Source organism: Motilibacter peucedani, from assembly GCF_003634695.1.
Classification (GTDB): domain Bacteria; phylum Actinomycetota; class Actinomycetes; order Motilibacterales; family Motilibacteraceae; genus Motilibacter; species Motilibacter peucedani.
Map to the genome: position 1 here is coordinate 1 of NZ_RBWV01000016.1, position 57,335 is coordinate 57,335.

Here is a 57,335-nt window from a genome sequence, read left to right on the forward strand (position 1 = left end):
GGCGGCCTGCACGGGTGCGGGCCCGAGGGTGCGGCGGGCCTTGAGCAGGGCGTCGAGGTGTCCGGCGTTGACCTGCCCGGCGGCGAGGGCGGCGGTGAAGCGGGGCAGCTCGGCGACGAGGCGTGCGCGCACCAGCCGGGTCGCGGCATCGCCCGGGTCCAGGCGCAGGTGGTGGCGCAGCCAGGCCTTGGTGGTGGGTGCCTGGTCGTGGCGGTAGGCCTCGCGGGCGTCGACCGCGCGCAGGGTCGCGGCTTCCAGTGCGGCGAGCCGGGCCTGCAGCCCGGCGATCACGCGCAGCCGCGCGAGCAGCGACTCCGCGTCGAGCTCGCCGGCAGGCAGGGCGGCGGCGGTGTCGAGGGCGTCGGCCGCGACCGCCCACGCACCCGCATCCTGCACCGCCACTGCAACCATGCGCCGAACCTAACAGCCACCGCTGACACAGTCCGGCCGCGACAGAAACCCCTGTGGACAAGCATATCCACGACGTCGAGATGTCCACAGCTGCGCAGATGCGGCTGTGGATTGACGACAGACCACACAATCCCAGTCAGTCGCGACAGGCTGCGTGGTCAGGAGCCCGCTGGTCAGGGCTGCTCGCACGCCGGAGCATCGCCCGCGAGCGACGCGCCTCCGAGCCACGACGGCAGCGCCCGCGTCTCGGGGACCGGCGCCCATCCCGACTCGGAGCGGGCGTAGCCCCACGACGGCCCGTCCTCGAGCAACGTCCGCAGCGCGTCCAGCAGCCGCTCGACGTCGTCGCTCGACGTGCCGAGCCCGACGCTCACCCGCACCGCGGCCGCGGTGCCGAGGCGCGCGAGCAGCGGGTGGGCGCAGAAGCGGCCGTCGCGTACTCCGATGCCGTGCTCCGCGGAGAGGTAGGCCGCCACCTCGCCCGGGTCGCGGCCCGGCACGCTGAACGTCACGATGCCGACCACATCGGTCGCGTCGTGCCAGATGCGGTGCGTCCGGATGCCGAGGGAGGCCAGGCCCTCGGACAGCCGGGACGTGAGCGCGTGCTCGTGCGCCTCGAGCGCACCGTCGCGCAGCTCGCCCAGTGCCCGCGCGGCTGCTGCCAGCGCCGCGACGCCGAGGACGTTGGGTGTACCCCCTTCGTGGCGCGCGGGCGCCGTGGTCCACTCCGTCGCCTCGACGCGTACCTCTCGCACGGCGCCACCACCGGCGAGGTAGGGCTCGGCGGTGTCGAGCCAGTCGCGACGGCCGACCAGGGCACCGGCACCGTAGGGCGCGTAGAGCTTGTGGCCGGAGAAGGCGAGGTAGTCGACCCCGGTCGCGGCGAGGTCGACCCGGCGGTGCGGGACGAGCTGCGCGCCGTCGACGGCCAGCCGTGCACCGTGGGCGTGGGCCAGGTCGGCGAGCCGGCGCAGCGGCAGGCACTCGCCGGTCACGTTGGACGCGCCGGTCACGCTGAGCAGGGCGGTGGGCCGTCGTGCGAGCTCGGCCTGCAGCGCCCCGAGCGTCTCCTCGACGCTGGAGCCGCTGCGCACGATGCGGTCGCCGCGGCGCTGCCAGGGCAGGAGGTTCGCGTGGTGCTCGACGTCGAGCACGACCACCTCGCCCGGCACCGCGCTCGCCAGGAGGCCCAGGGCGTCGGTGGTGTTGCGGGTGAACACCACCACGTCGTCGGCACGGGCACCCACGAACGAGGCGACCTCGGCACGCGACTGCTCGTAGACCGCGGTGCACAGCCGCGACAGGTAGCCCGCGCCGCGGTGCACGCTGGACCAGTACGGCGTCAGCTGCGCAACGGCCGCGGCCACCTGCTCGAGCGCCGGTGCGCTGGCCGCGATGTCGAGGTTCGCGTAGCGGCGGGTCGAGCCGTCGACGAGCGGGACCTGCGTCGTCGCACCCACCAGGGCGGCGAGGGGAGCGACAGGGACGGACAGAGCCTGGACGGACATGAGGAACCCCTCTGTCGAGGGACCCGGAGGAGCTCGGGTCCGCGCTTGCCGGGCCCCCGGTCGGGGTCGGCCGTGTCGTCACCCGGGGCACCCCGCCGCGAAGGAGGAGGGTTGCCGGCCAGCAAGCCGGGGCTGAACGCTGGCGCTCGTGACAGCTGCACACGCTAGCGCGTGCTCCCCGGCTGTTGTCCAGTCCCGGGAGCCGGAAAACGCAGCGCTTGACATTGTCTACCGGATCAGTAGAGTTAGCGCCACGGTCATGAGTGCCAGCGACAAGCCCCGGCTCGCTGGCCGGCAACCCTCGCAGTGCGGTGGGGTGCCCCGGGTGACGACCAGGTCTGCGACCGCACGGTCCGCAGGCAAGCGCTCTGCTCCTGAAGGAGGGTCCGTGCAGCACTCGACGAGGTGCCACGACGACCAGCACGTGCGCGGTTCTGCCGACCCGCTGCTGACCTCACGGCGCCACGTGGACCTCGTCCGCGTCGCCAGCTGCACCTGTCGCTGACCTGACGTGCCGCCCAAGGGGGCGGCCGACAGTGACGTCCGTCCACCGCGTACCTCTGTGCGTGCGCTCAGCCCTGCCCGCGCTCCGCCGTCCCGGCAGGACGGCCGAGCGCAGCCCTCCCACACCAGGAGACCCCTCGTGCCTGTGCCCCTCTCCGTCCTCGACCTGTCGCCGGTGCCCTCCGGCGGCACAGCGAGTGACGCGTTCAACAACACGCTGCGCCTCGCGAAGGCGGTGGAGTCGTTCGGCTACAAGCGCTACTGGCTGGCCGAGCACCACCTCGTGCCAGGCGTCATCAGCTCCGCCCCCGCGGTGCTCGGGGCGCTGGTGGCAGGAGCGACGCGCACCCTGCGCGTCGGCTCCGGAGCCGTGCTGCTCGGCCACCAGACCGCGCTCTCGGTCGTCGAGCAGTTCGGCCTGCTGGACGTCGCCTTCCCCGGCCGCATCGACCTCGGCATCGGGCGCTCCGGAGCGCCGCGCCTGCCGGGAACGTCAGCAGCGCCGGCGCGGTCGCCGCAGCCGGCACACGAGGTCGACGGCCTGGTCATCCCGGAGCCGTTCGCCTTCACGCTCTCGGGCGAGCTCGGCGAGAGGATCCGCACGCAGCTGCAGCTGCTCACGCTGCCTGGGGCACAGAGCCCGGGTTTCGCCGCCCAGGTCGACGACGTGCTCGCCTTCGTCAACGGCAGCTTCACGACCGAGTCGGGTCACCGCGCGCACGCCGTGCCCGGCGAGGGCGCCGACCTGCAGGTGTGGGTCCTGGGCAGCAGCGGCGGTGAGAGCGCCCGCGTCGCAGGGGAGCGAGGGCTCCCCTTCGCCGCCAACTACCACGTGACGCCGTCGAACGTCCTCGACGCGGTCGCCGCCTACCGCGAGGCGTTCCGGCCGTCGCAGTGGCTCGACGAGCCCTACGTCGTGGTCTCCGCTGACGCGGTCGTCGCCGAGACCAGTGAGCGCGCCCGCGAGCTGGCTTCGCCCTACGGCCTGTGGGTCCGCAGCATCCGCGCCGGCGGGGGAGCGATCCCCTACCCGTCGCCGAAGGAGGCCGCCGAGCACGAGTGGTCCGACGAGGACCGCAAGCTCGTCGCCGACCGCGTCAGCACGCAGTTCGTCGGCACGCCCGCCGAGGTCGTCGAGCGCCTGCAGACGCTGCAGCGTGTCACGGGCGCCGACGAGCTCGTCGTCACCACTGTCACCCACGACCACGTCGACCGCGAGCGCTCCTACGAGCTGCTCGCCGCCGCGTGGGCGTCCGCAGACGAGGGACCGACCCGATGACCACGACAGACCACCTCCACCTCGCAGTGGCGCTGGACGGCGCCGGCTGGCACCCCGCCGCGTGGCGGGCCGCGGGCACCGCGCCCGCCGACCTCCTCTCCGCCGACCACTCCCTCGGCCTCGTTCGCCAGGCAGAGGCCGGGCTGCTCGACCTCGTGACGTTCGAGGACTCCTTCGCGGTGCAGTCCTCGTCGCGCGAGCGGCTCGACGAGCGCACCGACCAGGTACGCGGCCGGCTCGACGCCCTGCTCCTGGCCTCCCGCCTCGCCCCGCTCACGAAGCAGATCGGCCTCGTGCCGACCGTCACCACGACGCACACCGAGCCGTTCCACGTCTCGACCTCGGTCGCGACGCTGGACTGGGTCAGCAGGGGCAGGGCCGGCTGGCGGGTGCAGGTCTCGGCCCGCGACGTCGAGGCCGAGCAGTTCGGCCGTCGCGAGGCGCCGCACCTGGACCTCGCCGCGTACCAAGCCGGTCAGCAGCAGGAGGTCGTCGCCGAGCTGTTCGACGAGGCGGCCGATGTCGTCGAGGTCGTCCGCCGGCTCTGGGACAGCTGGGAGGACGACGCGATCATCCGCGACGCGAGCACCGGGCGCTTCGTCGACCGCGACAAGCTGCACTACGTCGAGTTCGAGGGCCGCTGGTTCTCCGTCAAGGGCCCGTCGATCGTGCCGCGCTCGCCGCAAGGCCAGCCGGTCGTCGTCGCGCTGGCGCACGCCCGCATCCCCTACGAGTTGGCCGCCCGATCGGCCGACGTCGTGCTCGTGACGCCGCACGACGACCGGTCAGCCGCCGCGATCGAGGCGGAGGTGCGCGCAGCGGAAGCCGCCGTAACCCGCCGGGGGACGCCGCTGCAGGTGTGGGGCGAGGTGCTCGTGCTCCTCGACGACAACGCCGCCGTGGCACGCTCGCGCAAGGAGCGCCTCGACGAGCTCGACGGAGCGCCGTTGGAGTCCGACGCACTGGTGTTCACAGGTACGCCGGGGCAGCTCGCCGACCAGCTGCTCGCCTGGCGAGAGCGGGGCTACACAGGCTTCCGGCTGCGTCCCGGCGTCGCCCAGGTCGACGTGCCCCACATCGTCCACGGCCTGGTGCCCGAGCTGCAGCGGCGCGGCGCCTTCCGCACCGCCTACGAGGCGGACACCCTGCGCGGCCTGCTCGACCTCGCCCCTGCCGCCAACCGCTACGCCGCCCCCGCGGCCTGACGCGAGAGCCACTCATGACCACCACCGACCAGCGCAAGCGCCAGGTGATCCTGGCCGCCCACTTCCCGGGCGTGAACAACACCACCGTGTGGAGCGACCCCGACTCGGGCAGCCAGATCGACTTCGACTCCTTCGTCCACCTCGCCCGCACAGCCGAACGCGGCAAGCTCGACTTCTTCTTCCTCGCCGAGGGACTGCGCCTGCGCGAGCAGCGCGGCAGGATCCACGACCTCGATGTCGTGGGTCGGCCGCACACGCTCTCGGTGCTCGCGGCGCTCGCCGCGGTCACCGAGCACCTCGGCCTCGCCGGCACCATCAACGCCACCTTCAACGAGCCCTACGAGCTCGCCCGCCAGCTGGCCTCGCTCGACCATCTGTCCGGCGGGCGGGCGGCCTGGAACGTCGTCACCTCGTCCGACGCCTTCACCGGCGAGAACTTCCGGCGCGGCGGCTACCTCGACCACGCCCTGCGCTACGAGCGTGCCGGCGAGTTCATCCAGACCGCCCGTGAGCTCTGGGACTCGTGGGCGCCGGGGACGGTGGTGGCCGACCGGGCCACCGGCACGTACGTCACCGACCCCCGCGCCGGCGAGTTCGAGCACCACGGACCGCAGTTCGACATCGCCGGCCGCTCCACCGTGCCGCGCAGCCCGCAGGGCCACCCGGTCATCCTGCAGGCCGGCGACTCCGTCGAGGGCCGCGAGCTGGCCGCCAGCACGGCCGACGCCATCTTCAGCCGGCACAGCGCGTTCGACCCCGCCCGGGCGTTCTACACCGACGTCAAGGACCGGCTCGCGACCTACGGCCGCGACCGCGACGAGCTCAAGATCCTCCCGGCCGTGACCTACGCCCTCGGCGAGACCGAGGAGGAGGCGCAGGCCAATGCCGCGGCCGTGCGCCGCCAGCAGGTCAGCCCGCAGACGGCCATCCTGCTGCTGGAGCAGCTGTGGAACCGCGACCTGTCCGCCTACGACGCCGACGGGCCCCTGCCCGAGGTCGACCCCGACGTGTCGGCGGACTCGATCATCCGGGGCAGGGCACCGATGTACAAGGAGCCGCTGAAGACGGCCAAGGAGTGGCGCGAGCTCGCGGACGCCCACGGCTACAGCATCCGCGACCTCGTCATCCACGTCACCGGCCGCCAGTCGTTCATCGGCACGCCGGCGCAGGTCGCCGAGCAGATCGACACCTACGTCCAGGCCGAGGCGGCCGACGGCTTCATCCTCGTCCCGCACATCACGCCCGCCGGTCTCGACCCCTTCGTCGACTCCGTCGTGCCGCTGCTGCAGGAGCGCGGCGTCTTCCGCACCGACTACGAGGGTGCCACCCTGCGCGAGAACCTGGGCCTGCCGCCGGCCCGGCCGGCCTCGAGCACGGCGCGGGCACGTCGGGCGGTGTCGGCGTGACGGCGCTCTACGAGTCCGACCTCGACGTGGCGCGGGTGACCTCGGACCTCTTCAAGCAGGTGTTCCGCCGCCACGCCGCAGGCGTCGCGGTCATCGCGACGGGAGGCGCGTCGCCGACGGGCTTCACGGCTACCTCCCTCGTCTCGCTGTCGGCGGACCCGCCGCTGCTGAGCTTCAACGTCTCGCACGGCTCGTCGAGCTGGCCGGCCGTCGAGAGGGCGACGCACCTCTCGCTCCACCTGCTCGCGGTCGACCAGCAGGACGTGGCGACGGTGTTCGCCACCAGCGGCATCGACCGCTTCGCCGCTCTCGACGACTGGCGCCGCGGTCCGCTCGGCCTGCCGGTCATCGGCGGGGTGATGGCGTGGATGGCCGTCGCGGTGCGGGCCAAGGTGCCGGCGGGCGACTCCTCCGTCGTCATCGCCGAGGTCATGCACGCCGAGCACACCGACAGCGACCCGCTGCTCTTCCACGGCGGCCGCTACGGCGCGCTCTCCCGCCCGGCGGGTGTGCAGTGAGCACGGAGCTCGCGACCGTCCCCGTCGACCCCACGACGCGCGCCGCGCACGAGGAGGTCGTGCCGCTCCGGCACCCGGGGCGCTGGATCGCGACCGCGGTGGTGCTCGTGGTGCTTGCTCAGCTCGTGCACGGACTGGTGACGAACCCCTTCTTCCAGTGGGACCGGTTCCGCTACTGGTTCTTCCGCCCGGTCATCCTCGACGGGCTGGTCATCACGCTCAAGGTGGCGGCAGCGAGCGCGGCGCTCGGCCTGCTGGCCGGGGTGGTGCTTGCCCTCGGCCGGCTCTCGCGCAACCCGGTGCTCAACGCCGTCAGCTGGGTCTACGTCTGGCTGTTCCGCTCGGTGCCGCTGATCGTCGTGCTGCTCTTCCTCTACAACTTCAGCGCGCTCTACCAGACGCTGAGCCTCGGAGTGCCGTTCGGACCGGAGTTCTTCCGCTTCGACGAGAGCAGGCTCGCCACCGACACGGTGATCGCCATCATCGGGCTCAGCCTCAACGAGGCCGCCTACGCCGCCGAGGTCGTGCGCGCCGGCATCCTGTCGGTCGACCAGGGCCAGCAGGACGCGGCTGCAGCGCTCGGCCTGCCCCGGGGCTACCACTTCACCCGCATCGTGCTGCCGCAGGCGCTGCGCTCGATCATCCCGTCCTACGTCAACCAGCTGATCGGTCTGCTGAAGGCCACGTCGCTGGTGTTCTACGTCTCGCTGCTCGACCTGTTCGGCTCTGTGCAGAGCCTCGGCAGCACCTACTCCGGCGAGATCGTGCCGCTGCTGATGGTTGCGACGGTCTGGTACGTCGTGCTCACCAGCGTCGTGTCCGTCGTCCAGTTCTACGTCGAGCGCTACTACTCGCGCGGCGCGCTGCGCAACCTGCCTCCCACGCCGCTCCAGCGGCTGCGGGCGGCGCTCTCCCGGCAGGCCGCCGCTGCACCGACAGGAGCCACCCGATGACCACCACTGCCGTCACGTCGGCACCACTGCGTACTACTCCGGCAGTCTTCCCGCTGCCGACGCTGGCCGCCGAGCACCCTGCCGCCGTCGAGGTGGTCGGCGCGCACAAGTCGTACGCCGGACGCGAGGTCCTGCGCGGCATCGACCTCGCCGTCCGGCCCGGTGAGGTGACCGTCGTCATCGGGCCCTCGGGCTCCGGCAAGTCGACCCTGCTGCGCGCGGTCAACCACCTCGAGAAGCTCGACCGCGGTCACGTCAGCATCAACGGCGAGCTGCTCGGCGTCCGTCGCCACCGCGGTCGGCTCAAGGAGCTGCCCGAGCGCGAGATCCTCGCCCAGCGCCGACGCATCGGCTTCGTCTTCCAGGGCTTCAACCTCTTCCCGCACCTGAGCGTGCTCGACAACGTGGCCGCGGCCCCTGTCGCCTCGGGCCAGCTGGGCCGGCCTGCGGCGCGCGAGCTCGCCCGCGAGCTGCTCGACCGGGTGGGCCTCGGCGACAAGGTCGACGCCTACCCCCGCCAGCTCTCAGGCGGCCAGCAGCAGCGGGTCGCCATCGCCCGGGCCCTCGCCCAGCAGCCGGGCGTCATCCTCTTCGACGAGCCGACCTCCGCCCTCGACCCCGAGCTCGTCGGCGAGGTGCTCGCCGTCATCCAGGCGCTCGCCACCGGCGGCACCACCCTGGTCGTCGTCACCCACGAGATCGGCTTCGCCCGCGAGGTCGCCGACACCGTCGTCTTCCTCGACGACGGGCGGATCGTCGAGCAGGGCCCGCCCGCGCAGGTCCTCGACCGCCCGCAGCACCAGCGCACACGAGACTTCCTGCGCGCCGTCCTCTGACGCACGCCGCACCCCACCAACCCCCCACGAACCACTTCCGAGGAACTCCCATGCCTTCTTCCGCTGCCAGACCCGCCCTCGCCGCCCTCACGGCCCTCGCCCTCACCGCCCTGGCCGCCTGCGGCAGCAGCGGCGACGACGCGGGGTCGAGCCCCCGCACCAGCAACGTCGCAGCCGCCGGAGGGGCCGCCTCGGTGCAGGTCGGCGCCGTCTCGAACGGAGCCGCCACGCCGGTGACGCTCACCGTGCCGGAGGTCGCGGCCATCCGCGCCGAGCTGCCCAAGGCGCTCGTCGACAAGGGCAAGATCGTCATCGGTCTCGGCCTGCTGCCCTCGGGCAGCCCGCCGCTCGGCTACACCGGCTCCGACCAGAAGACGCTCACCGGCTCCGAGCCCGACCTGGGCCGACTGGTGGCCGCCGTCTTCGGCCTGACCCCGGTGCTGACCAACGCCACGTGGGAGAACCTGTTCGTCGGGCTCGACAGCGGCAAGACCGACGTCGGCATCACCAACATCACCGACACCGAGCAGCGCAAGCTGAAGTACGACTTCGCGACCTACCGGCAGGACAACCTCGGGTTCGAGGTGCTGAAGTCCAACAGCTGGACCTTCGACGGCACCGCCGAGAGCCTCGCCGGGAAGACCGTCGTAGTGGGAGCCGGCACCAACCAGGAGAAGATCCTGCTGGAGTGGCAGGCGAAGCTCAAGGCCGCCGGCAAGAAGCTGACGGTGAAGTACTTCCCCGACCAGGGCACCACCTACCTCGCGTTGAGCTCCGGCAAGGCCGACGCCTACTTCGCGCCCAACCCGAGCATCGCCTACCACGTCACGCAGTCGCAGAGCTCGTCCCACCCGACGCGAAACGCGGGCACCTACTCCGGTGCAGGTGCGTCGCTGCAGGGCCTGATCGCTGCCACGTCGAAGAAGGGCAGCGGGCTGGCGAAGCCGCTGGCCGACGCCATCAACTACCTCATCGACAACGGGCAGTACGCCGCCTGGCTCAAGGCGTGGAACCTGTCCAACGAGGCCGTCAAGACCTCGGAGGTCAACCCGCCCGGCCTTCCGATCACCAACTCCTGACCACGGAGACCACCGTGCTCCACCTCGAGCCACTGGGAACCTACGTGACTACATCGATCGCCGGTCCCGTCTACGCGACACCGGCGGACCCCGGCCGCATCGGCGACTACCGCATCGTGCGCGAGCCGGGCGACACCAGGCCGCTCTACCGCTTCCGCGACCGGCTCGGCGCGCAGGCGGAACCCGGCCGCTTCCACCTCTACGCCGGCTGGTTCTGCCCGTGGGCCCAGCGGAGCACGCTCGTCGTCGCCCTCGCGGGACTGCAGGACGCCGTGTCGGTTTCCTACGTGGACGGCGCCCGCGACGCGCGGGGCTGGGCCTTCCGCGAGACGTCCGGTCCTGACCCGGTCAACGGGTTCGTGCTCCTGCGCGATGCCTACGAGGCGACCGAGCCGGGGTTCGACGGGCACGTGTCCGTGCCGACGCTCTGGGACCGGCGGACCCGGCGCGTGGTCAGCAACGACTACGGGCTGCTCGACGCCGACCTCGCCACGGCGTTCCTGCACCTGTCGACGACCGGGCTGGAGCTCTACCCGGCAGCCCTGCGCGACCGGGTCGACGAGCTCGACCGCTGGCTCGGCCCGGCCGTCAACGCGGGCGTCACGGCGGCGCAGGGCGATGGCGAGCAGGCGCTCTCGGCACGGGCACGGTTGAACGAGGCGTTCGAGGCGCTCGACGCGCGACTGGCGGGCTCCCGCTTCCTGCTCGGCGACCGGCTGACACTGGCCGACGTGCGCCTGTGGGTGACGCTCGTGCGCTACGACGTGCAGGCCAACGCGACGGGGGCGCTCGGCGGCCCGCTCGCCGACCACCCCCAGCTGTGGGACTACGCGCGCGACCTCTACCAGCGTCAAGCGTTCCGGTCCACGACAGACCTCTCGACCTTCACCGCGCCGGGCGCGCTCGTGCCCGACTGGGAGCGGCCGACGAGGAGGTCGGCGGGGGTGGCACCGTGACCGAGCTGCTGGCTCCCGGGACGGCGAGCGGCTCCGACGAGTCGCTGCTCGACAACGCGGCCTGGGCCTCGCTCACCGGCGGGCACAGCTCTTTCGCACAAGGGGAGGACCTGGTGCTGCGCTACCCGCCCGACGTGTCTCCCTTCGTGGCCGTCGCTCCCGGGGCGGGCAGCTGCGTGTGGCCGGAGCTCGCGCGACTGGCCGGACCGGGGGAGGTCGTGGCGCTCTCCGGCGCAGCTGTCGACATCGCCACCCTGCCCGACGACTGGCATCTGGTCGGGAGCGGCGAGGGTGTCCAGCTGGTCGCCACCGCCGCCCTCACGTCTGCGCCGGAGCCCGAGGCGGTGCTGCTCGGCGCACCCGACGTCGAGGAGATGCTCGAGCTGGTCGCTCGCACACAGCCCGGCCCGTTCCTGCCGCGCACCTACCAGCTCGGCACCTACCTCGGCATCCGCCAGGAGGGACGTCTCGTCGCGATGGCCGGCGAGCGGTTGCACCCGCGCGGGTGGACCGAGATCAGCGCGGTCTGCTCCGACCCGGCCCACCGTCGGCGCGGTCTCGCGACCCGGCTGGTGCGGGCGGTCGCCCACGGCATCCGCGAGCGCGGCGAGACGCCGTTCATGCATGCCGCGGCCACCAACGTGGACGCGATCCGGCTCTACGAGTCGATCGGGTTCCGGCTGCGCCGGCGCACCGGCTTCTGGGCGGTCCGGACGCCGGGCGCCGCCGTCAGCGCGTGAAGGGCAGCAGGGCGCGGGTGAACTGCCACGGCCGCTGGGCGACCCCCGAGCACGAGTCGCTGCCGGCGGTGCCGACGCAGCCGCCGTTGTCGCGCTGCAGCGCCCAGAACGACACGGTGCCGATGCCCGCCCGCTCGGCCCACCGCTCGAACGGCACGGCCTGGTCGGCGCGGAAGACCTCCGGCGGCCCGTAGTCGTCGATGCCGAGCATCTGCGTCACCCCGACCGTCGACCACAGCCGGTCTGTCGGCACGCCCGGGTGCAGGTCGGCGAGCTGCCCGACGAGCGCGGTGGCAGCGCCCTGGGCGTCGCGCAGCATGTCGTGCGGCGCGTCGTCGTAGTAGTCGAAGGTCATGATGTTGACGACGTCGATCCGGGCGTGGGCCTTCTCCGCGCTGCGCAGCACCGCGAGCCCGTCGTCCTCCAGCCCGTGCGTCGAGGTCGGCAGCGTGTAGGACACCTGCAGCGGCACGTGCTCGCGCGCTGCCCACCGCTGCACGCGGTTGATCGCGCGGTTGCGGCGCACGACCGCCGCAGCGTTCGCGAGCGAGGCGTCCTCGACGTCGAGGTCGATGCGGCTCACGGAGTAGGTGCGGATCACCGACTCGTAGGCCTCGGCGATCTTGCTGACGCTCGAGCAGCTGTCGGCGATGTCGGTGCCGGTGCTGTCGGCCGAGTAGCCGCCGAACGACGGGATGACGTCGCCGCCGCGTGCCTGGATCGCCGCGATGTCGGCGCCCCACGTCGCGGGTGAGACCGGCTGCGAGGTGTCGCCGTTCCACCAGACCGTGCACGAGCCCGGGCGCTCGGTCTGGAAGAAGGCGAGCGTCAGGTGCTTCGCGCCTGACGCGCGCGAGACCGCGAGCGGGCTCTCGCCCGTGTAGGCCTCGAAGTACGGCGCGAACACGTGTGCCGGCAGCGGCTCGGGCGTCCGGCCGGGTGCCGGCACCGGTGCGTCCGGCGGTCCGGCCGGCGAGGCCAGGGCCAGCTGCGCGGCGGCTGCGGCCACAGCCGTACCCGTCATGTCGAGCGCCGGCTCGTCGGTCTGCCACGAGCGCACGTCGTCGACGTAGCTCGAGCCGTGGCCGTCGAAGGCGGCGTAGCCGGGCACCGAGCACGCGCGCATGCCCTCCTGCAGCCCGTCGAGGCCGTCGGCGAAGAGATCCGAGCTGTTGGGCCCGTTGACGACCGCGCCCACGGCGAGCGGCGCCGTGCCGTCGGTGCTGCCGCGCAGGTTCGCCACCTGGTGCTGCATGCAGCGCGGGAAGGTCGTGCCCGCGCCGACCATCGAGCTGACGCCCCAGGCGTTGGCGCCCAGGAGCCAGTCGCGCTGGCTGGTGGCGAAGCCCGCGTAGGAGCGGGAGCCGGTGAGCCGCTCGTACCACCCCTCGGTCGCGACCAGTCCCCACGTGTGGGCGTTGACGTCGAAGTCGGTGTAGACGCCGCCGGCGCGGAAGGGGTCGGAGGCAGCACGGCGTACGCCGGTGGCGAGCTGGCGGCGCACGTCGCCCAGCAGGGTGGCCGGCGACACCGCCGCTGTGCGCCCGTCGGCCGCGAGCGCGCGCACGAGGTCGAGGTGCGCCAGCGCGCTGGTGTCGTAGAGGTTGAAGGTGTCGCCGGTCTCGGTGGCGAGGTAGGCGCGCGCCCAGCGCGAGGCGGCAGCGAGGTACGCGTGCCCGTCGACCCCGAGCGCCTGGCTGGCCAGCGCGATCTCGGCGCCGCCCAGCTCCATGTCGTCGCGCCACGTGCTCTCGGGGTAGAAGTCGTTGGGCAGCGCGGTCGTGAGCGGTTCGGGCGGAGAGGCGGTGTCGGCCAGGGCGTAGAGCGAGGTCGCGCGCCGCAGCTCGCGGGTCGCCCGGTGCCGGTCGGTGCGCGCGTCGACCTGGGCGGCCATCGCGAACGCCGCGGCGACGCGACCGGCGAGGTTGGGGCTGACCGGCTGCCCGGCAGGGGCCGCGTCGAAGACCGGCCGGTGCGAGGTCGCGTAGCGCAGCCCGCGAGCGGTCGTCGCGTCGTCGGCCTCCGGCAGGCGCCAGAGGTCGTGGTCGCCGAGGAAGCTGCCGTCGGCACTGCCGCCACCGAGCCCGACCTGCAGGTGCAGCGTGCGCGTCCCCTCGTCCCACATCTTCGCGAGCCAGCTCTGCCCGCGGCGCGCCTCGTGCCGCAGGTCGTTCGGCGCGGCGGCACCCAGGCTCCGCTCGCTCGCGAGCAGGAGGATGTCCGCGTAGGCAGCGGTGTGCGTGAACTTCAGGTAGTCGCCGGCGTCGAACCAGCCGCCGCTGACGTCGACGGGGCCGCCGGTGCGCGTGAGGTCGTGCTCGAGCACCGCGTCGCTGTCGGGGTCGAAGCTCGGCGTCGCGTAGACGTCGGCGCTGGCGTCGTGCAGGTGGGACGGCTGCCGACGGAGCGGGCCGCCCGGCACCGTGGCGCCGTCGCGCTGCACCCCGAAGAAGCTCACGCCGTCGGCGACGAGCGGGCCGTAGAGGTCGCCGGGGGGCCGCACGGAGAAGGGCACGGACACGGCAGAGGCGTCGCCGGAGACCCGGACGGTGTAGCGACCCGGCGCGCGCACCGACGAGAACGAGACCTCGTAGACCGCGGGCCAGGCAGCGCTCCAGCTGCCACGTGCCCGCGACGGCAGGGCTCCGCTCGCCACGGTCGAGCCGTGCGCGTCGAGGACCGCGTAGGAGCCGTGGAGGGCGCGGCTCGCGAGGACGAAGGCGTGCTTCTCCTCAGCGGGCAGGTAGCCGACCTGGTCGACGCGGACGACGGCCCGCACGGACGCGGCCGACGCGGGCGCGGCGCCGACACCTCCGGTCGCGGCCAGCACGGCGAGGACGCTGATGACGGCGGCTCGTGCACTCCGAGGCATGCGGCACCCGATCTGTCAGGAAACCTTCCTACCGGTCGCCGGGACGCTAGACCCGCGGGCCGTGCCGGTCAAGACCTCGCTCATCGGCCGAAGAGGGTGGCGCGCGCCTCGTCACCGGGCACTGGCCGGGCGAACAGGTAGCCCTGCACGCGCGGGCAGCCCATCTGCACGAGCGCCTCGAGCTGGGCGGCGTCCTCCACGCCCTCGGCGATCACTGTGAGGCCGAGGCTGCGCCCGAGCGCCACCACGGCGCTGACGACCGAGGCGTCGGCGGCGTCGCCGGGGAGGCCCTGCACGAAGGAGCGGTCGATCTTCAGCGCGTCGGCGGGCAGCTGGCGCAGCCACGACAGCGACGAGTAGCCGGTGCCGAAGTCGTCGAGCAGCGTGGCCACCCCCGCCTCGCGCAGGGCCCCCAACATCTGGCGCGCCCGCGTCGGCTCCTGCAGCAGCACGCTCTCGGTGATCTCCAGGCCGAGCTGCGCCGGCGGCAGGCCGGCCTCGCCGAGCACGGCGAGCACGTCGTCGACGAAGCCGGGGTGCAGCAGCTGGCGGCCCGAGACGTTGACGGTGAGGTAGGGCGTCTCCGGCTGTCCCGCGCACCAGCCGGCGAACGTCGTGACGGCCTCGCGCAGCACCCAGCGGCCGAGCTCGACGATGAGGCCGCAGTCCTCGGCGACGGCGATGAACTCCTGCGGGCTGACGACCCCGCGGGTCGGCGACGTCCAGCGCGCCAGCGCCTCGACGCCCACCGGCCGTCCCGTCGCGCTGTCGACGATCGGCTGGTAGACGAGCCGGAAGCCGCCGACCTCGAGCGAGCGGCGCAGCTCGCCCTCCAGCTGCAGCCGGCTCGCGGCGCGGCGCTGCATCGTGGCGTCGAAGACGGCGATCGAGCCGGGCGCGCGCTCCTTGGCCGCGTACATCGCCGAGTCGGCCTCGCGCAGCAGCTCGCGGGCCTCGGTGGCTCCGCTGCGGCACCACGCGATGCCAGTGCTGCCGCGCACGTAGACGTCCGTGCCGCCGACGTGGAGCGGGGTGCTCCACAGCTCCGCGATGCGCTCGGCGACCCGCACCGCCTCGGCTTCGCCCGGCAGGTCCTCGCACAGCACGACGAACTCGTCCCCGCCGAGGCGCGCGACGGTGTCGGAGGGGCGCACGGTCGCCACCAGCAGCGGCGCCAGGGACGCGAGCAGCGCGTCGCCCACCGAGTGGCCCAGGGAGTCGTTGACGTACTTGAACCCGTCGAGGTCGATCATCAGCACGGCGGTGCAGGCACCGGTACGCCTGTCGCGGGTCAGCGCGTGCGTCAGCCCGTCGAGCACGCGGGTCCGGTTCGCCAGCCCGGTGAGCGGGTCGTGCAGTGCCGCCCAGCGGGTCTGCGCCTCGGCCGCGCTGCGGTCGAGGGCACCGGCGAGGACGTTCGCGACGCCGACCAGGAAGTGCTGGTCGTCGGGGTCGTAGTCGCGGGGGCGGTAGGAGTGCGCGCACAGCACGCCGAACGGCCCGCCGGCCCCGCCGCCGACCAGCGTCGTGACGCCGCCCTGCAGCGAGTCGTGGCAGCCGTCCTCGGTCCACGAGAACCGCTCGTCGGCGCGTACGTCTGCGCTCACCACCGTCTGTCCGGTCGCGAGCGTCAGCGCCGCCTGAGAGAGCGCCGCGTCGAGCGGCAGCACCGTGTCGGCGAGCTCGTCGGTCGCGTTGTCGGCCACCGTGCGCAGGCCGTCGTCGTCGCGCCGCAGCACGGTGACGACCTCGATGTCGAGCACCTCTGCCACCAGGCCCACCGCCCGGCGCAGCAGCGCCGTGGGGTCGACGGCCCGGAGCGCGAAGCTGCCGAGCTCGGCGACCGCGCGCTGCTGGGCGACGCGGCGGTCGAGCTTGGCCAGCGAGGCGCGCGCGGCCTGCTCGGCGATGCGCTGCTCGGTGACGTCGTGGACCTGGAGCATCACGCAGTCGCCCAGCACCGGCACGAGGTCGACGACGGTCTCGTTGCCCGCGGCGGCTCGCGCCGTCTCGTCCGGCTCCTCCGGCGGTCGTCCCGCCATGGTCGCGCGTCTGACGGCGGTCTGCTCGGCGACGACGCGGCGCATGTCGGACACGGCGGCCGGGTCGTGCGGGAAGAGGCCGGCGAACGTGGTGGCGCGCATGTGGTCGAGCCAGGCCTGGCCGACGTAGCTGCGGCCGACCGCGTTGGCGGCCACGAGGACGAAGTCGTCGCCCGTGCGCTGCCACAGGTAGGAGGGGAGCACCGACTGCTCGAAGAGGTCGTTGACCGCCTCCGCGCCCGTCGTCGTGCTGTGCACCCGTGCCCCCGTCTCGCGCACCGTCGTGCGTGCGCCCTCTCAGGGTAGGTCACTCACCGCAGGGGGTCCGTGACGCGGTGCGCTTGCAGCAGGAACGATTCCGGGTGCGCAGGTCAGCGGGGCGGGTCGTCGCGCCCCCTCCGCGCGACGACCTGCCCCCAGCGCCGACCACCCCGGTACGACCCCCCTGCGCACCGCGGCGTCCCCCCGGGCGCCTGACACCTCCAAGGGTGCTGGGACGGCGGCCCGTCGTCTGTCACCGAGCGGACAGCAGCCCTGTCGTCCGTGCGACAGGCGGCCGCCCGGGCAGGATGGGCACGTGGACGATCTCGTCGCCTGGCTGCGCCGGCAGGTCGCCGACGACGACCGGCACTGGCGCGTGGCCTGGAAGTGGCGCCAGGCGCACCCGGACGTGGTGCTCGAGCAGCTGGCGCGGTGCGCCGCGCTGGTCGAGGTGCTCGACGCGTACGCCGCGGAGCCCGACCCCGCCGCCCGCGCCGCCTGGGAGCGGGCGGTGCGGGTGCTCGCCACCGCGTACGAGCGGCGGGCCGGCTACCACCCGTCGTGGCGGCCGTGACGCCTGTTGCGCAAGGTCGCGAATTGAAAACAATTGCACGGCACTGCCGGGTCCGGTCAAGATCCGTCCCTTACGATCGCCCCCATGAAGGCACGCCTCGCGGACATCGCGGCTCACGCGGGGGTCAGCGAGGCGACGGTCAGCCGGGTGCTGAACGGGCGCCCGGGGGTCGGGCCCACCACCAAGCAGGCGGTGCTCACCGCGCTCGACGTGCTGGGCTACGAGCGCCCGTCGCGCCTGCGAGAGCGCTCGGCCGGGCTCGTCGGGCTCATCGTGCCCGAGCTCGAGAACCCGATCTTCCCGGCGTTCGCCCAGGTGATCGAGACGGTCCTGGCGCAGAGCGACTACACCCCGGTGCTGTGCACGCAGACGCCCGGCGGCGTCTCCGAGGACGAGTACGTCGAGATGCTGCTCGAGCGCGGGGTCTCCGGCATCATCTTCATCTCCGGGCTCCACGCCGACACGCGCATGTCGACCGACCGCTACCACCGGCTGCGCGAGCGCGGACTGCCGATCGTGCTGGTCAACGGCTACGTCGAGGGCGTCGACGCGCCCTTCATCTCCAACGACGACGTCGCCGCGATGGACCTCGCGGTGCGGCACCTGGTCGCCCTGGGCCACCGGCGCATCGGGCTGGCGGTGGGCCCGGAGCGCTTCGTGCCGGTGATCCGCAAGATCCAGGGCTTCCGCGCCGCGCTGCGCGACACCCTCGGGGTCGAGGACGCGTCCGAGTTCGTCGAGCCCTCGCTCTTCAGCGTCGAGGGCGGCCAGGCCTCGGGCAACCGGCTGCTCGACAAGGGCTGCACGGCGATCATCTGCGCGTCGGACATCATGGCGTTCGGCGCGGTCCGGGCCGCCCGCGGCCGCGGGCTGCACGTGCCGGGCGACGTCTCGGTCGTGGGCTACGACGACTCGCCGCTGATCGCGTTCACCGACCCGCCGCTGACCACGATCCGGCAGTCGGTCCGGGTCATGGGCCAGGCCGCGGCGCGCGCGCTGCTCGAGGAGCTCGCCGGCACTCCGTCGCCGCGGGCGGAGTACGTCTTCCGCCCCGAGCTGGTCGTGCGCGGGTCGACGAGCACCGGCCCCGGCGTACGCGTCTAGCGGCCTGCCGCCGTCAGCTCCCTGCGGGAGCGCCGACGACCAGGGTCCACGGGCGCACCGCCCACGAGACGACCAGCCCGGCGCTGACGTACGGGTCCTCGGCGACGAAGGCCTCGACGACCGCCGGGTCGTCGACCGACCACACGAGCAGCCCGCGGTCGACCGGGTCGGCGAGCGCGCCGGCCATGACGAGCTCGCCGCGCTCGTGCGCCGCGCGGATGAGCTCGAGGTGTGCGCCGCGGTGCGGGTCGCGGCGCTCGAGCATGTCGGGGACGTAGGAGTACTCGAGCAGGTAGACGGCCATGTGCGCAGAGCCTAGGGAACGGCGAACTCCGCCGCGAGCCGGTCGTGCAGCTCGGGGTCGGCCAGCACGACCACGTCGTCGCCCGCCTGCAGCCGGGTGCCGGCCCGCACGGCGACCAGCTGGCTCTCGCGCACGACGATGCTCACCCAGAGCCCGCCGAGCTGGTCCTGCAGGCGTTCGACCGACACCCCGTCGGCCCGGGACCCCGGCTCGACGTGCAGCCGGTGCACCCCGTCCGGCTCGTCGCGCAGCCGCACGCCGATCGACCACGGCTCGGGCTCGACCGTGCGCACCGGCAGCCGCAGCAGCTCGGCGACGACCGGCACGAGGCTGCCCTGGACGAGGACCGAGAAGACCACGACCACCACGACGATGCCGAAGAGGCGCTCGGCCTGCGGCACGTGGGCCTCGAGCACGAGCACGCCCAGCAGGATCGGCACGGCGCCCTTGAGCCCCGAGAAGAGCACGAAGGCCAGCTCGGGCGGGCGCAGCCGGGCGGGCAGCAGGCACAGCCCGGCGAGCACCGGCCGGATGACCAGGGCCAGCACGACGGCCAGCACGAGCCCTGGCCAGAGCACGTCGGGGTCGCGCAGCGTGTCGAGGTCGATCGTGAGGCCCAGCAGGACGAAGGCGACGATCTCGCCGAGGCTGCCGAGCGCTGAGGAGAAGCGCTCCACTTCTCGTTTGTAGGGCGCGCCGGCGTCGCCGACGAGGATGCCCGCGACGAAGACGGCGAGGAAGCCCGAGCCGTGGGCGAGGGTGCCGACGCCGTAGAGCACGAAGGCGCACGCGGTGGTCCGCAGCGGGTAGAGCGCCTCGCTGGGCAGCGGCACCCTGCGCACGAAGACCAGCAGGAGCCGGCCGCCGACCACCCCGACGACCGCGCCCACGCCCATCTGCAGGCAGAACTCCCAGGCGACGTGGCCGAACGCGCCCGCGCTGACCCCGCCGGCCGAGAGCAGGCTCGCCAGCAGCGCGATGCCGACCGGGTCGTTGGCGCCCGACTCGCCCTCGAGCACCGTGCTGCTCCGGCCGGCGATCTGCCGGCGCCCGAGGACCGAGAACACGACGGCGGGGTCGGTCGGCGCGACGGCGGTGGCGACCAGCAGGGCGGGGTACCAGTCGAGCCCGAAGGCGACGTGCAGCAGCAGCCCGCCGGCGGCCGCGGTGAGGAACGTGCCGGCCACCCCGACGGCCACGATCGGCGCCGCCGCGGCACGGAACCGGTCCCAGCCGATGTGCATGCCGCCGTCGAATAGCACCACCACCAGCGCGAGCGTGACGACGTGCTCGACGGTCAGGCCGCTCGGCGCGTGCAGGTCGGGGACGACCGCCACCGCGACCGCCGCGGAGGCGAGCACCAGCAGGGGAGCGGGTACGCGGAGCCGCTCGGTCAGGCGGTTGGACAGGACCGCCGCCAGCCCGGCGAGGGCGGCGAGCAGGACGACGAGCGCGTAGTGCTCGGTCTCGGACAACGGGGGCTCCTGGGGAGGGCGCGACGAGGACTGCTGCCGACCAGGCTTCCCGGCACACCGTTCGAGTCGTGCCCCAGGAGGGAATCGAACCCCCGACGCCCTCCTTAGGACGGAGGCGCTCTGTCCACTGAGCTACTGAGGCGGAGTCCACAGCCTAGCGGCGCCGGGTGGACAGCAGCGGCGCCGCTCTTGGCACCATAGGCTCATGGAGGACGTCGTGGTGGACAGGCACCGCAGGGCCGGGGCTCCCCCCGGTCCCCGGCGGCGAAGACGGAGCAGAGGCGGGCTGACGGCGGCATGCTGACTGCGCTGCTCCTGCTGCTGCTCGCCCTCGCCCTGGTCGCGGCCTGCGGGCTCTACGTCGCGGCCGAGTTCTCGCTGCTCACCGTCGACCGCACCAGCGTCGAGCGCGCCGCCGAGCAGGGCGACCGCGGCGCGGCCGGGGTGCTCCACGCGCTGACCACCCTCTCGACCCAGCTCTCGGGCGCCCAGGTCGGCATCACCGTCACCAACCTGCTCATCGGCTACCTCGCCGAGCCCTCGATCGCCCGGCTCGTGCGCGGCCCGCTCACCGACGCCGGCGCGAGCGACGGCGCGGCCGACACGGTGGGCGTCGTGCTCGCGATCCTGCTGGTCACCGTGCTGACCATGGTCTTCGGCGAGCTCGTGCCCAAGAACCTCGCCATCTCGCGCCCGCTCGCCACTGCCAAGGCGGTGCAGCGCTTCTCGCGCGCCTCGACCCGGCTCACCAGCGTGCTCGTGCGCCTGCTCAACGGCACTGCCAACGCGCTGCTGCACCGCGTCGGCGTCGAGGCGCAGGAGGAGCTGGCCTCGGCGCGCTCGGCGCAGGAGCTCGTGTCCCTCGTGCGCCGCTCGGCCGAGCAGGGCACCCTCGAGCCCGGCACCGCCGACCTGCTCCAGCAGAGCCTGGTGTTCGGCGAGCGCATGGCGCGCGACGTCATGACCGCCCGCGTGCAGGTCCACACGGTGACGACGGGTGCCACGGCGGCCGACGTCGTGACGCTCACCCAGGCCACCGGGCACTCCCGCTTCCCGGTCGTCGCAGGCGTCGCCGACGACGTCGTCGGCATGGTGCACCTGCGCCAGGCGCTCCAGGTGCCCTACGACTCGCGGCCCCGTGTCCGCGTCCGCGACCTGATGGTCGCCCCGGTGCTCGTGCCCGAGACCCTCGAGCTCGACCCCCTGCTCGACCAGCTGCGGGCCGGCGGCATGCAGGCGGCCGTCGTCATCGACGAGTTCGGCGGGGTCGCCGGGCTCGTCACGCTCGAGGACCTCATCGAGGAGCTGGTCGGCGACGTCGTCGACGAGCACGACGAGGACGACGCCCAGGCCCGCCGGCTCCCCGACGGCTCCTGGTCGCTGTCGGGGCTGCTGCGCCCCGACGAGGCCTCCCGCCACGTCGGCGTCGAGCTCCCCGAGGACGACGACTACGAGACGCTCGGCGGACTGATCACCGTGCAGCTCGGCCGGGTGCCGCAGCTCGGCGACGAGGCCACCCTCGTGCTGCCGGGCGGACCCGAGGAGCCGGAGACCCGCGTCGCCCTGCGCGTCACCGCCATGGACCTGCGGCGCGTCGACCGCATCTCGCTCCAGGTGCTGAGCGCCCCGCCGGCGGAGGAGCCGTGAGCCCGGTCGTCGCCGTCGTCCTCTCGGCGCTGCTCCTGCTCGGCAACGCGTTCTTCGTCGGCGCCGAGTTCGCCCTCGTCTCGGCCCGCCGCTCGTCGGTCGAGCCGCTCGCGCAGGCCGGCTCCGCCCGGGCCCGCCGCACCCTCGAGGCGATGGAGGACATCTCCCGCATGCTGGCGGGCGCCCAGCTCGGGGTGACCGCCTGCTCGCTCGGCCTCGGTGCGCTGGCCGAGCCCGCGGTCGCCTCCCTGCTCGAGGGGCCCTTCGAGGCGGTGCACCTGCCGCACGGCGCCGTCCACCCGGTCGGCTTCGTGATCGCGCTGACGCTGGTCGCCTTCGTGCACATCGTGCTCGGCGAGATGGTGCCCAAGAACCTCAGCATGGCCGGGCCCGACCGGGCCGCGCTCGTGCTCGGCCCGGCGCTGCTGCTGCTCGTGCGCGCGACCCGGCCGCTCATCACCTCGCTCAACGCGCTGGCCAACGGCACCCTGCGGCTGGTCGGCATCGAGCCGAAGAACGAGGTGACCAGCGCCTTCACCCGCGACGAGGTGGCCGGGCTGGTCGAGGAGTCGCGCCGAGAGGGCCTGCTCGACATCGACGAGGAGCGCCTGGTCATGGGGGCGCTCACCTTCGAGGAGCGCACCGTCCGCTCGGTGCTGCTGCCCCTCGACCGACTGGTCATGGTCGAGCTCGGCGCCACCCGCGGCCAGGTCGAGCAGGCGGCGGCGCGCACGGGCTTCTCCCGCTTCCCCGTGCGCTCCGGCACCGAGCTGGTGGGCTACGTGCACATCAAGGACACCCTCGTCGACCTGCCCGCCGAGCGCGAGCGGCCGCTGGCGCGGGAGTCCGTGCGCCCGATGCCCGCGGTCGTGGTCACCGACCCGCTGCGCACGGTGCTGGTCGCCATGCAGCGCACCGCCGCCCACCTCGCCCGGGTCCACGACACCGACGGCGCCCTGCTCGGCGTCGCGGCGCTCGAGGACGTCATCGAGGAGTTCGTCGGCGAGATCCGTGACGAGGGCCGCGCCGAGGTGCGCCCCGGCGCACGCCCGGAGCGGCGCACGGACGGTCGCGCCGACCGCCGGCCCGCGCGCTAGGGTGCGCGGGTGCGCCGGTCCACGTCGCCCGCCCTGCTGGGTGCGGGCCTGCTGCTCGCGCTGAGCGCGTGCGGCCCGTCCGACGCCCAGCCGGTCTCCCTGCCGAGCCCGCCCGTCAGTGCCGGCGCTCCCGCCTCCGCCGGCGCGCCACCGCCCAGCACCGCCTCGGCGACGCCGACCGCGCGGGCCACCGCCCCCTCGGCGAGCGCGGCGGCCACCAAGCTCCTCGCCCAGGTCCGGACGCTGCACGAGTCTCGCGGCGCCTACCGCGTCAACGGCACCACGACCTTCCGCGGTCGCCCGATCGTCCTCGACGTGACCGTCATCGCGGACGCCGCGCGCGGCAGCATCACGTTCGCCGGGCGCAAGCTCAAGGTCATCCGCATCGGCGGCACCGTCTACGCCAAGGGCGACCCCGAGTCCTTCGTCGACCTGCTCCGGGTGCCGGCGGCCAAGGCCGAGACGGTGCCCGACGACAAGTGGCTCGCCATCCCGGTCGCCGGCTCCACCGAGCCGCTGGTCGCGGTGCTCGACGTCGAGCGGGTGCTGCTCGCGAAGTCGCCGCGCCTGGGCGCCTCGGGGTTCTTCTACGCCGGGCAGACGGCCCGTCAGCTCGTGCCGGGCGGCATCCCCGGCGTCTCGCTGGTGCTGCCGCGCACGGGCAAGCCCACCGTCATCGGCATGACGCTGCAGGTCGACGGTGCGCCCGTCTCGGTGCTGCCCTGGCCGTCGAAGAACCTCGGCGTGAAGCTGCCGAAGAAGGACCGGATCGTCCGGCTCTGAGCCGCCGTGGTCGCGAGCGTCAGCCCGCGACCCAGCGCGCCGGGTTGCTGCGTACGCGGTCGACGACCGAGCGCGCCGCGCCCAGGACCGCAGCCTCGGCACCCACGCGGGCCGGCACCACCGTCGGCCGCGACCACGGCGCGGCCAGCACGCGCTCGGCGATCTCCCGCTCGAGCGCCGGCGCGATCCACGGCGCGAGGTCGCGGTAGATGCCGGCGAGCTTGACCAGGTCGATGTCGAGCAGGTTCAGCGCGCCCGAGACCGCTACGCCGAGCGCCCAGCCCGCGCGCTCGAGCGCCGCGAGCGTGGCGCCGTCGCCCTCCTCTGCCAGCGCGAGCAGGTGGGAGGCGGTCGGCGTGCCGCCCAGCGACGTACCCGGGCTCATCGGCACCCCCGCCGCCCGGCGGATGGCGTCGTGGCCGGCGAACTGCTCGAGGCAGCCACGGGCACCGCACTTGCACTGCGGGCCGTCGGGCACGACCGCGACGTGGCCGAGCTCGCCGCTCCAGCCGTGCCGACCGCGGAAGAGCCGGCCGTCGAGGACGATGCCGCCGCCGACGCCGATCTCGCCCGAGATGAGCAGGGCGTCGACGTGGCCGGACTCCGACATCTCGGCAAGGGCCGCGAGGTTGCCGTCGTTGTCGACGGTGAGCTCGAGGGTGGAGAGCAGCGGCTGCTCGTGCGCCAGGGCGAGCACGTCGAGGTCGGACCAGCCGAGGTTGGGCGCGAGCTGCAGCGGGCCGTAGGGCGCCCGCACCAGGCCGGGGATCGCCAGGGTCGCGGCGTGCAGACCGAGCCCCGTCGCGTCACGGGCGTCCTGCGCCAGGTCGGCGAGCCGACGGAACACCTCGGCGGGGCCGGTGTCGCGGAAGTCGCCCTCGACCACCTCGAGGTGGCGCACCGCGCCGCTGAAGTCGACGATGCAGACGGCCGCGTAGTCGACGTTGAGCTCGAGCCCGAGGCCGGCGGGGCCCTGGGGGTCGAGCTCCAGGCCGGTCGCGGGCCGCCCGACGCCGCCACGGGCGCTCCGGCGGGTCTCGCGCACGAGACCGGCCGCGATGAGGATGTCGACGAGCGAGGACGACGTGGCGCGGGTCAGGCCGGTCTCGGCCGAGATGCCCGCGCGCGAGATCGGGCTCGCCGCCCGGGCGATGCGGTCGAGCGCCAGGACGAGGTTGGCCTCGCGCAAGTGGGCCTGCCGCGCCGGCGACGACGACGGCGGCCGGAGCTCGTCGCGGAGCTCGTCGCGGGTCTCGTCTCGGGGGGCGGGCACGGGGGCGACGGTGCCAGAGGCGGAGCCGTTGCACAAACACGGGGGGCTGCGGCACGCACGTGCGGCGGGAGTTGACACGAGCGCGCGTCCTGCTAAGTTCAGCCATTGAACAATCGCGGTCGCGGCGACAGCTGCGGTTCCCGCACCCCCCTCGCACCCAGGAGTGACATGGCTGTCAAGCCCACCAAGGAAGACAAGTTCTCGTTCGGTCTCTGGACGGTGGGCTGGCAGGCGCGCGACCCGTTCGGCGACGCGACGCGCGGCCCGATCGACACCGTCGAGGCCGTGCACGAGCTCGCCGAGCTCGGCGCCTACGGCATCACGTTCCACGACGACGACCTGATCCCGTTCGGCGCCGACGACTCCGTGCGCGACAAGGCGATCGCCGACTACAAGAAGGCTCTCGAGGACACCGGCCTGGTGACCCCGATGGTCACGACCAACCTTTTCACCCAGCCGGTCTTCAAGGACGGCGGCTTCACCAACAACGACCGCGAGATCCGTCGCTACGCGCTGCGCAAGGTGCTGCGCAACGTCGACCTCGCCGCCGAGCTGGGCGCGCAGACCTACGTCATGTGGGGCGGGCGCGAGGGCGCCGAGACCGACTCGGCGAAGGACATCGCCGCGGCGCTCGACCGCATGCGCGAGGGCATCGACACCGTCGCGGCCTACGTCAAGGACAAGGGCTACGGCCTGCGCCTCGCGATCGAGCCCAAGCCGAACGAGCCCCGCGGCGACATCCTGCTGCCGACCGCCGGCCACGCCCTGGCGTTCATCCGCCAGCTCGAGCACAGCGACATCGTGGGCATCAACCCCGAGGTCGGCCACGAGCAGATGTCCAACCTCAACTTCGTGCACGGCATCGCCCAGGCGCTGTGGGAGGGCAAGCTCTTCCACATCGACCTCAACGGCCAGAACGGCCCGAAGTTCGACCAGGACCTCATCTTCGGCCACGGCAACGTGCTCAACGCGTTCTTCACCGTCGACCTGCTCGAGAACGGCTTCCCGAACGGCGGGCCGAAGTACGACGGGCCGCGCCACTTCGACTACAAGCCGCTGCGCACCGAGGACGCGACCGGCGTGTGGCGCTCGGCCGAGGCCAACATGACGACCTACCTGCTCCTGAAGGAGCGCGCCCTCGCGTTCCGCCAGGACCCCGAGGTCCAGGCCGCCATGGAGGCCTCGAAGGTCTTCGAGCTCGGCCAGCCGACCCTCGGCGAGGGCGAGACCTACAAGGACCTGCTCGCCGACCGCAGCGCGTTCGAGGACTTCGACGCGGTCGCCAAGGGCGCACAGGGATACGGTTTCGTCCACCTCGACCAGCTGGCGATCGAGCACCTGCTCGGCGCCCGCTAGTCCACTCCCGTCCTTCCACAGCAGCAGGGATCCCGCCCCATGGCTCTCGTCGCCGGCATCGACTCCTCCACCCAGTCCTGCAAGGTCGTCGTCCGCGACGCCGACACGGGCGAGCTGGTCCGCGAGGGCCGTGCGTCGCACCCCGACGGCACGGAGGTCGCCCCTGCCGCGTGGTGGGACGCCCTGCAGGAGGCGATCGCCCAGGCGGGCGGCCTCGACGACGTCGAGGCCGTGGCCGTGGGCGGCCAGCAGCACGGCATGGTCTGCCTCGACGAGTCCGGCGAGGTCGTGCGCGACGCGCTGCTGTGGAACGACACCCGGTCGGCCGGCGCGGCCACCGAGCTCATCCGCGAGCTCGGTGGCCCGTCTGCCTGGACCGACGCGGTCGGCTCGGTCCCCGTGGCCTCGCTGACCGTCACCAAGCTGCGCTGGCTGCGCGACAACGAGCCCGAGAACGCGGCGCGCACCGCCGCGGTCTGCCTCCCGCACGACTGGCTGACCTGGCGCCTGGCGGGCTCGCCCGGGCTCGAGGCGCTCGCCACCGACCGCGGCGACGCGAGCGGCACCGGCTACTGGTCGCCCGCGACGGGCGACTACCGCCGCGACCTGCTCGAGCGGGCCCTCGGCCACGACGCCGTCCTGCCGCGCGTCCTCGGCCCGCGCGAGTCGGCCGGCACCCTCGCCGGCTCGTCCGCACTGCTGGGCGCCGGCTCCGGCGACAACGCCGCCGCGGCGCTCGGCCTCGGCGCCGCCCAGGGCGACGTCGTCGTCTCCCTCGGCACCTCCGGCGTGGCGTGCGCGATCGCCGACGCGCCGTCCGCCGACGCCAGCGGTCTGGTCGCCGGCTTCGCCGACGCCACCGGCCGCTTCCTCCCGCTCGTCTGCACCCTGAACGCCGCCCGCGTGCTCGACGGTGCCGCCCGCCTGCTCGGCGTCGACCACGCCGAGCTCTCCCGCCTCGCCCTCTCGGTGCCCGCCGGCGCCGGCGGCCTGGTCCTCGTGCCCTACCTCGAGGGCGAGCGCACGCCCGACCTGCCCAACGCGACCGGCTCGCTGCACGGGCTCACCCTCGAGACGATGACGCCGGCCTTCCTCGCCCGCGCGGCGGTCGAGGGGCTGCTCTGCGGGCTCGCCGACGGCATCGACGCGCTCACCGCGCAGGGCGCGGTCATCGAGCGGGTGCTGCTCATCGGCGGCGGCGCCAAGTCCGAGGCCGTACGCCGTACCGCTCCCGCCGTCTTCGGCCGCCCCGTCGTGGTGCCCCCGGCCGGCGAGTACGTCGCCGACGGCGCCGCCCGTCAGGCCGTCTGGGTGCTCTCCGGCGCCGACGAGCCGCCGGTCTGGGCGCGCGAGGGCACCGAGTCCTACGACGCCGAGGCCACCCCGGCCGTCCGCGAGCGCTACGCCGAGGCCCGCGGCAAGATCCTCGACAAGGTGGGCTGACCCCTACCGCCACCCCCCTCGGCGAGGATCATGAGGTTCTCAGGTGACACGCCCGGCGTGCCTGCTGGGAATCTCATGATCGTCGGCTGAGGGGGTGGGGGGAGTGGCGAGGGCCGGGCGCTCGTCCATGGCGCGCCAGGACCGGCGCAGCGGGAGCACGCCGGTGAGCACGTACGCAGCGCCTGCCGCCGCCATCGCGCCGTGCACGCCCAGCGTGGTGGCGAGCACCGCGCCGACGAGCCCGCCCAGCGGCATGCCGGCGAAGGCCACCGCCACACTGACGGCCAGCACCCGGGCGCGCAGCGCCTCGGGGATCCGCTCGAACTGCACCGTCGCGAGGATCGGGTTGAGCAGCCCGGCGGCGAGCCCGCCGCAGAGGACCACGCCCACCAGCAGCGGCACCGGGGCGCCCAGCGCCGTGGCGAGGAAGCGCGGGCAGCCGGCCAGCAGCAGGCCGACCGCGAACGTCGCCCGGCGGGGGAGCCGGGGCCCGATCCGCACCATCGCCAGCGAGCTGACCGTGGCGCCGAGCGCTGCTGCGCCGAAGACCAGGCCCAGGCTGCCGGCGCCGTGGCCCTCGCTGCGCACCCACAGCGGCAGCAGGGTCGTCGCGTAGGCGGCGTCGAGCAGGTTGGTCAGCAGGAGCATCCGCGCCACGGCCAGGAGGAGCCCGTCGCGGCGCAGGAAGCGCAGTCCGTCGGCCAGCCGCTGGGCGTAGGCGCCCTCGGAGGGGGCCGGCGGCTGTGCGGGCACCAGCGCCGTGCAGGCGAGGGCGAGCACGAAGCTCGCCGCGTCGACGGCGATGACGGGGGCCGCGCCGAACGCGGCGACGAGTGCTCCGGCCAGCGGGGCGCCGACGAGCCCGGCGCCGCGCTCGACACCCTCGTAGAGCCCGGTCGCCGCCTCCATCGGAGTTCCTGCGCCCTCTGCGACCTGGGGCAGCAGCGCGAACTTGGCGGTGTCACCGGGGCCGCGGACCGCGCCGAGCAGTGCGACCAGGACGAGCAGGGTCGACAGGTGCAGCGCACCGGCGGCGTGCAGCACCGGCACCGCCGCGGCTGCTGCGGCGCTCGCGCCGTCGCACAGCAGGCTGGCGCGGCGGGCGCCGACCCGGTCGACGACCGGTGCGGCGGCGACCGAGCTGACGACGTAGGCCGCCAGCTCGGCGAAGGCCACCAGACCCGTACGCGTCGCGCTGCCCGTCGTGACCAGCACGAACCACGGCACGGCGACGACCGACATGCGCGTGCCGGTGCTGGAGACGCCCTGCGCCACCAGCAGGGCCGGCAGCCCGCCGCGCAGCGTCATCGCGGGTCCGAGTGGCGTGGCGCCGGCTCGGGGAGCAGCTGCCACTGGAAGCCGACGCGCTCCTCGCCGGGGGCCAGCGGGCGGTCCGGGTCGTGTCGCTGGAACTCGGCGAGCAGGGCGTCGACGCGGTCGAGGAGCTCCTGCGCGCGCGCGGGGGTCAGGTCGAGCGTGGTGTCGGAGAGGGACCCGACGTCGAGCCACTCGGCCGGCGCGGTGTCCATGGCCGCGACCCAGCTCTGCATGCGTGCGGCCTGCGCAGCGGCGACCACGCCCACGAAGTCGATGGCCGCCACGCGACCCGCGGGCTCGGCCGGGATGCCGTCGAGCCGGGTGCCGCGGTGGGCGGCGCGCCACCAGCGCTCACGTCCGTGCTTGTCGGCTGGCCCCTCGTCCTCGGTGATGAAGCCGTAGGTCGCGAGCGTGCGCAGGTGGAAGCTCGCCGACGCGCTCGAGACGCCCACGCGCTCGGCCAGCCTGGTCGCGGTCGAAGGGCCCTCGCGGCGCAGCAGTGCCAGCAGGCGCATGCGCAGCGGGTGCGCGATGCCGCGCAGGGTGCGGGCGTCGAGGACGAGCTCGTCTGCTGGGCGGCCGGGCTGGTCGGGCATGGATGCAACGTACCCTTTGCAAAGGACTCGTGGCAAGAGGGGCTCAGCCCACAAGGACCAAGGGTTCCCGAACACCGTTGCATCGACAGCACATCGCGATATATCGTTAGCGTCCCCTTTGATACTCCGAGGAGGAGAGCGTGCGACACCCCACCCCCTACAACCCCTTCAGCTGGCCGCCCGACGACAGCGGCGAGGGCCGCGGCCGGCGAGGCCGTCGGCACCACCACCCCGAGGCCCGTGGCGGCGACGAGCGCGGTGGCCCCGACGCCCGCCACTCCGGCGGACGCGACGCCGGTCATGACGAACGCCCGCACGGCCGCCCCTTCGGGGCGCCCGAAGGCCTCGGTCCCGGCTTCCCCGGCCTGCCCTTCGGCGGCCGGCGCGGCGAGGGCCGTCGGGGAGGGCGCGGCCGCGGACGCGGTCGGGCCCAGCGCGGCGACGTGCGCACGGCCACCCTGCTGCTGCTCGCCGAGGAGCCGATGCACGGCTACCAGCTGATGCAGGCGATGGACGAGCGCACCGGCGGCGCCTGGCGCCCGAGCCCCGGGGCGATCTACCCGACGATCAACCAGCTCGAGGACGAGGGCCTGGTCACGACGGCGGCCGAGGGCGGACGCAAGCTCGTGACCCTCACCGAGGCCGGCCGCGCCCACGTCGAGCAGCAGCGCACGGTGTGGGGCGACCCCTTCGCCGCCCTGACCGCCGACGAGGCCGACGGACCTGACCTGCGCGGTCCGCTCGGCGAGGTCGCGGTGGCCGCTCGGCAGATCTCCCACCACGGCAGCCCCGCTCAGGCCGAAGCAGCGGCCAGGGTGCTCGCCGAGGCACGGCGCTCGCTCTACCTGATCCTGGCCGAGCACCCGTCGGCGCCATAGGCCTGAGCGCCGGTCACGCGACGGCAGCGCCGACCAGAACCCAGGCCACCAGCAGCGGAGCTGCGGTCGGCAGGTCGGCCACCACCCGGGCGGCACCCGCCGCGAGCAGGGCGGCCGGCGGGTGGGTGGTCGCGACGCCGAGGACTGCCATGCCTGCCGCCCGCCCCGCGGTGACCCCGGCGGGGGCGTCCTCCACGACGACGCACGACTCCGGCGGCACGTCGAGCTCGCGCGCCGCGAGCAGGTAGCCCTGCGGGTCGGGCTTGCCGCGCTCCACGCGGTGGGCGTCGACCACGACGCCCGGAGCGGGTACGCCTGCGGCCGCGAAGCTCGCGCGCACCAGCTCGTCGACGCCGGAGGTCACCACGGCCCAGGACCCGGCCGGCAGCGCCGAGAGCAGCGACGCCGCACCGGGGTAGGCCGGCATCGTGGGCGCCTGCTCGGCGAGGTAGCCCTGCAGCCGGTCGAGCTCGGCAGCCGCGTCGAGGTGAGGAGCCACCGTGGTGATGGTGTCGAGCCCGCGCCGGCCGTGCGTCTCGCTCCACACAGCCGCGGGGTCGAGCCCGTGGTCGCCGGCCCAGCGGTCCCACACCGCGCGGTAGACCGCGTAGGAGTCGAGCAGCACCCCGTCGACGTCGAAGAGCACGGCCCGGCGCGCCGGCCCGGTCACGGGCGCTGGTGCAGCACGAGGGGGAGCACGGGCCCGCTGCCGGCCTCGCGCAGCAGGGCCGCTGCGACGGTCGCCGTCCAGCCCGAGACCAGCACGTCGTCGACGAGCAGGAGCGGGCCGTCGGGGACGGCGGCACCGGGGCGTACGCGCAGGGTCTCGAGCAGCGCCGCCGCACGCACGCCGGACGCGACCTCGCGCGGCGGAGGCGGGCCGGTCACCTCGAGCAGGTCGGTGACCAGCGGCAGGCGGCCGACCTGGGCGACGTAGGCCCCGGTCGAGCCGACCAGCTGCGGGTGGCTCCGCGAGGGCACGACCACCACGCAGCTCGGGCGGGCGACCCAGCTGGTGCGCCAGCGGGAGAGCACCTGCACCAGCGCCGCGCCCAGCTCGTCGGGCAGCTCGCGGTCGGTGCCGGCCAGCGGTGCGAGGGCGTCGACCCACGCAGGGTCGTCGGCGAAGGCGAGCGCGCGGCCGGGCTCGGCCTGGGACGAGGCGGGGATGCGGCCGCGACGTGCCGCCGGGCCCGAGCCGCTGCCGCCGGTGGGCCACATCTTGCGCGGCTCGAGCACGACGTCGCGCCCGCGCAGCGAGTCGCGGGCGGCGACCACCCGCTCCGGCGGCACGGCGGTGCCGGGCGCCGGCAGCCGCCCGGTGCAGACCGAGCACCGGCCGCACGGCTCGGGGTCGGGGTCGTCGAGCGCCCGCTGGAGGAAGGCCATCAGGCAGCCCTCGCCAGCGGCGTAGCGGCGCATGATGTCGGCCTCGTCGGCCCGCGCGCGGCGCAGCCGGGCGAAGCGCTCGTCGTCGAAGGTCCAGCCCGTGCCGGTCGAGCGCCACCCGCTGCCCTCGCGGTCGACCGCACCGTCGACCGCGAGCAGCTTGAGCAGCGCCTCCAGCCGGCCGCGGCGGACCCCGGTCGCCGCCTCGAGCGCGGGGACGCTGCGCGGCTCCGGCGAGGAGTCGAGCTCGGCGAGCACCCGGGCCGCCGAGTCGGGGTCGGGGATCGTGGCGGTGGCGAAGTGCTCCCAGATGCGCGGGTCGGACTCGGCCGCCGGCAGCAGCACCGCGGTCGCCGAGTCGATGCCGCGCCCGGCGCGGCCGACCTGCTGGTAGTAGTCGACCGGGCTCGCCGGCGAGCCGACGTGGACCACGAAGGCGAGGTCGGGCTTGTCGAAGCCCATGCCGAGCGCGGAGGTGGCCACCACCGCCTTCACCTCGTTGGCGCGCAAGGCGTCCTCGACCCGCAGGCGCTCGCCCGGCTCGAGCTTGGAGGAGTAGGCCACCGCCGAGATGCCCTGCTCCCGCAGGTAGCCCGCCAGCCGGTCGGTCTCGGCCACGGTGAGGGTGTAGACGATGCCCGAGCCGGCGAGCCCGGTGAGCGCCTCGGCCACCCACGCGTACCTCTCGAGCGGGCCGAGGCCCGGCACGACCGCGAGCGTGAGCGACCCGCGGGCGAGCGCACCGCGCACGGTCACCGTCTGCTCGCCGAGCTGCGCGGCGACGTCGCTGGTGACGCGGGCGTTCGCAGTCGCGGTGGTCGCCAGCACCGGCACGTCGCCGAGCCCGGACAGCAGGTCGCGGCTCAGCCGCAGGTAGTCGGGGCGGAAGTCGTGGCCCCAGCTCGAGAGGCAGTGCGCCTCGTCGACGACGACCAGGCCGACGCGGCGCAGCAGCCCGGGCAGCACCGAGCGGGCGAAGCGCGGGTTGGCCAGCCGCTCGGGCGAGAGCAGGAGCAGGTCGACCTCGTCGCGCTCGAGCGCGGCCTCGACCGACGGCCAGTCGTCGACGTTGCCGGAGTGCAGCGCGTCGGCGCGCACGCCCGCACGCACCGCGGACGCGACCTGGTCGCGCATGAGCGAGAGCAGCGGGCAGACCACGAGCGTCAGCCCGCCGCCTGCGGCCCGGGTCGCCGCCGTGGCCATGAGGTAGACCGCCGACTTGCCCCAGCCGGTCGCCTGCACCACCAGCGCCCGGCGGCCCTCGACGACGAGCGCGTGCGCGGCCGCCACCTGGTCGGGGCGCGGCACGGCCGCCGGGCCGGCGAGCCGGTGGACGACGTCGTCGGCCGCGGCGGTCAGCGACTCGTCGGTCACAGGCGTGAAGGGCACGAGCGCCACTCTGCCGCACGCCACCGACGTCCCGACCGCCGCGGGCCCCGGCCTGTGGACGAGCGGGAGGTCAGCGCCCGCCGCGCGACTGCGGGACGCGGCTCAGGTCGCTGGCCAGCACCGTGGCCGCGAGCGCCTTGACCGAGGACTTGGCCTCGGAGCGCGGGTTGCTCATCAGCACCAGGTCGACCGAGCCGAGCTCGGGCAGCCCGTGCTCGGGGCCGAGCGCGACCAGGTTCGCGGGCATGAGGCTCTTGGCGATGCTCGAGACGCCGATGCCGGCCGACACCGCGGCGATGAGGCCGTTGACCCCGCGGCAGATGCACACGTTGCGCCACGGCCGGGCCGCCCGCTCGAGCGCCTTCTGCATCTGGGTCCGGCTGATGCTCGGGTTGGGGTAGACCACCAGCGGCACCGGCTTCGCCGGGTCGAGCGAGGTGCCCGGCGTGCCCACCCAGACCAGCCGCTCGCGGCTCAGCAGCGTGCCGCGCTGGTCGTCGTCGACCCGCTTGCCGAGGAAGAGGTCGAGCCGGTCGTTCTCGAGCCGGCGGTGCAGCGTGCCGCTCTGGTCGACCGTGAGCTCGAGCTCCACGAGCGGGTGGTCGCGGCCGAAGTCGTACAGGATCTGCGGCAGCCCGGTGAGCGCGAGGTCGTCGGACATGCCCAGCCGCACGCGTCCGGTGGGGCGCTCGGAGGAGAAGTAGGCCGAGGCCTGCTCGTGCGCCCGCAGGATCGAGCGCGCGAAGCCGATCATGGCCTCGCCGTCGGGCGTCAGCGACACCGAGTGCGTGTCGCGGTGCACCAGCTGGCGGCCCGCGGCGGTCTCGAGCTTGCGCACGTGCTGGCTCACCGTCGGCTGCCCGATGCCGCGCGTGCGCGCCGCCTGGGTGAAGCTGCGCGTCTGGGCGACCGCGAGGAACGTCTCCAGCTGGCTCGGCTCGAACAGCATGGCTATCTCGATCCCTGATCGCAGTAAGTCGCTTGATCGCTCTTCCGTATGAGCGGCTCGTGCCGAAGTCTAGGAGGACAGTGCAGAGCTAGGAGAGGTTTCCCCGTGAGCCCGGCGGCCACAGCCACCACCGCAGACCCGACCGACACGTACGACGCCGCGACCGACACTCCCACCGACGTCCACCCCGCGGAGCCCGCCACCCGCCGCTCGGCCATCCGCGACGCGCTCGCGCAGCGCAACTACCGCATCTACGTCATGGGCCAGGCCGTGTCGAACACCGGCAACTGGTTCCAGAGCATCGCGCTCGACTGGCTGGTCCTCCAGCTCACGCACAGCTCGGCCGCGGTCGGCGTGACGATGGCGCTGCAGTTCCTGCCGATGCTGCTGTTCGGGATGTACGGCGGGGTGCTCGCCGACCGCTACCCGCGCCGCCGCATCCTCATCGCCACCCAGTCGACGGCCGGCGTGCTCACCGCCTGCCTCGCCGCGCTGACGCTCACCGGCCGCGAGACGGTGTGGGAGATCTGGGCGATCGCGCTGCTCGGCGGCATCGTCTTCATGGTCGACAACCCGACCCGCCAGGCGTTCCTGCACGACCTGGTCGACTCCGAGCACATCTCGAGCGTCGTCGCTCTCAACGGCGCGGTGTTCCACTCCACCCGGCTGGTGGGCCCGGCCCTCGCCGGCGTGCTCATCGGCGCCCTCGGCTGCGGCTGGGCCTTCGTCATCAACGCGCTGTGCTTCCTCGGCCCGCTCGTCTCGCTGTTCACGCTGTCGGTGGGCAACACCGTGCGCACCGCTGGTGCGAGCCGCGGCAAGGGCGAGATCCGCGCGGCACTGCGCTACGTGCGCCGTCACCGCGACATCGCCGCGACCATCGCGCTGGTCGGCGTGGTGGGCACCTTCGGACTGAACTTCCCGGTGGTGCTGACCGGCATGGCGCAGGACGTCTTCCACGGCAACGCGACCTACTACGGCTTCTTCAACGTCATGCTCGCCGTCGGCTCGGTGACCGGCGCCCTGCTCTCCGCGGGCCGGCCGAAGACGCCGCTGCGCGGGCTGGCCCTGGGTGCGGTCGGCTTCGGCGCGGCCCAGGCGCTCGCGGCGCTCATGCCCGGCGTCGCCGTCTTCGCCGTGGTGCTCGTCGCCATGGGCGGCTTCAACCTCGCCTTCCAGGCTCTCGCGAACTCCTCGGTGCAGCTCTCCAGCGACCCGGCGCTGCGCGGCCGCGTCATGAGCCTCTACATGCTCGTCTTCGTCGGCGGCACGCCCATCGGCGCGCCCATCGTCGGCGCAGTCACCGCCCACGAGGGCGCGCGCGCCGGCATGCTCTTCTGCGGCGCCGTGCCCATGCTGGCTGCGCTGTGCCTGCTCGGTGCGCTCGCCGTACGCGACGGTGCAGGCCTGCGCCGCGCCTGCACCGCCTGACGGCTCGGGGAGTCAGCTCCGGGTCCAGGACTGGTTGCTGGCCCCGTTGCACCACCACACGTCGACCGGGGTGCCGTTGCCGGTGCCGACGCCGGCCGCGTCGAGGCAGAGCGCGGGGTCGACGGCGCTGGTGATCGTGCCGTCGTCGCGCACCTCCCACTGCTGGGCTGCGACGGGGGCGCAGTCGGCCAGCACGACCGGTGACCCGGCGGAGGCGCCGTCACCGCCGACGGCCATGCACGTCGAGCCGTAGACCGTGAGCTGCTTGGAGCTGTTCCAGCCCCACGACTGGTTCTCGCCGGCGTTGCAGTCCCAGAGGTCGAGCTGCGTGCCGGCGGTGGTGCTGAATCCGGGCACGTCGACGCAGCGTCCCGACCCCACGCCGCGGATCACCTCGCCGGGAGGCGCTGGCGGCAGGTCGTTGACCGGCGACCTGCGGCCGTAGCCGTAGCCCCACCGCAGCTGCGCCACGCCGGAGGCGTTGTTGTCGACGAGGTCGCCGGACGGGGTCAGCGACTCGATCGAGTAGGCGTCGCCGGTGCGCAGACCCGGCCAGTAGACCAGGCCCATGCCGAGCGCCCGGGCCGTGTCGGTGACCGCTGCGAGGTAGGACGTGTAGACGTTGCCGTCGTGGGCGCCGTAGTTGAGCCCGGTCGTCATCGGCGAGCCGACCTCGTCCATGATCGTGCGCGAGGCGTAGGCGCCGATGCGCGGCAGCAGCTCCGCCTTCCACTCCGCCTCTGTGGTGTAGGAGAACCAGTAGCCGTAGAAGTGCAGCGACAGCAGCGTCCCTGCGAGCTCGGGCGCCGCGCCGACGCCCACGACGCTGTCGTTGTAGCCGGTGCCCGAGATGACGACGCGCCCGCGCGGGACGTCGCTGTGGCGGGCGAGCCAGCCGGAGGTCACCGCCACCCACTGGTCGAGGGTGTAGCCGTGCGGCTCGTTCATGGGTTCGAAGTAGACCCACGGGTTGTCGCGGTAGTCCGAGACCACCGTGTCCCACATGCGGTTCCACGCCGCTGGGTCGTCGATGAAGCCGTCCTTGCTGGTGTCGGCCTCCCAGTAGCTGAGGATCACCTTGGTGTGCCGGTTGGTGGCCGCGTCGATGGCCCCCTTGTAGGACGCCCACCAGTCGTTGCCGACGCTGCTCGGGTTGATGGGCAGCCGCAGCGTCGTGGCGCCGAGGTTCTGCCGGAAGCCCTTGACGACGTCGCGGGCGGTCCGCGACACCTGGCGGTAGGAGTAGGAGGTGCTCAGCCCACTGGGCACCACTGCGTCGCTGGCGAAGTTGTCGCGCGGGTCGGCCCAGTTGACGCCGCGGAAGCCGTTGGTGCCGGCGGGAGGTACGGCGGGGTGCGTCCCAGCCTGGGCGACGCCCGCGGGGGCGAGGAGGGCGAGGGCCGCGCCGAGGGCGGCGACCAGCGCGAGGCGGCGGGGACGGCGGTGCGAAGGTGCGGACATGCGGGCTCCTGCGTCGTCGGAGGAAGCGGCTGTACGACTGTGGTGCAGCCTAGCCCTCGGGCCGGCTGGGCGGCGGGGCCGTGCTGGCGCGCACGACCAGCGTCGTGGGCACGATGACGCGCTCGTCGGTGAGCACCTCCCCGGCCAGCTGGCGCAGCAGCAGGTCGACCAGGCGCAGGCCGATCTCCTGGAAGTCCTGGTGCACCGTGGTCAGCGGCGGCCAGAGGTAGTCGGCGAGCGGCACGTCGTCGAAGCCCACGACCGAGAGGTCGTCGGGGATGCTGCGGCCGCTCTCGTGCACCGCTCGGCAGAGGCCCGCCGCCATCTCGTCGTTGGCGCAGAAGACCGCCGTGACGTCGTCCGCCGTCGCCAGTGACGCGGCGGCCTCGTAGCCGGAGCGGGCGCTCCAGTCGCCCCTCACCACGGCGGGCTGCTGGCGTCCCGCGGCGGCCAGCGCCGCGCGCCAGGCGTCGACGCGTACGTCTGCGGGCCCGGAGTCCGACGGGCCGGCCAGGTGGTGCACCGTCCGGTGCCCGAGGCCGAGCAGGTGCTCCACGGCCAGCCGGGTCCCGGCAGCCTGGTCGGCGCGCACCGCGGGGTGGTGGCCGACGAAGCGCGAGTCCGACACGACGACCGGCAGGGTCGGGGGCAGCACCAGGCTGGTGGGGGTGGCGGTCTCGGCGCGGATGATGACCAGCCCGTCGATGAGCTGGTGCGACAGGCGCAGCGCCGCCTCGGAGACCTTGCTGCGGGTCGGCGCGACGACATCGACGAGGCTGACGGTGTAGCCCCTGTCGCGGGCGGCGCTGACGACGGCCTCGACGGTGCGCGACTCGCCCGTGCGGGCGATCCGGTGCGCGATGACGCCCAGGGTGCCGAAGCTGCCGCCGCGCAGGGCGCGGGCGGCCGAGTTGGGGGAGTAGCCCAGCGACTCCATGGCGGCGAGCACCCGTGCGCGCGTCTCCGGCAGCACGCGCTCAGAGCCGGTGGAGACCCGCGACACGGTCTGGGACGACACGCCGGCGACACGCGCGACGTCGCCGATCGAGGGCTTGGTGCGGTCCCGGGCCGCCGCCGGGCGCCGCGTCACGGCGCCCAGCCGACCGCGGGCCGGAGCGGCGTCCGGCGCTCGACGGCGTCGGTGACCACGTCGTCGACCTGGTCCAGGCCGGCGAAGCGGCGCAGGCCCGCGGCGCCCCACGCGGCGCGCTCGGCCACCGCCACCACCCGGTCGGCCGCCGCCATCATGGCCCGGCTGGTGTCGGCGACGAGCAGCTCGCGCACCGCCAGCCCGGTGTGCGCGTCGATGCCGTCGACGCCCACGAAGGCGACGTCGAGCTGCAGCGCCGACAGGCCCGCCAGCGCGAGCGGTCCGACGAGCGCGCCCGACGGGGTGCAGTGCCCGCCCGTGACGACGAGGCGCACGCGGGGATGGTGCTGCTCGACGGCGCGCGCGACGCGTACGGACGTGGTCACGATCGTGACGCCCGGCACCCGGGCGAGCCGGCGGGCGACCGCCGGGGCGACGGCGCCCGGAGAGACGCCGACCACGGCACCCGGCCGGACGACGCCCGCGGCACGGGCGGCGAGAGCCTCGCGGGCCGCTGCGAGCCGGGAGGAGGTGGTCGTGTTCACGTCAACATGCCCATGCCCGCCAGCGTGCCACCGCTCCGCCGCGCGGTCAACGGGGCCCGCTGCAGGTTTCTCCACCGGTCTGAGGTGCAATGACCCGGTACGTCCGTCAGCTTCGCCGTGCCCGGGAGTGGCCATGCAGAACCCCCAGCTCGACCGCCGCCGCTTCCTCGCCCTCGGCTCCGGGCTCGCGGCCGCGATGGGGCTCGCCGCCTGCGGCAGCAACAACGGCCGCTCGGAGGGCTCCGGGCCGGCGTCGAGCGCCGGCAGCTCGGGCGGCTCCGGCGGCGGGGGCGGCACGCCGTCGCTGTCGCAGTGGTACCACCAGTACGGCGAGACCGGCACGCAGCAGGCCGTCGAGAAGTACGCCGCGGCGTACGACAAGGCAGAGGTCTCGGTGCAGTGGACGCCCGGCGACTACGACAAGAAGGCCGCGGCCGCGCTGCTCACCGGCAACGGCCCCGACGTCTTCGAGTACGGCAACGGCGCGACCCTCGACATGATCCGAGGGGGCCAGGTCGTCGACCTGACCGACCTGCTGGGCGACGCGAAGGACGACTTCACGCCCTCGCTGATCGAGCGGATGACCTACGAGGGCAAGCTCTACGCGATCCCGCAGGTCACGGACATGCAGCTGCTGGTCTACCGCAAGAGCCTGCTCGAGAAGGCCGGCGTGCAGCCCCCGAAGACGCTCGACGAGCTCATCGACGCCGCCCACACGCTGACCACCAAGAAGGCGAAGGGGCTGTTCGTCGGCAACGACGGCGGCGTGGGCGTGCTGCCCGGGCCGCTGCTGTGGGCGTCGGGCGCCGACTACCTCGACGACTCCGACGCGCCGGGCTTCACGACGCCCGAGGTGGCCCAGGGCTTCGCCAAGCTGCACTCGCTGTTCACCAGCGGCTCGCTGCTCCTGGGTGCTCCGACCGACTGGAGCGACCCCTCGGCCATCAGCCAGGGCCTCACCGCCATGCAGTGGACCGGGCTCTGGACGGTGCCGGCCCTGCAGAAGTCGCTCGGCGACGACTTCGGCGTCCTGCCCTTCCCCGCCAACGGCAGCGGCGGCAAGCCCGCTGTGCCGGTCGGCGCCTACGGCTCGCTCGTCAACGCGAAGAGCAAGGACGTCGAGGCGGCCAAGGCCTACGTCAAGTGGCTCTGGGTGGACAACACCCAGGCGCAGGAGGACTGGGCCACCGGCTACGGCTTCCACATCCCCGCGCGCAAGAGCCTCGCGGAGAAGTCGACCAAGCTGCAGACCGGCGTGGCCGCCGACGCCGTCTCGTTCGTCAACGACTACGGCCACGCCCAGACGCCGCTGCTCTGGACGCCCGCCTCGTCGACCGCCTTCGGCGACGCCACGAGCCGGATCATCAAGGACGGCTCCGACCCGGCCAAGCAGCTCGCAGGCGTGGCGACCAAGGTGAAGTCCGAGATCTCCCGGGTGAAGAGCTAGGCGGTGGGAGAGCCGGCGCAGCTCCAGGCCGACCGGCTGGGGCGGCTCGGGCGGTTCCGCGGCAGCCAGGACCGCAACCTGTGGTTCTGGGCGTTCGTCGGGCCGTTCACGGTCGGCCTGCTGGTCTTCGTCTACGTGCCGATCGGCTGGAGCCTCTACCTCAGCTTCTTCGACGCGCGCAACACGGTCACGCCGAGCGACTTCGTCGGGCTCGGCAACTACCGCGACATGCTCACGGACCCCGCGTTCGTCGACAGCCTCGGGACGTTCACGGCGTTCGCCGCCTTCATCGTGCCGTCGACGTTCGCGATCTCGCTCGGCCTGGCGCTGCTGGTGCACAACGCCCGGTGGCTGCAGGGCTTCTTCCGCTCGGTGTTCTTCCTGCCGACGGCGTGCTCCTACGTCGTGGCGTCCCTGGTCTGGAAGCTCTCGATCTTCAACGGCGTGCGGTTCGGGCTGGCCAACACCGTGCTCGGGTGGTTCGGCCAGGACCCGGTCGCGTGGCTGTCCGTGACGCACCCGCCGTGGTACTGGGTGGTGTTGGTGACGCTGCGGCTCTGGCTGCAGTCGGGCTTCTACATGATCCTCTTCATCGCCGGGCTGAAGCGCATCCCACGCGACATCTACGAGGCGGCCGCCGTGGACGGCGCCAAGCCGGGGTGGCAGACCTTCAGGTGGATCACGCTGCCGTCACTGCGCGCCACGTCGACTGCCGTCCTGGTGCTGCTGCTCGTCAACGCCTACCAGTCGTTCGACGAGTTCTTCAACCTGCTCTCGAGCTCGGGGCAGTACCCGCCCTACGCCCGCCCGCCGCTCGTCTACCTCTACTACCTCGCGCTGGGCAACGGGCAGGACTTCGGCCACGGCAGCGCCGGTGCCGTGGTCCTCACGCTGATCATCGCGGTGGTCACGGTCGCGCAGGGGCGGCTGCTCGGGCTGGGGAGGAGGGACTCGTGAGCGCCACGGTCGCGAGCAGGCGGCGGCGCAGACGTACGCCTCTGGAGCGGGTGAGTGCGGCGCTGCGGCTGGCGATCCTGCTGCTGGCCTCGGTGCTGTTCCTCGTGCCGTTCTACCTGGTGGTGCGCAACGGGCTCGCCTCCGAGGCCGACATCACCTCGCCGGACTGGACGCTGTTCCCCCGCACCCTGCACTTCAGCAACGTGCGCGACCTGTTCGACGACCCGGCTGTCGACATGGCGCGCAGCATGCTCAACTCGCTGGTCGTGGCGGTGCTGCAGACGCTGGGTACGCTGCTCGTCTGCTCGCTCGCCGGCTACGGTCTCGCGCGCATCCCCTACCGCTACGCCTCGGCCGTCTTCTGGCTGATCCTCATCAGCATCATGGTGCCGGCGTCGGTGACGTTCGTGCCGACCTTCGTGCTGGTCTCGAGCCTCGGCTGGGTCAGCACGCTGCGCGGCCTGATCGTGCCCGTGCTCTTCAGCGGGCTGGTGGCCTTCCTGTTCCGGCAGTGGTTCCTCGCGTTCCCGCGCGAGCTCGAGGAGGCGGCGCGGATCGACGGTCTCGGCTACATGGGGTCCTACTGGCGCATCGTGGTGCCCAACTCGCGGGGGTTCTTCGCCGCCGTCGGCACCATCACCTTCATCGGCGCCTGGAACTCGTTCCTGTGGCCGCTCGTCATCGCCCAGGACTCCTCGTCGTGGACGGTGCAGATCGCGCTGTCGACCTTCCTGACCGCCCAGACGGTCAACCTGCACGAGCTGTTCATGGCGGCGGCGGTGGCGATCGTGCCGCTGCTGGTGGTGTTCGCGGTGCTGCAGCGCTTCATCATCCAGGGCGTCGAGACGACCGGCACCGACTGACAGGTCGCGTTCAGGTAGGGAGCCGTAGCATCGTGGCCATGGCGGGTCGCAGCGACGTCGAGGAAGCTGTCGAGCGCGTCAAGGACGCGGTCAAGCCGCGGCTGCGCGGGTGGCTCCACGCGGGCACGTTCCCGGTCGCCGTCGTCGCGGGCATCGTCCTGGTGGCGGTCAGCCCGACCGAGCGGGCGCGCATCGCGACCGCGGTGTTCTCGCTGACGGCGGCGCTGCTGTTCGGCGTCTCCGCGGCCTACCACCGCTTCACGTGGTCGCCGCGCGCCCAGCGCGTGCTCATGCGGCTGGACCACTCGAACATCTTCCTGATCATCGCGGGCACCTACACGCCGTTCGGCGCGCTGCTGCTGCCCTCGCACCACGGGCGCACCCTGCTCTGGATCGTGTGGGTCGGCGCCCTGCTCGGCGTGCTCTTCAGGGTGTTCTGGACCGACGCGCCGCGCTGGCTCTACACGCCGGTCTACATCGCGCTGGGCTGGGTGGCGGTCTTCTTCCTGCCCGAGATCCTCCACCACGGCGGCGTCGCGGTGCTCGTGCTGCTGATCGTCGGAGGCGCGCTCTACTCGGTCGGCGGGCTCATCTACGCCGCCCGCCGGCCCGACCCGTCGCCGCGGTGGTTCGGGTTCCACGAGGTCTTCCACGCGTGCACGCTGGCCGCCTTCGTCATCCACTACGTGGCCGTGTCGATGGTGGCCTACACCTCGAGCTGAGGCGCGGGGGGTCCGGTCGGAGTCGGTGCGGGGAGCGCGGGTACGCGGTGGCTGAGCGCCCGGCCGCAGGCCGCCGGGCCGCTCCATCGGCGCACCGCGGAGTCGCAGGCGGCACGGTAGGCGGGCGGAGGTCGTACGCGCACGCCGGTCGCTCGCCCCGCATCTGGCGCTCGACTCGAACGTCGCCGCTCAGTCCAGGACGTGTCCGCGCAAGCGCCCCTCTACCCACCCCTTCCTCATCTTGTGCCAGCGACGGCTCTCCGGTAGGATTCGAACACACGTTCGAACCGGCGGGTGGTGGCAGTGGCGCAGGGTGCGGGTGCGGGGCCTTCTCTGGCCGACCTGATGCCGCCGCCGGATGCGACGTGGTTCGGCGAGCTCGACGATCCGGAAGAGATCGACTGGGTCGACTGGTCGGATCTGCGGTGGGCCGACGAGACCTGGACCCATGGGCCCTCGGTCCCGGAGCACTCGGAGCCGGTGGAGCGCGCGGAGCAGTGGGGCTGGGTGCCGGGTGAGGGGCTGTTGCGGGAGCTGGCGGGGCCGGGCCGGGTGTTGGGCGAGGCGCTGGCGGGGGTGGCGCCCTCACCGGGGCTGGTGGCGGCGTTGTGCACGCTGGACGACCCGCGGGACCCGGCCGCCACGGTGTGGTGGATCGACCCGGGCGGCCCGCGGTGCGAGTCCCGGGCGCTGGACGAGGCCGAGCTGACCGTCGGGGTGGCGCAGGCGTGGGACCGGGTCGCCTCCTGGGCGTGCGCGCAGCGCGAGACCGCGGTTCAGCGCGCCCGCGCGCTGATGGTGTCGATGCCGTCCCCGGACCCGGTGGGGGTGCCGCGCTGGTCCGGGGCGGAGGCCGCTGCGGGTGAGCTGGCGGCGGCGTTGCGGATCTCCCCGCGCTCGATCGACGCCCGGCTCGAGCGCGGCGCCCGCCTGCACACAGCACACCCAGGCACGCTGTGGCTGCTCGAGCAGGGCCTGCTGACCTGGGCGCACGCCCAGGCGGTGGTCGAGGTGTGCGCGCCGCTGACCGACCCCGCGCACCTCGCGGCGGTCGAGGCGCGGGTACTTGCCGCCGCGCCGGAGCAGACCCCGGCGCAGCTGCGGCGCTCGCTGGTGCGGGCGGTCGCCCGGGTCGACCCGGCCGGGCACGCCGCCCGCCACACCGCCGCCGCCACCGAGTCGGTCGGCGTGCGGATGGTCCCGCTCCCCGACGCCCTGGTGAGCATCACCGCGGTGCTGCCCGCACCGGCCGGGCAGACAGTCCTCGGCGCGCTCGACACCCTCGCCTCCGCGCTGCGCGACACCGTCAGCGGCAAGGGCGACGGTGAGCAGGACGGCGGCGAGGGCCGTGGCGCTCGACCCGCGACCAGGCCTCGGGTGGGTGCGGCTGAGCGGGCGGATGCGTTGGTGGTGCTGGCCGCCGCGCTCGCCGCGCACCCCGAGCTGGTCACCGGGGTGCTGGCCGCGGAGCCGGCGCGCCCGCTGGTGCGGGTCACGATCAGCGCCGACACCTTGCTCGGCCTCACGCAGCACCCCGGTGAGCTCGCCGGCTACGGCCCGATCCCGGCCGGCATGGCGCGCGCGCTGGCCGCGGACGGCACCTGGGCCCGGTTCGTCACCGACCCGGCCACCGGGCAGCTGCTCGACGCGACCCCGCACCGCTACACCCCGAGCGGGCGGACCCGCGCGTTCGTCGTCGCCCGCGACCAGACCTGCCGACACCCCGGCTGCTCCGCACCCGCCGAGACCGCCGACCTCGACCACACCGCACCGTTCGACCACCAGGACCCGGCCCGCGGCGGCCCGACCACCACCGTGAACCTCGGACCGCGCTGCCGACGCCACCACAACCTCAAGACCTGGCACGGCTGGCGCACTTGGACCACCCCCGACGGAGCCATCGCCCACCGCACACCACTCGGGCGCACCTACACCGTCGCCGTCCCGCCCCAACCCACCGCATAGCCCGCCGTCCCGCGAGGGCCGAGCGCCCTCGCGCGCCCAGCCGCGCCGAGCTGCAGATCATCTACGCTGACCGACCGTGCGCATCGTGATCGCCGAGGACAGCGTCCTGCTGCGCGAGGGCCTGACCCGGCTGCTCGGCGACGGCGGGCACGAGGTCGTCGCTGCCGTCGGCGACGGCCCCGAGCTGGTGGCCGCGGTGGAGGAGCACCGGCCCGACCTGGCGGTCACCGACGTACGCATGCCGCCGACGCACCGCGACGAGGGCCTGCGCGCGGCGATCGAGGCGCGCCGCCGCGTACCCGGGCAGCCGGTGCTGGTGCTGAGCCAGTACGTCGAGGACACCTACGCCGCCGAGCTGCTCGCCTCCGGAGACGGCCGGGGGGTCGGCTACCTGCTCAAGGACCGCGTCGCCGACGTCGGCGACTTCCTGGCCGCGGTGTCGCGGGTGGCCGCGGGCGAGGCGGTGCTCGACCCGGAGGTCATCGCCCAGGTGCTGGTGCGGCGCCGCTCGGTCGACCGGCTCGCCGCGCTGACGCCCCGCGAGCGCGAGGTGCTCGCGCTGATGGCCGAGGGCCGGTCGAACCAGGCGATCGCCGAGCGGCTCGTCGTCACCGACGGCGCGGTCGAGAAGCACGTGACCAGCGTGTTCGGCAAGCTCGGGCTGCACCCCGACGCCGGGGACTCGCGCCGGGTGCTGGCCGTGCTCGCCTGGCTCGGCGAGCCCTGAGCCGGAGAACGACACGGCTGTAGTTCGAGACGCTACGATGCCCGCATGGACGCCGTCAGAGCTCTGAGCGGGACCCCCGACGAGCACGCGGGGGCAGGCACGCTGTCCGAGCGCGAGCAGGAGATCCTCGCCTTCGAGCGCCAGTGGTGGAAGTACGCCGGCGCCAAGGAGCAGGCGATCCGCGAGCTGTTCGACATGTCGGCGACGCGCTACTACCAGGTCCTCAACGCGCTGCTCGACCGTCCTGACGCGCTCACCCACGACCCGATGCTGGTCAAGCGGCTGCGCCGGCTGCGCGCCTCGCGCCAGCGGGCCCGGTCCGCCCGCCGGCTCGGCTTCGACGCCTGATGGCCGGTCGTCGCGACGACGGCGGCGGGGGCTCGCCCCTCGAGGGGCTGGGGGCCCCGCGCCGCGGGTCGCACCGCACCGGCGGCGGGCTCGGCGGCCTGCTGACCTCGCTGGGCGCCGTGCTGGCCGTCGTGGTCCTGCTCGGCGGGCTCTACGTCGCCTTCGGCCGCGACTCGGGCGACGACGACGGGGGCGCGACCGCCACCGGGGGCTCGAGCTCCGCCCCGGTCGCGACCGAGGCCGCCAGCGCGAGCGCCACCCCGGCGCCCACGCCCAGCGCCACCCCCTCCGCGACGCCCACCCCCTCGGAGACGCCGAGCTCCGAGGCCTCGCCGAGCGGCACTCCGGCCGCCGAGTCCGGCACCGCGGGCGACGGCGGCGCCGAGGACCCGGGCGCGGGTGACGAGGAGGGACTCCACGACCTGCCGGTCGTCGTGCTCAACCAGTCCGGCCAGGCCGGGCTCGCGGGCCGCACCGCCAGCGCGCTGCGCGCCACCGGCTGGACCGTCTCCTCGGTCGGCAACTTCCACGGCAGCGTGCCGAGCACGACGGTCTACTACCCCGACGGCGCCCTGGCTGCCGCGCAGGCGCTGGCCGCCGAGCTGCCCGGGCCCGACCGCGTGCGCCCCGTCTTCTCCGGCATCTCGGCCACCAAGCTCACCGTCATCCTGGCCTGAGCGGCGAGGCCGTGACCGAGCCCGCCGACCCGCTGCACGCCCCGCTGCGCACCGACGAGGGCCGCGCCGGCCTCGCCGCGCTGCTCGCTGCGCCCGGGCGGGCGGTCGTCGGGCTCGACTTCGACGGCACGCTCGCCCCGATCGTCGACGACCCCGCCGACGCGCGCGCCCACCCGGCGGTGCGCGGCGTCCTCGAGCGGCTCGCGCCGCTGCTCGGGCGGCTGGCCGTCGTCACCGGCCGGCCGGTCGAGCAGGTCGTCGAGCTCGCCGGTGTGGCGCAGCTGCACCGGCTCGAGGTCCGCGGCCACTACGGCCTCGAGCGCTGGGACGCCGCCGCCGGGCGGGTCGTCCGCCCCGAGCTCCCCCCCGGCGTCGAGCAGGTGCGGCGCGCCCTGCCGGGTCTGCTGCTCGCCCTGGCGCCCGATGCGGCGGTGGAGGACAAGGGCGCCTCCCTGGCCGTCCACACCCGGCGCACGCCCGCGCCCGAGGAGACCTTCGAGCGGCTGCAGGCCCCGCTGGCCGAGCTGGCCGAGGCGCACGGGCTCGTGGTCGAGCCAGGTCGCTTCGTGCTCGAGCTGCGCCCGCCCGGCGCCGACAAGGGCGGCGCCCTGCGCGCGCTGGCCGACGAGCTCGGCGACCCGTCGGCGGTGGTGTTCGTCGGCGACGACCTCGGCGACCTGGCCGCGTTCGAGGCCGTGCGGGCGCTGCGGGCGGGGGGCACGCCTGGCGTCGTCGTCTGCAGCGGCTCCGACGAGGTGCCCGAGCTGCTGCAGCTCGCTGATGCGGTGGTGGAGGGCCCCGCTGGCGTCGCGAGCTGGCTCACCGCGCTGGCCGACGCGCTGGGGACGCCGGAGCACCCGAACGGCGCACCGGTGCCACCCGCTTGAGCGGTCAGATCGACCTCCTGCCCGCCGATGCTGGCTCTGAGCCGGACTCGGAGGGGGTGAGGGCTCGATGCGTCGGAGCCGCTCCCGCCTGCCCGGGTCCACCCCGGTCTGGCTCTGCACGGTGGTCCTCGCCGCTGCCGCCGTCGTGCTGCTCCGCACGGGTGCGCTCGGCACCGCGCCGGCACCGGGCGCCCCCCACGCCCCGTGGCTGCTGCTGGTCGCCGCCCTGGCCGTCGCCGAGACGGTCATCGTGCACGTCGAGTTCCGCCGCGAGGCGCACACGTTCGGCTTCAACGAGCTGGTGCTGGCCGGGGGGCTGCTCGCCGTCGGGGGTCGTGAGCTCGTGCTCGCGCAGGCCGTCGCGACGGTCGTCGCGATGCTCGCCCGGCGCCAGGTGCCGCTGAAGTTCGCCTTCAACGTCGCCCAGTACTCCCTCGCCACGGCCACCACCGTCGCCGTGCTCGGCGCCGTCTGCCCGCGGCCCCACCTGCTCGACCTGCCCACGGCGCTGGCCGTCCTGGGCGCCACCGTCGCCGGCTCCACGGTCAGCTGGGTGGCGATCCTCGCCGCCATCGCGCTGGTCGACCGGCCGCCCAGCCGGGGCGAGGCGCTCGAGGTGCTGCTCGTCGGCTACCTCGGCGTGCTCGCCAACGCCGGGCTCGGCCTGAGCCTGCTGCTGCTCCTGCGCGAGGGTCCGCTGGCGCTGCTGTGCGCCGCCCCCGCCGCCGCCGTCGCGATCGCGTCCTACCGCGCCTACCTCGCGAGCCGGCAGCGCCGCGAGCACCTCGCCTTCCTGCTCGAGGCGACAAGCGCCCTGCAGTCCGGCGGCGACCCCAGCGACACGAGCGGCGGCTGGGCGACGGTGCTGCGTACCCTGCGCACCGCCCTGCGCGCCGAGAGCGCGGTGCTGCTCGTGGCACCGAGCGGAGCGGGCGGCACCGCGGGCGACGACGGCTGGCTGCTGCTGCGTACGGCTGCGGTCGGCGACGAGGGCGTCGCCCGGTTCGAGCGGGTGCCGGCCGAGGCCGCCGCAGCCCTGCGCCCGTCGGTCGACGGGCTGCACGACCGGCGCCGCGGCGCCGGCGACGCCGCCTGGCTCGCGGCCCGCGACTGGCCGGGCGCGCTGAGCGCGACCATCTCCGACGAGGCCCGGGTGCTCGGGCACCTGCTGCTCGGGCCGCGCGTCGGCGCCAACGCGCACTACGCCGCCGCAGACCTCGTGCTCGTCGAGGCGCTCGCCAACCAGGTCAGCGGGGTGCTCGAGACCGGGCGGCTCGAGCAGGCGCTGCGCCAGATCACCGTGCTCAAGGAGCAGATGCAGCACGAGGCCTGGCACGACCCGCTGACCGCGCTCGCCAACCGGGCGCTGTTCCGCGACCGGCTCGAGGCGGCGGTCGGCGCGCCCGACGGCGTCTCCGTGCTGCTGGTCGACCTCGACGACTTCAAGGCGGTCAACGACGAGCTGGGGCACGCGGCCGGCGACCGGCTGCTGCGCGCGGTCGGCGACCGCATGCGCGAGGTCGTGCGCGACCTCGACACCCCCGCCCGCCTGGGCGGCGACGAGTTCGCCGCGGTGCTCCCGGGCTGCTCGCCCGACGACGCGCACGAGGTCGCGGCCCGCCTGCTGGCCGCCCTCTCGGCACCGGTCCAGCTCGACGGCGCCCGCGTCCCGGTCCGCGCGAGCGTCGGCATCGCCACCCTCGGCGGCGAGCACCTCACCCCCGAGGAGCTGCTGCGCCGCGCCGACCTCGCGCTCTACGCGGTCAAGGCCGAGGGCAAGACCGGCGCCCGCGCCTGGTCGCCGTCGCTGACCAGCGCGATGGAGCGGCGTACGGTGCTGACCGCCACGCTGCCGGCCGCCATCGCGGGCGGCGAGATCGTCTGCCACTACCAGCCGGTGCTCGATCTGGGCAGCGAGCGGGTGACGGCGCTGGAGGCGCTGGTGCGCTGGGAGCACCCGGAGCGGGGCCTGCTCGGGCCCGACGCCTTCCTGGCGCTCGCGGAGGACGCCGGCTGGATCCACGAGGTCGGCGAGCGCGTGCTGCGCCTGGCCTGCCTGGAGTACGCCGCGCTGCTCGACGCGTTCCCGCAGACCCCCGAGCTGCTGCACGTCAACATCTCGGCGCTGCAGATGGAGCCGCGGCTGCCCGAGGCGGTCGCCCGCGCCCTGGCCGACGCCGGGCTGCCCGGCGAGCGGCTCGTCCTCGAGGTCACCGGCACCACGGCGGTGGCCGATGCGCCGTCGACGCGGGCCGTGATGGAGGCGGTGTGCGCGCTGGGCGCCGTGTGGGCGCTCGACGACTTCGGCACCGGCTTCGCCGCCATCGACCGGCTCGCCGACCTGCCCGTGTCGATGGTCAAGCTGCCGCGCCCGATGGTCCGCGGGCTCGGCAGCCCGCGCGGCGCGCGCCTGGTGGCGGGCACCCTCGCCCTGGCCCGCGAGGTGGGGCTCGACGTGGTCGCCGAGGGCGTCGAGACCCGCGACGAGGCCGACGCGCTGCTGGCGGCAGGCTGCCGCCAGGCGCAGGGGCACCTGTGGGCGGCGGCGATGCAGCCGGTGGAGCTCGGCCGGTGGATGCGCCGGGGAGCTCAGGCCGGCGTGTCGAGCCCGCGCAGCTGAGCCTCGAGCCACTCGTGCGGCGGCAGGGCGCCCGCGGCCGCCACCAGGCCGGCTGAGCGGCGCTCGCGCTCGGCCGGCTCCATCGTCAGCGCGCGGTGCAGCGCCGTGGCGGTGCCGCTCACGTCGAAGGGGTTGACGAGCAGGGCGTGCTCGCCGAGCTCGTGGGCCGCGCCCGCCTCGGTGGAGAGCACCAGCACGGCGTGGCGCTGCGAGAGCAGGGGGCCCTCCTTGGCCACGAGGTTCATGCCGTCGCGGACGGGGTTGACGAGCAGCACGTCGGCCAGCCGGTAGGTCGCCAGCGAACGCGGGTAGTCGTCGTCGACCGTCAGCAGCAGCGGCGACCAGCCGGGGAAGGCGAACTCCTCGTCGATCTCGGCGGCCAGGCGCTGCACGTGGGCGGTGTACTCGCGGTACTCCGGCAGGTCGTGCCGCGAGGGGTAGGCGCCGGCGACGTGCACGACCCGGCCGACCCACTCGGGGTGGCGGCGCAGCAGCTCGCGGTAGGCCAGCAGCCCGCGCACGATGTTCTTCGAGAGCTCCGTGCGGTCGACGCGCGCGATGACCAGCCGGTCGCCGATCCGCGCGCGCATGGCGTTCTCGTAGCTGATGACGTCGGGGCGCGAGCCGCGCTCGCACAGCTCGTCGGCGTCGATGCCCAGCGCGTGCACGGTGACGCGGGTACGCCGTCCCTCCCACGTCACGGTGCCGCCGTCGGTCTCGTCGCTGGTCACGTCGTCGTGGACGGTGCCGTGCCGCTCGACCCGCGCGCCGAGCACCCGCTCGCAGCAGTCGAGGAAGGCCTCCGCCCAGCGCGGCGCCAGGAAGCCGGCCTCGTCGGCGCCCAGCACGCCGAGGAGCACCTCGCGCGCGATCTCGGCGGGCAGCATCGAGAAGTAGTCGGCGGGGGCCCACGGCGTGTGCGAGAAGTGCGCGATGCGCAGGTCGGGGCGCCGGTCGCGCAGCATCCGGGGCGTCAGCGTCAGGTGGTAGTCCTGCACCAGCACCTTCGCGCCCGGCGCCGCCTCCTCGGCCAGCGCCGCCGCGAACGCCCGGTTGAAGGTCGAGTAGGCCGCCCACTCGCGCGTGAAGCCGGCGTCGAAGACCGGCGCGGTGGGGGTCGCGTAGAGGCGGTGGTGCACGAACCACAGGGTGGAGTTGGCGACCGCGTTGTAGGCCAGCGAGAACGTGTGGGCGTCGATGCCGTCGGCCTCGGCGAGCATCCGCACGGCCAGCCCGCCGCCCTCGTCGCCGGCGTCGATGCGCCCGCGCGGGCGGCCCTGCACGGCCTGCCGGTCGGCCTCGGTCAGCGCGGTGCACACCCACAGCGCCGAGCTGGTGTCGCGCCCGGCGCTCGAGAGCGCCGAGACCAGCCCGCCGCCGCCCCGGCGCCCCCGCGGCCGCCCCTCGGCGTCGAGGTGGAACGAGAGCGGACCGCGGTTGGACGCGACGAGCAGGGACGCAGCCACCCGGCGAACACTAGCCGGGATGGGCTCCAGTCCCGGGCTCCGTCGACCGATCGGAGGAGCAGAGTCCGCGTCCCCGCACCTCCGAGGAGCCCCGCTGTGCCCCGTCGTCTCGGCCTGCTGCTGCTCGCGGTGCTGGCCCTGCTGCCCCTCCACGCCGCCGGGGCGCAGGCCGCCACCGGCGACGGCGGCGACGTGTCGTGGCCGCAGTGCCCGCACGCGCCGGGCTACGGGCTGCCGATGCCCGGGGCCGGCGCCGGGTTCGTGGTGGTCGGCCTGACGCAGGGACGCCCGTACGCGCCGAACCCCTGCCTCGACACCCAGCTCGCGCACGTGGCGCGCACCGGCGCCCGGCTCGGCGCCTACACCTTCGCCGCGATGCCGACGGCCGCCCAGCTGCGCGCGACCGGGGCCACCGGACCGTACGACTCCTCGACGCGCGCCGGCCGGCTCTCGAACGCGGGCTACGCGCAGGGGCTGTGGTCGGCCGGCGTGCTGGCCGCGCACGGGATCGACGTGCCGATGGTCTGGCTCGACGTCGAGCACCGCCGCGACCAGCCCTGGACCAAGGTGCCCGCCGACAACGTCGCCGTGATCACGGGCAGCGTCCGCGCTCTGCAGGACCGCGGCCTGGGCGTCGGCTTCTACTCCTACCTCTCCGGCTGGCGCGAGATCACCGGCGGGCTGCGCTCCGAGCTGCCCGTCTGGGCGACCGCCGGCCGGCGCGGCCGGTCGGCCGCGCTCGCCATGTGCACCGAGGCCTCCTTCTCCGGCGGTCCGGTGGTGCTCGCCCAGTGGTACGACAGCGTCCGCGACTCGGACCTGGTGTGCCCGGGCGCCGCGCCCGCGGCGCGCGCGCTGCCGCTGCTCCGGCGCGGTTCGCACGGGCCCGCGGTCGTCGAGCTGCGTACGCGTCTCGGCCTCCCGCCCGCCGAGCAGTTCAGCCGGGCGACCGCGCTGGCGGTACGCGCCTTCCAGCGGGCGCACGGACTGGCCGTCGACGGCGTCGTCGGCCCGCAGACCTGGGGCGCACTGCGCGGCGGCCCGGCACCCGACCAGTGGTTCGGCCGGGGGGCCTGACGGCTCCCGGCCGGATCGTCTATCCTGGTCGGCACAACTGAACATTGCTCATCCAGAGGGACTGAGGGAACGGCCCGTCGACGTCCCGGCAACCCTCCTCGAACGTCTTCGTCAGCACGAGGCCCGTCGAGGAGTAGGTGCCAACTCCGGCCTGCGGAAACTCCGCAGGGAAGATGAGGAGAGGCCTCGATCGTCATGACGCTCACGTCTGCTGGACCCCGCTCTGCGGTCCGCGCCCCTTTCGGCCCCGCCGTCGCGCTGGCCTGCCGCGAGTGCGGCACCCGCACCTCGCTCGGCGCCCACTACGCCTGTCTCGAGTGCTTCGGCCCGCTCGAGGTCGTCTACGACCTGCGCCCGGTGACCCGCGAGTCGGTCGCCGCGGGCCCGCAGTCGATCTGGCGCTACAAGGACTTCCTCCCCGTGCCCGAGGACGTCGCCGCCGCGCCGGGCCTCCAGCCGGGGCTCACCCGCCTGGTGCGCGCCGACAACCTGGCCCGCGAGCTCGGCCTGAAGTCGCTGTGGGTCAAGGACGACTCGGGCAACCCGACCCACTCGTTCAAGGACCGCGTCGTGGCGGTCGCGCTCAGCGCGGCCCGCGAGCTGGGCTTCACCACCCTGGCCTGCGCCTCGACGGGCAACCTGGCCAACGCGGTCGCCGCGGCGGCGGCCCGGGCCGGCCTGCGCTCGGTCGTCTTCGTCCCGAGCGACCTCGAGGACGGCAAGATCATCACCACGGCGGTCTACGGCGGCGCGCTGGTCGCGGTCGACGGGTCCTACGACGACGTCAACCGCCTGTGCAGCGAGGTCGCCGCCGACCAGGAGTCGTGGGGCTTCGTCAACATCAACCTGCGGCCCTACTACGCCGAGGGCTCCAAGACGGTCGGCTTCGAGATCGCCGAGCAGCTCGGCTGGCACCTGCCCGAGCAGGTCGTCTCGCCGGTCGCCTCGGGCTCGCTGCTGACCAAGGTCGACAAGGGCTTCCGCGAGCTCGGCGCCGCCGGGCTGGTCGAGCCGACGCCCTACGCCGTCTTCGGCGCCCAGGCCACCGGGTGCTCGCCGGTCTCGGCGGCCTTCGCCGCCGGCGCCGACGTCGTCCGGCCCGTGCGCCCCGCGACGATCGCCAAGTCGCTCGCGATCGGCAACCCCGCCGACGGGCCCTACGCGCTCGACGTCGTGCGGCGCACCGGCGGCGCGGTGGCCGACGTCACCGACGAGGAGGTCGTCGAGGGCATCCGCCTGCTCGCCCGCACCGAGGGCATCTTCGCCGAGACCGCGGGCGGCGTCACGGTCGCCGTGACCCGCAAGCTGCTGGCCGCCGGCCTGCTCGACCCCGACGCCGAGACCGTGCTGCTCAACACCGGCGACGGGCTCAAGACCCTCGACGCCGTCGCGCCCGTCGTCGGCCCCACCGCCACCATCGACCCGTCGTACTCCGCGTTCCAGAAGGCAGGCCTCGCATGAGCGTCAGCGTCCGCATCCCGACCATCCTGCGCACCTACACCGGCGGTGCCGCCGAGGTGACGGCCGAGACCGCCGACGACGCGCGGCTCTCCGACCTGCTCGACGCGCTCGAGTCCGCGCACCCCGGCATCCGGGGCCGCGTGCTCGACGACGCGGGCAACCTGCGCCGCTTCGTCAACGTCTACGTCGGCGACGAGGACGTCCGCTTCGCCGACGGTCTCTCGACCCCGGTTCCTCCGGGTTCGTCCGTCTCTGTCATCCCGGCGGTCGCCGGCGGCTGACGCCACAGGCAGGCAGTCCTGCCGATGTGGTGGTGCGGAGCGCGCCGTACCACTACAGTCCTGCCGACCCGGAACCCGCACGGTGCGAGGGTCCGACAGCACGGCACAGGGAGACGCAATGGCGCAGGGCACTGTCAAGTGGTTCAACGGCGAGAAGGGCTACGGCTTCATCGCCGTCGACGGGGGCGCGGACGTGTTCGTCCACTACAGCGCGATCGACATGCCTGGGTTCAAGACCCTCGAGGAGAACTCGCGCGTCGAGTTCGACATCACGCAGGGCAACAAGGGCCCGCAGGCCGACAAGGTCCGCCTGGTCTGACCCGCTGCGCCCGACGGCCCGGTCCCTCACGGGGGGCCGGGCCTTCGGCGTTCGCAGGAGCCGAAGGGCTGGCACTATGGGTGCCGACACGGACAGGGCTCGCACCGGCCGCGGGACGAGCAGACAGTGAGGAGAGGCCCCATCGAGGCTCTCGCAGCGCAGGCCGACGGGCTGGGCATCGAGGCGGTCGCATCCGGCGCTGAGGGGCGCCGCCGGTTGCCGCGCGTGCTCTCCGACATCCCGTTCGCCGTGCTGGTGCTCGACACCGACGCGGGCACCGTCACCTACTCCAACCCCCTCGCGCGCGAGCTGTGCGACTCGGTGCTGCCCTTCCCGGTCTCGGAGTGGGCGCGCGACGCGGGTTTCAGCGCCGGCCTCGACGACGACGGGCCCTTCGCGCAGGCCGCCGCCGGCTCCGCCGTGCGCGGCGCCTCGGTCGTGCAGCGCCCGCGCGACGGGGCGCCCCCGCGCGTCCTGTGGCTCACCGCAGCCCCGCTGCCCGAGGTCATCGGCCTGGCGGCCGCCTCGCTGGTCATCCTGCTCGCGGTCGACCCGGGCCTGCTCACCGACGAGCTGTTCGAGGTGCGCGGGCGCGCCCTCGTGGCGGCCGGGCTGAGCTTCACCATCACCGACCCGCACCGCGAGGACAACCCGCTGGTGTGGGTCAACCCCGCCTTCCTCGCCACGACCGGCTACACCGAGGACGAGGTCATCGGGGTCAACTGCCGCTTCCTCCAGGGCCCCGACACCGACCCGGCCGCGATCGTCGCCATGCGCGAGGCGATCGACGCCCAGCAGCCGACGCAGGTCGTGCTGCTGAACTACCGCAAGGACGGCACCGCCTTCTGGAACGAGGTCTCGCTCTCGCCCGTCTTCGACGGTGCCGAGCGGCTGACCCACTACGTCGGCGTGCAGGCCGACGTCACCGCCCGCGTCGAGGCCGAGCTGCTGCGCGAGGAGCGGGTGCGCGAGGAGCAGGACGCCCGGCGCCGCAGCGAGCTGGTGCAGTCGCACCTCACCCTGCTCTCCGACGCCACCGAGACCCTGGTGGCCAGCCTCGAGGTGCCGGAGGCGCTGCGCCGCCTCGCCGACCTGCTCGTGCCGCGCGTGGCCGACTGGTGCATCGTCGACCTGCCGCCAGAGGCGGGCGACGACGGCGCCCACGAGGTCGTCGTCACCTGCGCCGACCCCGCGCTCGAGGAGTCGCGCGCCGCCGTCGAGGCGATGCTCCCGGGCTCGATCGGCCCACGCTCGCGGCTGGGGGAGGTCTTCACGACCGGGCGCTCGAGCCTGCTGCGCAGCATCTCGCCCGACGACATGCGCGAGGTGGGCAGCCCCGAGCTGCTCGAGCACTACTCCCGCCTGGGGCTCGGCTCCTCGATCGTGGTCCCGCTCACCGGCCGGCACGGCGTGCTCGGCACGCTCACCCTGGTCGTGGGCGGCTCCGGGCGCCACTACGACGACGACGACCTCAGCCTCGCCTCCGACCTCGCCCGCCGAGCAGGTCTCATCGTCGACAACGCGCGCCTCTACGCGCGCGAGCACCACGTCGCCGAGGCGCTCCAGCGCAGCATGCTCCCCGCGCTGCCCGACATCGACGGGCTCGACATCGCCGCGCGCTACCTCCCTGGCGGCGTCGGCGCCCAGGTGGGCGGCGACTGGTACGACGTGCTGGCGCTCCCCGACGGTGCCGTGGGCGTGGCGATCGGCGACGTCATGGGCCACGACATGGCGGCCGCGGCCGCGATGGGCCAGCTGCGCAGCGTCCTGCGCAGCTACGCCTGGCAGGGGCAGAGCGCGGGCCAGGTGCTCGACAGCCTCGACCGGCTCGTCCAGGGTCTCGACATGGCCCAGCTGGCGACCGCGGTGTTCGCGCGGCTGCTGCTCGAGGAGGAGTCCGGCACCACCGGGGTCCGCGTCGAGTACGCGAACGCCGGGCACCTGCCCGGCCTCGTCCTCGAGCCCGACGGCACCGTGCGCCGGTGGAACGAGGCGTGGTCGGTGCTGATCGGCGCGCCGGACGAGGGCACCCGCACCACCGCCACCGACCTGCTCGTGCCGGGCTCGGCGCTGGTGCTGGTCACCGACGGCCTGGTCGAGGTGCGCGGCCAGGACCTCGACGAGGGCCTCGACCGGCTCGACGCGGCGCTGGCCTCGCTGGTCGACGCGCCCTCCGCCGACGCGCTCATCGACGGCCTGCTCGAGGCGATGCGCGCGCAGACGGCCGACGACGACATCGCCGTGCTCGTCGTCCGCGTGCTCGCGTGCGGCCCGGGCGAGGAGGGCACCGCGCTGCCGCACGACCCGACCGCGGCGTCGGTCGCCCGCCGGTTCCTGCGCAGGACCCTGGACGGGCTGGGCGACGAGCACCTCCAGGTCGCCCTCCTGCTCGTGAGCGAGGTCGCCAGCAACGCGGTCGCGCACGGAGCGGGCGAGGTGCGGCTGCACGCCCGGCTGCTCCCCGACGGCGCCGCGCGGGTGGAGGTGTCGGACACCGCCTCCGAGGCGCCGGTCCTGCGCTCCCAGGGCGTCGACGACGAGGGCTTCCCGGCCGAGCGAGGCCGCGGCGTCTACCTGCTCGAGCACCTCTCGCGCGCCTGGGGCACCGAGCCCGCCGGGCGCGGGAAGACGGTGTGGTTCGAGGTGGGCGGCCCTGAGGGCGGGCTAGCCGGCTGAGTCGGCCGCCAGCGCCTCGAGCGTCGCCCTGGCTCCCTTGGTGTGCAGGGAGTCCAGCGCCCAGAGGTACGCGGTGGTGAACCTCTCGTCGTCGACCAGGTCCCCGAACACGTCGCGGTTGCGCAGGAACGAGAGCGGGTCCGCACCCTGCTGGCGCGCGGCCGGGACGAG

General features: G+C 74.2%; 51 protein-coding genes, 1 tRNA gene and 3 riboswitches (1 of these 55 running past the window's edge). Of the genes, 34 read left to right on the plus strand and 18 right to left on the minus strand.

Annotation, left to right across the window (positions count from 1 at the left end):
• Together CLV35_RS17665 and CLV35_RS17670 are read right to left on the minus strand one after the other, a co-directional pair.
• On the minus strand, positions 1-411 hold a 411-nt coding region (locus tag CLV35_RS17665), incomplete at its 3' end, for a DUF222 domain-containing protein (RefSeq protein WP_147432008.1).
• Positions 412-584: 173 nt separating this feature from the next.
• Positions 585-1,919, minus strand: coding sequence for an aminotransferase class V-fold PLP-dependent enzyme (locus CLV35_RS17670; RefSeq protein WP_121194846.1), 1,335 nt, complete (start codon positions 1,917-1,919; stop codon positions 585-587).
• 36 nt (positions 1,920-1,955) lie between these two features.
• A riboswitch (SAM riboswitch) is annotated at positions 1,956-2,073 on the minus strand.
• A 101-nt stretch (positions 2,074-2,174) separates the two neighbouring features.
• Positions 2,175-2,291, plus strand: a riboswitch (SAM riboswitch).
• Positions 2,292-2,343: 52 nt separating this feature from the next.
• On the opposite strand from CLV35_RS17670, the gene CLV35_RS21040 reads away from it, so the two are divergent.
• The 10 genes from CLV35_RS21040 (at position 2,344) to CLV35_RS17715 (ending at position 11,395) form a co-directional block, all read left to right on the plus strand.
• Positions 2,344-2,424, plus strand: coding sequence for a putative leader peptide (locus CLV35_RS21040; RefSeq protein WP_407938224.1), 81 nt, complete (start codon positions 2,344-2,346; stop codon positions 2,422-2,424).
• Between the two features lie 138 nt (positions 2,425-2,562).
• Positions 2,563-3,702: an MsnO8 family LLM class oxidoreductase gene (locus CLV35_RS17675; protein WP_183062057.1), complete on the plus strand. Its 1,140-nt coding sequence runs from the start codon at positions 2,563-2,565 to the stop codon at positions 3,700-3,702.
• Positions 3,699-4,907, plus strand: a complete 1,209-nt coding sequence (locus CLV35_RS17680) for an LLM class flavin-dependent oxidoreductase (protein WP_121194848.1) — start codon at positions 3,699-3,701, stop codon at positions 4,905-4,907. The genes CLV35_RS17675 and CLV35_RS17680 overlap by 4 nt, the downstream gene beginning before the upstream one ends.
• A gap of 14 nt (positions 4,908-4,921) precedes the next feature.
• Complete coding sequence (locus CLV35_RS17685; protein WP_121194849.1) at positions 4,922-6,313, plus strand: NtaA/DmoA family FMN-dependent monooxygenase; 1,392 nt, start codon at positions 4,922-4,924, stop codon at positions 6,311-6,313.
• A complete protein-coding gene (locus tag CLV35_RS17690) occupies positions 6,310-6,831 on the plus strand; it encodes a flavin reductase family protein (RefSeq protein WP_121194850.1) in 522 nt (173 codons plus the stop codon). Before CLV35_RS17685 ends, CLV35_RS17690 begins: the two co-directional genes overlap by 4 nt.
• On the plus strand, positions 6,828-7,784 hold the full coding sequence (locus CLV35_RS17695; RefSeq protein ID WP_121194851.1) for an amino acid ABC transporter permease: 957 nt from the start codon (positions 6,828-6,830) through the stop codon (positions 7,782-7,784). Before CLV35_RS17690 ends, CLV35_RS17695 begins: the two co-directional genes overlap by 4 nt.
• Positions 7,781-8,620, plus strand: a complete 840-nt coding sequence (locus CLV35_RS17700; protein WP_121194852.1) for an amino acid ABC transporter ATP-binding protein — start codon at positions 7,781-7,783, stop codon at positions 8,618-8,620. Before CLV35_RS17695 ends, CLV35_RS17700 begins: the two co-directional genes overlap by 4 nt.
• Before the next feature lie 50 nt (positions 8,621-8,670).
• A complete protein-coding gene (locus tag CLV35_RS17705; RefSeq protein ID WP_121194853.1) occupies positions 8,671-9,699 on the plus strand; it encodes an ABC transporter substrate-binding protein in 1,029 nt (342 codons plus the stop codon).
• 44 nt (positions 9,700-9,743) lie between these two features.
• Positions 9,744-10,655 (plus strand): glutathione S-transferase C-terminal domain-containing protein, encoded by a 912-nt coding sequence (locus CLV35_RS17710; RefSeq protein WP_231122003.1) that lies wholly within the window; start codon positions 9,744-9,746, stop codon positions 10,653-10,655.
• Positions 10,652-11,395, plus strand: a complete 744-nt coding sequence (locus tag CLV35_RS17715; RefSeq protein ID WP_121194854.1) for a GNAT family N-acetyltransferase — start codon at positions 10,652-10,654, stop codon at positions 11,393-11,395. Before CLV35_RS17710 ends, CLV35_RS17715 begins: the two co-directional genes overlap by 4 nt.
• On the opposite strand, the gene CLV35_RS17720 is transcribed toward CLV35_RS17715, so the two are convergent.
• Both CLV35_RS17720 and CLV35_RS17725 read right to left on the minus strand, forming a co-directional pair.
• Entirely contained in the window at positions 11,385-14,267 is a 2,883-nt protein-coding gene (locus CLV35_RS17720; RefSeq protein ID WP_231122004.1) for a glycoside hydrolase family 9 protein, read from the minus strand. The two genes, CLV35_RS17715 and CLV35_RS17720, sit on opposite strands and share 11 nt — an antisense overlap.
• A gap of 80 nt (positions 14,268-14,347) precedes the next feature.
• Positions 14,348-16,567, minus strand: a complete 2,220-nt coding sequence (locus CLV35_RS17725) for a putative bifunctional diguanylate cyclase/phosphodiesterase (RefSeq protein WP_147432009.1) — start codon at positions 16,565-16,567, stop codon at positions 14,348-14,350.
• Between the two features lie 319 nt (positions 16,568-16,886).
• Between CLV35_RS17725 and CLV35_RS17730 the strand changes: the two genes are divergently transcribed.
• Together CLV35_RS17730 and CLV35_RS17735 are read left to right on the plus strand one after the other, a co-directional pair.
• Positions 16,887-17,144, plus strand: coding sequence for a DUF6221 family protein (locus CLV35_RS17730; protein ID WP_121194856.1), 258 nt, complete (start codon positions 16,887-16,889; stop codon positions 17,142-17,144).
• A gap of 84 nt (positions 17,145-17,228) precedes the next feature.
• Entirely contained in the window at positions 17,229-18,248 is a 1,020-nt protein-coding gene (locus CLV35_RS17735; protein WP_121194857.1) for a LacI family DNA-binding transcriptional regulator, read from the plus strand.
• A gap of 13 nt (positions 18,249-18,261) precedes the next feature.
• Here CLV35_RS17735 and CLV35_RS17740 read toward each other — a convergent pair whose 3' ends face one another.
• The 3 genes from CLV35_RS17740 to CLV35_RS17750 form a co-directional block, all read right to left on the minus strand.
• Positions 18,262-18,552: a YciI-like protein gene (locus tag CLV35_RS17740; protein WP_121194858.1), complete on the minus strand. Its 291-nt coding sequence runs from the start codon at positions 18,550-18,552 to the stop codon at positions 18,262-18,264.
• Between the two features lie 11 nt (positions 18,553-18,563).
• Positions 18,564-20,027, minus strand: a complete 1,464-nt coding sequence (locus CLV35_RS17745; protein ID WP_121194859.1) for a cation:proton antiporter domain-containing protein — start codon at positions 20,025-20,027, stop codon at positions 18,564-18,566.
• A gap of 69 nt (positions 20,028-20,096) precedes the next feature.
• Positions 20,097-20,169: transfer RNA gene (locus tag CLV35_RS17750), tRNA-Arg, on the minus strand.
• Positions 20,170-20,324: 155 nt separating this feature from the next.
• Between CLV35_RS17750 and CLV35_RS17755 the strand changes: the two genes are divergently transcribed.
• Genes CLV35_RS17755 through CLV35_RS17765 form a run of 3 tightly spaced genes read left to right on the plus strand, consistent with a single transcriptional unit; the run spans position 20,325 to position 23,554 of the window.
• Positions 20,325-21,674 carry a hemolysin family protein gene (locus CLV35_RS17755; RefSeq protein WP_231122005.1) on the plus strand — a complete coding sequence of 450 codons (1,350 nt, stop codon included), beginning with the start codon at positions 20,325-20,327 and terminating at the stop codon, positions 21,672-21,674.
• Entirely contained in the window at positions 21,671-22,771 is a 1,101-nt protein-coding gene (locus CLV35_RS17760; RefSeq protein WP_121194860.1) for a hemolysin family protein, read from the plus strand. Before CLV35_RS17755 ends, CLV35_RS17760 begins: the two co-directional genes overlap by 4 nt.
• Positions 22,772-22,780: 9 nt before the next feature.
• Positions 22,781-23,554 carry a hypothetical protein gene (locus CLV35_RS17765; protein ID WP_121194861.1) on the plus strand — a complete coding sequence of 258 codons (774 nt, stop codon included), beginning with the start codon at positions 22,781-22,783 and terminating at the stop codon, positions 23,552-23,554.
• 19 nt (positions 23,555-23,573) lie between these two features.
• Here CLV35_RS17765 and CLV35_RS17770 read toward each other — a convergent pair whose 3' ends face one another.
• On the minus strand, positions 23,574-24,827 hold the full coding sequence (locus CLV35_RS17770; RefSeq protein ID WP_121194994.1) for an ROK family protein: 1,254 nt from the start codon (positions 24,825-24,827) through the stop codon (positions 23,574-23,576).
• 168 nt (positions 24,828-24,995) lie between these two features.
• Between CLV35_RS17770 and xylA the strand changes: the two genes are divergently transcribed.
• A complete protein-coding gene (xylA, locus tag CLV35_RS17775) occupies positions 24,996-26,183 on the plus strand; it encodes a xylose isomerase (protein ID WP_121194862.1) in 1,188 nt (395 codons plus the stop codon).
• 39 nt (positions 26,184-26,222) lie between these two features.
• The gene (xylB, locus tag CLV35_RS17780; RefSeq protein WP_121194863.1) at positions 26,223-27,626 is read left to right on the plus strand and encodes a xylulokinase; all 1,404 of its coding nucleotides are present in this window, start codon (positions 26,223-26,225) and stop codon (positions 27,624-27,626) included.
• 39 nt (positions 27,627-27,665) lie between these two features.
• On the opposite strand, the gene CLV35_RS17785 is transcribed toward xylB, so the two are convergent.
• Both CLV35_RS17785 and CLV35_RS17790 read right to left on the minus strand, forming a co-directional pair.
• Positions 27,666-28,934: an MFS transporter gene (locus CLV35_RS17785; RefSeq protein WP_121194864.1), complete on the minus strand. Its 1,269-nt coding sequence runs from the start codon at positions 28,932-28,934 to the stop codon at positions 27,666-27,668.
• Positions 28,931-29,539, minus strand: a complete 609-nt coding sequence (locus CLV35_RS17790) for an ArsR/SmtB family transcription factor (RefSeq protein ID WP_121194865.1) — start codon at positions 29,537-29,539, stop codon at positions 28,931-28,933. The genes CLV35_RS17785 and CLV35_RS17790 overlap by 4 nt, the downstream gene beginning before the upstream one ends.
• A 140-nt stretch (positions 29,540-29,679) precedes the next feature.
• Here CLV35_RS17790 and CLV35_RS17795 point away from each other — a divergent pair, with 140 nt between their 5' ends.
• Positions 29,680-30,417, plus strand: a complete 738-nt coding sequence (locus CLV35_RS17795) for a PadR family transcriptional regulator (RefSeq protein ID WP_121194866.1) — start codon at positions 29,680-29,682, stop codon at positions 30,415-30,417.
• A 13-nt stretch (positions 30,418-30,430) separates the two neighbouring features.
• Here CLV35_RS17795 and CLV35_RS17800 read toward each other — a convergent pair whose 3' ends face one another.
• The 3 genes from CLV35_RS17800 to CLV35_RS17810 form a co-directional block, all read right to left on the minus strand.
• Positions 30,431-31,087 carry an HAD-IA family hydrolase gene (locus CLV35_RS17800; protein ID WP_121194867.1) on the minus strand — a complete coding sequence of 219 codons (657 nt, stop codon included), beginning with the start codon at positions 31,085-31,087 and terminating at the stop codon, positions 30,431-30,433.
• The gene (locus tag CLV35_RS17805) at positions 31,084-33,195 is read right to left on the minus strand and encodes a RecQ family ATP-dependent DNA helicase (protein ID WP_231122006.1); all 2,112 of its coding nucleotides are present in this window, start codon (positions 33,193-33,195) and stop codon (positions 31,084-31,086) included. The genes CLV35_RS17800 and CLV35_RS17805 overlap by 4 nt, the downstream gene beginning before the upstream one ends.
• 70 nt (positions 33,196-33,265) lie before the next feature.
• Complete coding sequence (locus tag CLV35_RS17810) at positions 33,266-34,141, minus strand: LysR family transcriptional regulator (RefSeq protein WP_121194996.1); 876 nt, start codon at positions 34,139-34,141, stop codon at positions 33,266-33,268.
• Positions 34,142-34,249: 108 nt separating this feature from the next.
• Between CLV35_RS17810 and CLV35_RS17815 the strand changes: the two genes are divergently transcribed.
• Positions 34,250-35,575 (plus strand): MFS transporter, encoded by a 1,326-nt coding sequence (locus CLV35_RS17815; protein ID WP_183062058.1) that lies wholly within the window; start codon positions 34,250-34,252, stop codon positions 35,573-35,575.
• A gap of 12 nt (positions 35,576-35,587) precedes the next feature.
• On the opposite strand, the gene CLV35_RS17820 is transcribed toward CLV35_RS17815, so the two are convergent.
• Genes CLV35_RS17820 through CLV35_RS17830 form a run of 3 tightly spaced genes read right to left on the minus strand, consistent with a single transcriptional unit; the run spans position 35,588 to position 38,671 of the window.
• Complete coding sequence (locus CLV35_RS17820; RefSeq protein ID WP_121194869.1) at positions 35,588-37,036, minus strand: ricin-type beta-trefoil lectin domain protein; 1,449 nt, start codon at positions 37,034-37,036, stop codon at positions 35,588-35,590.
• A gap of 49 nt (positions 37,037-37,085) precedes the next feature.
• Positions 37,086-38,126, minus strand: coding sequence for a LacI family DNA-binding transcriptional regulator (locus tag CLV35_RS17825; protein ID WP_231122008.1), 1,041 nt, complete (start codon positions 38,124-38,126; stop codon positions 37,086-37,088).
• Positions 38,123-38,671 (minus strand): DeoR/GlpR family DNA-binding transcription regulator, encoded by a 549-nt coding sequence (locus tag CLV35_RS17830; protein WP_183062059.1) that lies wholly within the window; start codon positions 38,669-38,671, stop codon positions 38,123-38,125. The genes CLV35_RS17825 and CLV35_RS17830 overlap by 4 nt, the downstream gene beginning before the upstream one ends.
• Positions 38,672-38,804: 133 nt before the next feature.
• Between CLV35_RS17830 and CLV35_RS17835 the strand changes: the two genes are divergently transcribed.
• From CLV35_RS17835 to CLV35_RS17880, 10 genes are all read left to right on the plus strand, one after another.
• Positions 38,805-40,118: an ABC transporter substrate-binding protein gene (locus tag CLV35_RS17835; RefSeq protein ID WP_121194871.1), complete on the plus strand. Its 1,314-nt coding sequence runs from the start codon at positions 38,805-38,807 to the stop codon at positions 40,116-40,118.
• Between the two features lie 3 nt (positions 40,119-40,121).
• Positions 40,122-41,075 carry a carbohydrate ABC transporter permease gene (locus CLV35_RS17840; RefSeq protein WP_231122009.1) on the plus strand — a complete coding sequence of 318 codons (954 nt, stop codon included), beginning with the start codon at positions 40,122-40,124 and terminating at the stop codon, positions 41,073-41,075.
• Positions 41,072-41,938 (plus strand): carbohydrate ABC transporter permease, encoded by an 867-nt coding sequence (locus CLV35_RS17845; protein WP_231122010.1) that lies wholly within the window; start codon positions 41,072-41,074, stop codon positions 41,936-41,938. Before CLV35_RS17840 ends, CLV35_RS17845 begins: the two co-directional genes overlap by 4 nt.
• Positions 41,939-41,976: 38 nt before the next feature.
• Positions 41,977-42,660 (plus strand): PAQR family membrane homeostasis protein TrhA, encoded by a 684-nt coding sequence (gene trhA, locus CLV35_RS17850; protein WP_121194872.1) that lies wholly within the window; start codon positions 41,977-41,979, stop codon positions 42,658-42,660.
• Between the two features lie 303 nt (positions 42,661-42,963).
• A complete protein-coding gene (locus CLV35_RS17855) occupies positions 42,964-44,625 on the plus strand; it encodes an HNH endonuclease signature motif containing protein (protein WP_121194873.1) in 1,662 nt (553 codons plus the stop codon).
• A gap of 76 nt (positions 44,626-44,701) precedes the next feature.
• Entirely contained in the window at positions 44,702-45,352 is a 651-nt protein-coding gene (locus CLV35_RS17860) for a response regulator (RefSeq protein ID WP_121194874.1), read from the plus strand.
• Positions 45,353-45,397: 45 nt separating this feature from the next.
• Complete coding sequence (locus tag CLV35_RS17865; RefSeq protein ID WP_121194875.1) at positions 45,398-45,700, plus strand: DUF3263 domain-containing protein; 303 nt, start codon at positions 45,398-45,400, stop codon at positions 45,698-45,700.
• Positions 45,700-46,377 (plus strand): LytR C-terminal domain-containing protein, encoded by a 678-nt coding sequence (locus CLV35_RS17870; protein ID WP_121194876.1) that lies wholly within the window; start codon positions 45,700-45,702, stop codon positions 46,375-46,377. The genes CLV35_RS17865 and CLV35_RS17870 overlap by 1 nt, the downstream gene beginning before the upstream one ends.
• Positions 46,378-46,388: 11 nt before the next feature.
• Positions 46,389-47,264 carry a trehalose-phosphatase gene (gene otsB, locus CLV35_RS17875; protein WP_231122011.1) on the plus strand — a complete coding sequence of 292 codons (876 nt, stop codon included), beginning with the start codon at positions 46,389-46,391 and terminating at the stop codon, positions 47,262-47,264.
• A gap of 67 nt (positions 47,265-47,331) precedes the next feature.
• Positions 47,332-49,884 (plus strand): putative bifunctional diguanylate cyclase/phosphodiesterase, encoded by a 2,553-nt coding sequence (locus CLV35_RS17880; RefSeq protein WP_121194878.1) that lies wholly within the window; start codon positions 47,332-47,334, stop codon positions 49,882-49,884.
• Here CLV35_RS17880 and CLV35_RS17885 read toward each other — a convergent pair.
• Positions 49,854-51,350 (minus strand): alpha,alpha-trehalose-phosphate synthase (UDP-forming), encoded by a 1,497-nt coding sequence (locus CLV35_RS17885; protein WP_231122012.1) that lies wholly within the window; start codon positions 51,348-51,350, stop codon positions 49,854-49,856. The genes CLV35_RS17880 and CLV35_RS17885 overlap by 31 nt on opposite strands.
• 96 nt (positions 51,351-51,446) lie before the next feature.
• Between CLV35_RS17885 and CLV35_RS20640 the strand changes: the two genes are divergently transcribed.
• The 5 genes from CLV35_RS20640 (at position 51,447) to CLV35_RS17910 (ending at position 57,164) form a co-directional block, all read left to right on the plus strand.
• A complete protein-coding gene (locus CLV35_RS20640) occupies positions 51,447-52,427 on the plus strand; it encodes a peptidoglycan-binding protein (protein ID WP_231122013.1) in 981 nt (326 codons plus the stop codon).
• A gap of 45 nt (positions 52,428-52,472) precedes the next feature.
• Positions 52,473-52,607, plus strand: a riboswitch (SAM riboswitch).
• Positions 52,608-52,622: 15 nt separating this feature from the next.
• Positions 52,623-53,888, plus strand: coding sequence for a threonine synthase (gene thrC / locus CLV35_RS17895; protein WP_121194879.1), 1,266 nt, complete (start codon positions 52,623-52,625; stop codon positions 53,886-53,888).
• Positions 53,885-54,169: a ubiquitin-like small modifier protein 1 gene (locus CLV35_RS17900; protein ID WP_121194880.1), complete on the plus strand. Its 285-nt coding sequence runs from the start codon at positions 53,885-53,887 to the stop codon at positions 54,167-54,169. The genes thrC and CLV35_RS17900 overlap by 4 nt, the downstream gene beginning before the upstream one ends.
• A gap of 118 nt (positions 54,170-54,287) precedes the next feature.
• A complete protein-coding gene (locus CLV35_RS17905; protein WP_121194881.1) occupies positions 54,288-54,488 on the plus strand; it encodes a cold-shock protein in 201 nt (66 codons plus the stop codon).
• Between the two features lie 126 nt (positions 54,489-54,614).
• The gene (locus tag CLV35_RS17910; protein ID WP_121194882.1) at positions 54,615-57,164 is read left to right on the plus strand and encodes a SpoIIE family protein phosphatase; all 2,550 of its coding nucleotides are present in this window, start codon (positions 54,615-54,617) and stop codon (positions 57,162-57,164) included.
• Here the strand turns inward: CLV35_RS17910 and CLV35_RS17915 are convergent.
• Positions 57,153-57,335: the final stretch of a mannitol dehydrogenase family protein gene (locus CLV35_RS17915; RefSeq protein ID WP_121194883.1), read on the minus strand. The gene runs 1,302 nt beyond the window's last position; 183 of the gene's 1,485 nt are visible here — the last part of the coding sequence; its start codon lies off the right edge, out of view; its stop codon occupies positions 57,153-57,155. The two genes, CLV35_RS17910 and CLV35_RS17915, sit on opposite strands and share 12 nt — an antisense overlap.

Coding starts and splice junctions, on each gene's coding strand:
- CLV35_RS17670 (WP_121194846.1), bottom strand. CDS start 1,919: ATGTCCGTCCAGGCTCTGTCCGTCCCTGTCGCTCCCCTCGCCGCCCTG.
- CLV35_RS17680 (WP_121194848.1), top strand. CDS start 3,699: ATGACCACGACAGACCACCTCCACCTCGCAGTGGCGCTGGACGGCGCC.
- CLV35_RS17685 (WP_121194849.1), top strand. CDS start 4,922: ATGACCACCACCGACCAGCGCAAGCGCCAGGTGATCCTGGCCGCCCAC.
- CLV35_RS17700 (WP_121194852.1), top strand. CDS start 7,781: ATGACCACCACTGCCGTCACGTCGGCACCACTGCGTACTACTCCGGCA.
- CLV35_RS17705 (WP_121194853.1), top strand. CDS start 8,671: ATGCCTTCTTCCGCTGCCAGACCCGCCCTCGCCGCCCTCACGGCCCTC.
- CLV35_RS17720 (WP_231122004.1), bottom strand. CDS start 14,267: ATGCCTCGGAGTGCACGAGCCGCCGTCATCAGCGTCCTCGCCGTGCTG.
- CLV35_RS17735 (WP_121194857.1), top strand. CDS start 17,229: ATGAAGGCACGCCTCGCGGACATCGCGGCTCACGCGGGGGTCAGCGAG.
- CLV35_RS17740 (WP_121194858.1), bottom strand. CDS start 18,552: ATGGCCGTCTACCTGCTCGAGTACTCCTACGTCCCCGACATGCTCGAG.
- CLV35_RS17755 (WP_231122005.1), top strand. CDS start 20,325: ATGCTGACTGCGCTGCTCCTGCTGCTGCTCGCCCTCGCCCTGGTCGCG.
- xylA (WP_121194862.1), top strand. CDS start 24,996: ATGGCTGTCAAGCCCACCAAGGAAGACAAGTTCTCGTTCGGTCTCTGG.
- xylB (WP_121194863.1), top strand. CDS start 26,223: ATGGCTCTCGTCGCCGGCATCGACTCCTCCACCCAGTCCTGCAAGGTC.
- CLV35_RS17785 (WP_121194864.1), bottom strand. CDS start 28,934: ATGACGCTGCGCGGCGGGCTGCCGGCCCTGCTGGTGGCGCAGGGCGTC.
- CLV35_RS17790 (WP_121194865.1), bottom strand. CDS start 29,539: ATGCCCGACCAGCCCGGCCGCCCAGCAGACGAGCTCGTCCTCGACGCC.
- CLV35_RS17820 (WP_121194869.1), bottom strand. CDS start 37,036: ATGTCCGCACCTTCGCACCGCCGTCCCCGCCGCCTCGCGCTGGTCGCC.
- CLV35_RS17835 (WP_121194871.1), top strand. CDS start 38,805: ATGCAGAACCCCCAGCTCGACCGCCGCCGCTTCCTCGCCCTCGGCTCC.
- trhA (WP_121194872.1), top strand. CDS start 41,977: ATGGCGGGTCGCAGCGACGTCGAGGAAGCTGTCGAGCGCGTCAAGGAC.
- CLV35_RS17865 (WP_121194875.1), top strand. CDS start 45,398: ATGGACGCCGTCAGAGCTCTGAGCGGGACCCCCGACGAGCACGCGGGG.
- CLV35_RS17870 (WP_121194876.1), top strand. CDS start 45,700: ATGGCCGGTCGTCGCGACGACGGCGGCGGGGGCTCGCCCCTCGAGGGG.
- CLV35_RS17880 (WP_121194878.1), top strand. CDS start 47,332: ATGCGTCGGAGCCGCTCCCGCCTGCCCGGGTCCACCCCGGTCTGGCTC.
- thrC (WP_121194879.1), top strand. CDS start 52,623: ATGACGCTCACGTCTGCTGGACCCCGCTCTGCGGTCCGCGCCCCTTTC.
- CLV35_RS17900 (WP_121194880.1), top strand. CDS start 53,885: ATGAGCGTCAGCGTCCGCATCCCGACCATCCTGCGCACCTACACCGGC.
- CLV35_RS17905 (WP_121194881.1), top strand. CDS start 54,288: ATGGCGCAGGGCACTGTCAAGTGGTTCAACGGCGAGAAGGGCTACGGC.